Raw genomic sequence first — 57,671 nt, 5'->3', positions numbered from 1 at the left:
TGTTTGGCCTGCAAGTTTTGGAAACATACCTAATTTTTTAAGGCCTAAAAAAGAAGAAGGAGCTAAATAATGGAATACGTTTTAGAAATAGAAAATGTATCTAAATTTTTCCATGGTTTAGTTGCGATTGATGATTTAACTATTAAAGTAAAACCTGGTCAGATTTATGGAATTATTGGTCCAAATGGTGCTGGGAAGACTACTCTTTTTAACTGTGTTACAGGTATTTATGTCCCTGAAAAAGGAACTATTAAATACAAAGGTAAAGATATTACAGGAACAGAACCTCATAAAATTGCCCAAATGGGTGTTTTAAGAACGTTTCAAAATATTAGACTTTTTAAAGAGATGAGTGTAGCTGAAAATATTATGGCTGGATATCATACGAAATCAAAACAAAAATGGTATCACTCAATTTTTCATACACCTTTTTATAAAAAAGATGAATTGGAATCTTGGAAAAAAGTTGAAGAACTTATGAAGTTCTTTAATCTTTCTAAGTTTGCAACAACACCAACTGGTGATTTATCATATGGAAATCAAAGAAAAGTAGAAATGGCAAGGGCATTAGCTGCAAATCCAGAACTACTTATTTTAGATGAACCAGCAGCTGGTCTTAATGAAAATGAAACTAAAGAACTTACTGAGATTATTAGAGATATTAGTAAAATGGATATTGGTATTATGATGATTGAGCATGATATGGAAATGGTAATGAATCTTACTGATTATATTACTGTTATTAACTTTGGTAAAGAGATTTCTCAAGGTGAACCATCGTTTGTTCAAGATGATCCACGAGTTATTGAAGCTTATATTGGAACAGATGATGAAGAAGAGGAGCAATTGTAACTATGGTAAATAACGAAATATTACTTGATGTAAAAGATTTAGAAGTAAGTTATGGAGCTATCGCTGCTATTAAAGGAATCAATATTCATGTAAGACGTGGTGAAGTAGTAACAATTCTTGGAGCTAATGGTGCTGGGAAAACTACAACTTTACAGACCATATCTGGTCTTTTAAAAGCTAAAGCTGGACATATTGTTTTTGATAAAAATGATATTACAAAGTGTGAAGCACATGATATTGTTGCTCTTGGTATGTCTCATTCTCCTGAAGGAAGAAGAGTATTTGGAACACTTACTGTAGAAGAAAATCTAATGATGGGTGCTTATACACTTAAAGATCATGATAAAGAGACTTTAGAATGGATTTATGACATTTTACCAAGACTTAAAGAAAGGCGAAAACAATTTGCTGGAACACTTTCTGGTGGTGAACAACAAATGCTGGCAATTGGTCGTGCAATCATGTCAAAACCAAAACTTTTAATTCTAGATGAACCAAGTTTAGGACTTGCTCCAATTTTGATAAAAGCAATTTTTAAGGCTGTAAAAGAGATTGCACAAAGTGGAGTAACAGTACTTTTAGTTGAGCAAAATGCAAAAGCAGCTCTGAAATTAGCCGATCGTGCGTATGTTTTAGAAGTAGGTAAAATTACCCATGAAGGAACAGCTGAAGAACTTCTAAATTCTAAGAAGATTCAAGAAGCTTATTTAGGAAAAAAACACTAAATAAAAAATATAAAAAAAGTTGAAGAAAAATTTAGTAGCAATGAGGGGCATACTTGGCGGTTGCTCCCCTCAAGACAGACAATTGAAGCCTGACTGTTAAGCTACATGAAATTTATTTAAAAACGAATAAAAATGAAGGATAACAGATGACAAATGAGCAAGAACTTATAAATTCTGCCATAAACCTTGCCCAAAAATGGCAAAATAGAGCTACAGAGCTTGTAAGTGACTTTGATAGAGAATTCTATGTAAAAATGAATAAGATGCTAGACCATCCAAAAGATAAAGCACTTTTAATAGAACTAATGGATCAGTGTTTTAGAGCCCAATCAAACGATAGAATTGCTAATCAGATTATATTTTTACTTGAAAAACATGGAATGGCACACTTTTTTACAACAAAAGATAAAACACTATTATGGTTATTCCAAAACTTTGGTAAGTATTTACCGAACCTTTCAGTTCCAATGTTTGTAAATCAAATTAGAGAAGATACTAGAACAGTTGTAATAAAAGGTGAAGAAAAGCCTTTTAATGCACATTTAGTTCAAAGAAAATCAGAAGGAACAAGAGTAAATATCAATCTAATTGGTGAAGTGGTTCTTGGTGAAGAAGAAGCTCAAGAGAGAGTTCAAAAATATTTAAAAGCATTATCTAACCCAAATATTGACTATATTTCGATTAAAATTTCAACAATTTACTCTCAAATCAATGCATTAGATTTTGATCATACTGTTGAAGTTCTTGTAGATAAATTAACAAGAATTTATAAACAAGCGCAAGAACATCCTTATATTGCACCAGATGGTACAAAATCAAATAAATTTATCAATCTTGATATGGAAGAGTATAGAGATTTAGATATTACTGTTGCAGTATTTAAAAAGACTTTAGAAAAAGAAGAATTTAAAAATTTCTATGCTGGTATAGTACTTCAAGCATATCTACCTGATTCGTTTAATGTTCAAAAAGATTTAACTTCTTGGGTAAAAAATAGAGTAGAAAATGGTGGAGCACCTATTAAAGTTAGACTTGTAAAAGGTGCTAATATGGAGATGGAAGAGACTGAAGCATCTCAAAAACATTGGGAAATGGTTACTTATACTGAAAAATTAGATACAGATTCAAATTATAAAAGAATGGCAAGATTTGCACTTCAACCCCAAAATGCTCCTTTTTTACATTTAGGAACTGCATCTCATAATCTATTTGAATTAGCATATGCAACACAATTAGCTGAAGATAATGATGTATCAAAATATCATACTTTAGAGATGTTAGAAGGTATGAGTGAAGCTGCAAGGTTAGCAATAAAAGAGATTTCTAAAGAAGTTATTCTTTATGCTCCAACAGCTGCAAAAGAGCAATTTACAAATGCTATTGCTTACTTAGTTAGAAGGTTAGATGAAAATACTGGTCCAAATAACTTTATTAGATACTCTTTTGGTTTAACAGTTGGTTCAGAAAATTGGAATATGCAAAAAGATCTATTTATTAAATCTTTTGAAGCAGAAAAAACTTCTTTTGTTGGTGCGAAAAGAACTCAAAATAGATTAGAAGAAAAATGGAATGATTTTAAAAAGTCTGCATATGATACAGGTGTTTATGAAGCAGAAGCTGATACAGATTTTATATTACCTAAAAATCATGAATGGGCTAGAGATATAGTTAAAAAATGGAAGTTTGATAAAAATACAGAACATAAAATAGCTCCAATTGTAGTTGGTGGTGAAGATATAACTAATGACAGAGAGATTATTGAAGCAATAGACAAATCACAAGTTCAAGAGGGTGTATTAGCTGGAAAATTTGCTATTGCAAATGCTGAAGATATTAAAAAATCTGTTGAAATAGCAAGTGCAGATGTTGATGGATGGAGAAGTAAAACTCATAAACAAAGACATGAAATATTAAAAGAAGCAGCGATAAAAGTACGTGAAAGAAGAGATGATTTAATTGGTATAGCAGCAGCAGAAGTTGGTAAAGTATTTACTGAAACTGATGTTGAAGTATCAGAATCAGTTGATTTTATTGAATTTTATCCATATTCTGCAGAATACTTTGATAAATATGAGAATTTAGAGTTTAGTGGAAAAGGTGTTGGTGTGGTTGTTCCTCCTTGGAATTTCCCTGTAGCTATTCCTTTAGGTGGTATTGCAGCCACACTTGCCGCTGGAAATACTGTTATTATAAAACCTGCATCAGTTGCAGCTTTAACTGCATATGAAATGTGTAAATGTTTCTGGGATGCAGGAGTTTCGAAGAATACACTTCAATTCTTACCTTGCCCAGGAGCTTTAGCTGGTGAACATTTGATTCCAAATAAAGCAGTTGACTTTGTAATTTTAACTGGTGGTGAAGACACTGCTTATAAAATGTTAGAAACAAGACCTGATTTATTCTTAACAGCAGAGACTGGAGGAAAGGATGCTACTATTGTCACAAATATGGCAGATAGAGAACAAGCTGTTAAAAATGTATGTCAAAGTGCCTTTTCTAATTCAGGTCAAAAATGTTCTGCTACTTCATTACTTATACTTGAAGATGAAGTATATGAAGACAAAGATTTTAGAAAAGCATTAATTGATACTGCAAATTCAATGAGTGTGGGTTCTGTTTGGGATTTTAAAAATAGAATTGGAACTTTAGCAAATCCAGTTTCTGGTAATTTAGAAACTGCAATTAATTCTCTTGAAACAGGAGAAGAGTGGGCTTTAAAACCTTCTTATTCTGATGATAATAAGTTTATGTTAAAACCAGCAATAAAATGGGGTGTAAAAGAAGGAAGTTTCTGCCATATGAATGAATTATTTGGTCCAGTACTTGCTGTTATGAGAGCTAGTAATCTTGCCCATGCTGTTGATATTGTAAACTCTACAGGATATGGATTAACTTCTGGTATTGAGTCTTTAGATGAAAGAGAAGTTACTTTTTGGAAAAAAAATATAAAAGCTGGAAATCTATATGTAAATAGAGGAACAACTGGAGCAATTGTTCTTAGACAACCATTTGGTGGTTTAGGTAAATCTGCTATTGGAGCAGGGCGTAAAGTGGGAATTTTTAATTATATAACACAATTTGTAGATTTTAAAGAAGTATCTACTCCAAAAACTAAAAAGAAATATTCTAATAGTTTAACTCAACTTATTGCCTCTTATAAAGATAGTGAAAGTAAAGAAGATTTTGAAAAATTAGAATTATCTTTGCAATCTTATTTAGAAAATTATGAAAATGAATTTTCACAAGAGAAAGATTATTGTGAGGTTAGGGGAGAAGATAATCACTTTAGATACTTACCTTTAAAAAATGTTCTAATTAGAGTATCACATAATGATACACTTTTTGAAGCAGTTTCAAGAATATTAGCAGCGCGAGTTGCTCAAGTTCATTTCAAAGTTTCAATTGAACAAAATAATTTAGTGAAATCATTTTTAAAAGATGCTTCAAAACTATTTACTCCTCGAGATAAAATGATTGAACAAACTGATGCTGAGTTTAAAAGTATTATAAAGAACTATGATAGAGTTATTTATTCGAATATTAAAAAAGTTCCAAAAGTTGTTTTTGAGGAAGCAGCAAAAACAGCTACTTTTATTGTAAGACAAGCTCCTATGATGGAAGGTAGATTGGAATTATTAAACTATTTCCAAGAACAATCAGTATCTCATTCTTATCACAGATATGGGAATATTGGTGCTAGAGGTATAAACTAATATAAAAAGATAAGAAGGAAAATTTTTCTTCTTATCTTTCTAAAGTAAATCTTTTATATAATTTTTCTTTTAATATAGGATATTTAATGACAAATAAAACTAAAGGAACAATACTTGTTCTTATATGTGTAGCTCTTTGGGCTATGATACCTCCTGCAGCTAAGTTTGCACAATCATCTTTAGATAATCATCAATTTCTTTTTTGGTCAAGTTTAATATCTTTTATTTGTTTATTCTTCACTGCTATTTTTAAACAAAAAGTTAGTGAAATCAAAAAGTATTCACGAAAAGATTGGCTAAGTGTTGTTATTTTAGGCCTTTTAGGAACATATGTTTATTATCTATTTTTATATCTTGGATATAAAGAAGCTAAAGGTTTAGAAGTCCTTGTTGTGCAGTATACTTGGCCTATATCAATTGTGGTGTTTTCTCTTTTTTTATTAAAAGAGAGATTAACTGTAAGAAAAACAATAGCAGTATTGTTAGGTTTTTTTGGAGTACTTATTGTTCTTACAAAAGGTAACTTCTCAAATGTTCATGTGGATAATTTTTCTGTAATTATGTTGGTTCTTTTAGGAGCTTCTTCTTTTGCATTATTTTCTGTTTTAAGCAAAAAAATTCATTTAGAACCTATTTCAGTTACTTCTATATATTTTTTAAGTGCAACAATTGCATCTCTTTTTTCTATGTTTTATTTTTCTTCTTTTGCAATGCCAACTTTAAATGAGTGGTTTCCTATACTATTAAATGGTGTATTTTTAAATGGTTTTTCGTATCTTTTATGGATTAATGCATTGAAAATGACAGAAGCATCTTATTTAGCACCATTTGTATTTATAACACCAATTTTATCGGCTATTTATTTGATTTTGTTATTTGATGAACCAATTAAGTTAGTTTATGTAGTTGGATTAATTTGTGTAGTTATTGCAGGTTTGGTAAATAGTTATAAGTTAAAAAAGGAAGATTAGTATCTTCCATTATATTTCATAATAAGAATTTGTTCATAAAGCATATTTCCAAAACCTTCAGGTAAATCTTTATGTTCTTTTTCAACAATACTAATAATATTTCTGATTTGTTCTTCTGTCATGTTTTGAACTATTGGGATAATAGTTCTTGCTATAGTGTGTTTAAATTCTAATACTTCTTCTTGAGTCATTTATATTTTCTTTAATTTAAATTGATATGAAATTATAATCAATTTAACTAAAAAAGGAGTTAATCATAACTGCTTTTTAGATATATCCTCCTGTTGCTTGAAGAATTTCAGAATTGTAATCACTTAACCATATTACTAAAGCTTTTTTCTTATTGTTTTTTTCTAAATTGAATAATGTTGTATCTATTTCTAATTTATTATTTTTAATTTCTGCAAATTTTTGAATATGATTTAAAACTACAAAATCATGTTCTAAAGTTTTATATTTATTTTCACCTCTTTTTATGTTAATTTCATAGTCAAAGCCTAAAATACCTACATTTAAATAAATTTTTTGATTTTTAATATTTTTATTAAAATAAGAGACTTGAAGTTTGTTATTATTTAGATTTATGTTTAGTTTTCCTCCATATTGATTTTTAAAATTTGGAAAACTTTGATTTGTAAACCATGTTCTATACTCTTTTGCATTTATTATGAATTGTGGCGTATATACTGAATTTTTTTTCCAAACTTTACTAGAGTAATATCTTTGTCTGTTATCATTAGATTTAGTTGCAAATACATCCTTCCAACCAATAAAATCCCAATAAGTAATATGGAAAGCCATAGGAATAAAATCTTTAAATAGTTTTGGATGTTCTTTTAAATTTGATAACCATTTATCTGCAGGAGGACAAGAACTACATCCTTGTGATGTGTATAATTCAATAATATTAACTCTATCATCTTTTGATTCAAAAGTATGATCTTGTGCAAATAATATAGTTGAGAGAAAGGCTGTTATTAATAGAAGTTTTTTCATAGATGTTCCTTTTTTTTAATTATAAAAAAATAGTGTGTACTTTTTGTTAACTCAAAGACAAACTTGTCAAATAATAAATATAGACTATTTGCTTTTTTTTTGATATAATCGCGAAAAAATATATAGGATAGATAATTTTGATAGAACTTAGTAAAAAAATATCTAAATTAGTTGGTAAAACAAATGCTGAATATGGCTTAATAAAAGAAGGGGATAAAGTTCTTGTAGGTTTCTCAGGTGGGAAAGACTCAACAACTTTAATACATGCATTAAAAAGATTAAAAAGTGTTACTCCATTTGATTTTGAATTTAAAGCAGTAACGATTACATATGGAATGGGTGAACAAGTTCAGTTTTTAGCTGATCATTGTAAAGAACATGGAATTGAACATGAAATAGTAGATACTGAAATTTTTGAATTAGCTGGTGAAAAAATTAGAAAAAATTCATCTTTTTGTTCATTCTTTTCAAGAATGAGAAGAGGTTATATATATACAACTGCTTTAGAACAAGGTTATAATAAAGTAGCTTTAGGTCATCACTTAGATGATGCTATGGAATCATTTTTTATGAATTTTTTATATAGTGGAGCTTTAAGATCTATGCCTCCAATTTATAAAGCTGAAAATGGTTTAGAAGTGATAAGACCATTAATTTTTTGTAGAGAGAGACAATTAAGAGCATTTGCAGATACAAATGAGTTAACTGTAATTGGTGATGAAGCCTGTCCTGGACTTAGATTTGATGTAAAAATGCCACATGCAAGAGCTGCTACAAAAGAATTATTAGCAAAACTTGAAGAAGAAAATCCTAAAATGTTTGTTTCAATGAAGGCTGCTTTTAATAATATTCAACCATCTACATTCTTTTCAAAAGAACATTTAGATAGAGAAGACTAATGAAGATTTTAATTTCATCTTGTCTTTTAGGTGAAGATGTAAGATATGATGGAGAAAATTCATCAATAGCATACGGTAGTTCTTTCACTTTTGCTCAAAAAGAACTTTTCATGGATATTCTTTGTGAAAATGAAATATACTCTTTTTGCCCTGAAGTTTCAGGTGGATTGCCAACACCAAGAGAAGCTGCTGAGATAATAAGTAGAACAAAGCCTTTTATTGTACAAACTAAAGAAAAAACTGATGTTACAATTAATTTTTTAATTGGTGCAAAAAATGCTTTTGAACTTTGTCAAAGTGAAGATATAAAAGTAGCACTTTTAAAATCAAAATCTCCTTCATGTGGAAATGAAAAAATATATGATGGAACATTTAGTGGAAATTTAATTGAAGGACAAGGGTTAACTGCAAAATTATTGATTGAAAATGGTGTTGTAGTTTTTAATGAAAATCAGTTAGAAAAATTTAAAGAGTTTTTGAAAACTTCTTAAATTTAAAATCTTTCAATATTTTATTGAATTATTAAATTTTAACTTCAAATAATTATTTTTACATTATAAAATTAAATATTTATTATATTTGAAAGGAAGTTTAATGATAAAGGTTTGTTTTTTAGCAACTAATTCGGGAAGTCACGGTTCACCAAATACAATTATGGAAAAAGAATATGAAAGTTCAAAAGATATACTACATCTTCCTAAAGTTGGTGATGAAATTATACTTCAATATGGAGAGATAAGAGAACAATCTTCAACATTTAAAGTAGAAAAGATACAAAAAGAATTTCTTATTGATTACGATGATATAACAATTTATGTAAAAAACATTGAATAAATTTTAAAAAACCAATAACTATTGTATTAAGATTATAACTTTTTCCTATTTAAGTATTATATACTGTTATATAATTGAAGAAAAAGTATTTAACTATTTAGTTAAATACTTACAAAAAAGATAATTTAAAATAAGTTCAAGATTACTATAAATTTTCATTTACTAAATTAGATAATTTTAATGGGTCTAATGCTCCACTAACTCTTTTTACTTCACTTCCATTTTTATAAACTACAAGAGTAGGTATTGATCTTATATTGTATTTAGCACCTAAATTTTGATGTGATTCAGTGTTTACTTTAACAAATAAAGCTTTTAGTGGATATTTTTGTGATACTTCATTGAATATTGGTGTCATCATTTTACATGGACCACACCATGGCGCCCAAAAGTCAACTATTACTGGAATTTCAGAGTTTACAACTACATGATCAAAGTTTGATTCATCTAATTCTATAGGAGTTGTATCTAGTAATGAATTTTTACAAGAGCCACAGTTAGCTTTTGCATAACTGTCTTTTTTGGGAATTGCATTTACTTTTTGACAATGGGGACATACGATATTTATTTTTGACATTCTTCTTTAAGCCTTTATATTTAGTAATACATCTGCGACAGCATTTTGAGTTTCTATTCCTTTTGCATTTGCTTCATATGAAATAACTTCTGGTATTTGTCCTACAATTGAATCAATTAAATCTTGTGTTACTTCTTGATTCTCTGGCTCTCCTACAGTATTAGCTACATCAGCTAGGTTTGTAGCTAACTTGTCTATTTGTACCGCAGAAGCTGTCATTGCATGTATATTATTATCAATTCTCATTACTTTCTCCTTGATTATAATCTTGGCTTTGTAATAAAAGTTTATTTAAGTTTGCAGTTCGTGCTATTTGAGCATCTGCGCTACTTAAATTATCTACTGAACTTGAAGCATCTTTTAACTGTTCTAATTTTACATTTGCACTTGCTTCATCATCTGGAATAGAAGTGTCAAATCTAACTGAACCCCCAGTTGCATATAATTTACCATCTGGTCCTACTTGGTAGTTATAGCTTATTGGTGCAGTTGTAGGTGCTCCTGATGCATGGGTTTGTTCATGAGTTTTTGTTTCGGCATCTAAATCTTTAAATTTGTCTAATACTCTATTATAATCTTTCTCATCATACTTGTTATCGCTAATATTAACTTTATCATAAGATTCTTGTGTAGATTTTTCAAGTTCTTTTTTGTCTATATTAGATAATTCCGCTCTTTTTTGAGCTAGTTCTTGATATATTAGTGATGATGATTGTGAAAAATTATTTATTTCCATAACAAACCTATTTTTGTATTATAGGTATATTATATCAAAGAGAAAAGAAAATGTAAATAAGTGGGACAAACTAGTTAGTTTATCCCTAAGTATTAGTAGTTTATAGCTACCTTATAGTTTGGTTCATCTTCTTCATATGTACAAAATGGTCCAGCATTCTTAAGAATTTTTTTACAATCTTCACTTAAGTGTCTAATTGTAAGCTTTTTCCCTAAATCAGCATATTTTTTTGTAATTGAATCAATAGCTTCAACCCCAGATATATCCATAACTCTTGCATCTTTAAAGTTTAAGATTATATTCTCTGGGTCATGTTTTGTATCAAATAATTCAAAGAAAGATGTAGTTGAACCAAAAAATAGTGGTCCATCAAACTCATAAACTTTTGTATCATTTCCTTCTCTATATGTTCTACTTCTTACTTTTGAATGTTTCCATGCAAATACAAGTGCAGAGATAATAATACCTGTAATAACTGCTATTGCAAGGTCTGCAAAGATAGTGATAATTGTAACTGCAACTAATACAAACTTATCAGAGTTTGGCATATATCTAATTCTATTTCCACTTTCCCACTCAAAAGTTCCAATAGAAACCATAAACATAATACCTACAAGAACTGCAACTGGAATCATTGCAATATATCCAGAAAGAGCCACAACAAAAGAGATAAGCAATAGTGAAGCAGTAAGGGCTGATAATCTACCCCATCCACCATTTGAGAAGTTAATAATAGATTGTCCAATCATTGCACAACCTGCCATTCCTCCAAAGAAACCACAAACTACATTTCCCGTACCTTGGGCAATACATTCTTGGTTTCCACTACCTCTTTTACCTCCCATTTCATCTAGAACAGAAAGAGTTAATAAAGATTCAATAAGTCCTACTAATGCAACTAAAATAGAATAAGGAAGAACTGTTAATATCGAATCAAAATCGACATGTAATGTTGGAATAGAAAAAGAGGGTAAACTTCCTGATATATCAGCTAAATCTCCAACTCTTTTTGTATCTAAATCTAAACCAATAACAATAACAGAAATAACTATAATTGCCACAAGTCCAGATGGTATTGCATTGGAAACTTTTGGAAAAAATTTAACTATTATCATAGTTCCTAATACTAAGGCATACATAATCCAATTTTCACCTTTAAAAAGAGGAAACTGAGCCATTGCAATAACAATTGCTAGACCATTTACAAATCCATACATTGCTGGTTGGGGAACTAATCTAATTAATTTTCCTAGTTTAAATACTCCAACTAATATCTGAATAATACCTGCTAAAATAGTTGCTAATAATATATATTGTAAGATATAATTTGATAGTTCGTTAGTTACTGTTAGTTGCTCTAATAGGTTTTGAGGAAGTGCTTCTTTGATTTTTACTCCAAGTCCTACTAGTACAACAGCAACTGCACCTGTAGCTCCTGAAATCATTCCGGCTTTACCACCAATCATTGCAGTAATTAACCCTAATATAAAAGCAGTATATAATCCAACTAGAGGAGACACTCCTGCAATAATAGAAAAAGCAATAGCTTCAGGAACAAGTGCTACAGCAACAACAATTCCTGATAAGACATCACTTTTTATAGATTGTCCTATAAATGTATTTTTTATATTTAACAAATTAAAACCTTTCTTTAATAAAGGCGCGATTATATCTAAAAGTTCATTAAGATAAAGTTAAGCTTATTTTATGAGCAGTTTAATTATTTATAGCTTATAATAGAGAATGAAAAAAGAGTTTTATAAAAGTCTTAGTTTTAAACTTATTGTTTTAAGTATAATAATTATTCTATCATTATTTACATCAAGTTTTATGTTTAATTCACAAATTGATAAATTAAAAAATCATATAGATAAAATATATTTTGGAAATTATGTGCCTGTGTTAAAATTACATGCTATAGAAGAAGAGTATAAAGATTTGATTGTTTGTATGAGAACACATAAAAAATGTAATAGAGATCCATATTTTAGAAAAATTAAAAAAGAGTGGACTTATTATAATAGCGCATATAAAGATATTGATGAAAGGAAAGTTGTTGAAGTAGTTAATAAAAGTGTTAGCACTTCTTTAACTTATTCAATAAAAATTTCTGAATATGATAGCATCATAAATAAAATTAATTTTTTAAAAGAGCATGAAAAAAAAGTTGCTTATAAGCAACGAAGAGCATTTTTAAAAGAGTATTCTTCTATGAAAGACTATCTTTTTTATAATATGGTTTTATTAATTATTGTCTCTTTTATTTTTATTTCTTTAATTATTTATTCTATTATTAAAAAAGATAATCAACTAAAAATTCTTACTAAAAAATATAAAATGGACTCAATAACTGATTCTATGACAAAATTATATAACCGTATGTATTTTGACAAGATATTTGATAATATGCCTTTTATTTCAAATGCAAATAATTGGAAAACAGCTTTTGTTATGTTTGATATTGACTTTTTCAAACAATATAATGATACCTATGGTCATGATATGGGTGATGTCACTTTAAAAGCAGTTGCAAGTAACTTGAAAACTTATTTTAATAAAGAGTACGAATATGTATTTAGACTTGGTGGTGAAGAGTTTGGAGTTATTTTATTTGATATTGATGAGGATATCTTAAAAGAGTGTCTAAAAGATGTTAATAAAAATATCGAGTCATTAAATATTGAGCATAAAAATAGTAAGATATCACAAGTAGTTACTATATCTATTGGAGCAGTTATATATGAACCAAATTCATATATTTCTTGTAATAAATTATATAAAATAGCTGATGAATGTTTATATAAGTCAAAAGAAAATGGTAGAAATCAATTTACAATACACAATGAAGGGGAATAATGACATTTTTATTTGATAAAAACAGTCACTTTAATTTAGCCAATTTAGCAACTTTTTTTAATATTGCAGCAGGAGTTTTTGCAATTTATTATTTAACACATGATAATTTTTTCGCAGCAGCACTTTTTGCGTGGTTAGCTGGTGCATTCGATATAGTAGATGGTAAAATTGCAAGAAAATATAATTTATCAACTGAATTTGGAATTCAACTAGACTCATTTGCTGACTTTTTATCTTTTGTAATAGTTCCAACTATGTTTATATTTTTTGCAGTAATTGATGGAAAAGAGATGATGTTAAATACACCTCTTATTGCATTTGCTTTTATTTATTATGTGATATCAGGTTTAAGAAGATTAATTCAGTTTAATATAAATGCCGAAGAGGGTGAAGTATCTAAATACTTTACAGGTGTTCCAACTCCTTTAGGAGCAATTCTTTTATGGCTAGTTTATCTTGTATGGTTAACTGGCATAATGAATGAACATGTAGTTATTATTTTAATGATTGTTATAGGTTTCTTACTTAATTCTAAACTAAAAATTCCTCATCCATAATATGAATAAAGTTACGACTATTGATTTAGGCTCTAATTCTTTTAGAGTCTTAATTTATGATTGCTTAAATAATCAAATAATTGATGAATATAATGAAGTTGTAGGTATGGCTGATGGTTTAAATGAAACAAAGGCTATATCAAAAGAGGCTCAAGAAAGAGTTATAAATGCAATCAATCAATCTTCAATACAATTAGGTTATGAACCTTCTAAAGCAGTTTGTGTAACAACAGCAGCTATGAGAATAGCTTCAAATAACAGTGAAGTATTAAAAACCTTCGAAAAAAGAACTGGTGCTAAATTTAATATAATAGATGGGAAAGAAGAAGCTAGACTTACTTTATTAGCTGTTAAATATGCACTTAAAAGAGAAAAAATAAATTCCTCAAAATTTGTTTTGCTTGATATTGGTGGTGGGTCAACTGAAATTATAGTAAATGATGGAGATTCTTATTTTTCACATAGTTTTAATTTTGGCATAGTAACCTTAACTCAAAAGTATTTAAAATATGAAGATTTAATTAAAGAACTAAATTCACATAAAGTTGATATACGAGCCTTTATTGATGAATTAAAAATAGATTTAAAAGATTATACCTTTGTTGCAACTGCTGGCACTCCTACAACTATAGCTGCAATAAAACTAGGACAAGATTTTTTCCATTATGATAAAGAGTTAGTAAATGGAACAGTACTAAATTTAAAAGATTTAGAAGACTCATTAGATATTTTTAGAAATTCTTCAAAAGATATAATTACTAAACTAGTAGGTAGTGGTAGGGTAGAGTTTATTGAAATAGGAATTTATATTTATAGAGCAATATTTGAAGTTCTAGAAAAAAATGAATCTATTGTTTTAGATGATGGATTAAGAGAAGGTGTTGCTATAAATCATTGTATTTTAAAATAAATACTAAGATAATAGCCTAACACTTTGTTCTTGTACTATATTTGCTTGAGAGGCAGCTAAATAGCCTACATTTGCTTGTATATTAGTTTTTGAAAAATCATTTACTTCATTACCAAAATTAATATTTTTATTAGCTCTATTTTGATTAGAAAGTTCAACTTGTTCTTGTATTGAAACTCTTGCACTTGATTCAAGTTTATTTCCTAAATCAGTAAATTGGTCTTTTAAATTTTGAAGTTGATTAATACTATTTTCAACTTTATTTATAGTCTCTTCTAGAGCATCAGTATTGTTAAAATCTGTATTACTAATTTCTTGTGCTAACTGTGATGCAATATCAGGTGTATTTGGTTTATCTATAGAGAAATATGCCTCTTTTGTAAAAATATTTACTGTTAAATCATCTTCATAATCATCTATTGCAATTAGATTTTCGTTTTTATATTTTGTTTGAAAAGCCTCTTCTCTAAATTTTAAAAGTTCAAGATTTACATCATTTTTTTGAGTGTTTTTGTCATAGTCAATATTATCATCATTTTTTAAATCAGTAAGTTTTTCTTGTATATTTTGAAGGTATTCTTGTTGCTTTTCTAAACCATTTTGTGCAGTTTTAGAAATACCAATCCCTTCATTAAAGGCTTGTAGAGATTGAGATAATTCATCTCTTTTTTTATTGTAGTCACTTATTGATAGTTTTAGAAATGGATCGTTGTTGTTGATTTGTTCTGTACTATTAGCTCTATCAATATGTTGTTGAGGAACACTATTTAAAGAAGCTATGTTGTTATTAATACTATTTACATCCATAAAAAACTCCTATTGTTGTACTCTTGTATACCTATTTTACTATAACAAAGATAAATTAAAACTAAAACTAATTATTTAAATAACAATTACTAAGTGTATTTATAAACTATAACTTGACTATTTCATTAAGAAATGAACAAAAAATAATATTAGATAATTTTCTATTTTATAATTGAAAGATAAGATTGTTATAGTTTTATGTATAAGCTCTAATAATAGATATTTAACTATCTTAAACCGCTATTAATAATAACTTTTGTAAAATATCTGATTAATTTACGATAGGGAGAGACAATGAGAATAACTGGCGCAAAAATGGTTACGGAATCATTAAAAGAAGAAGGGGTAGAAGTAGTATTCGGATATCCTGGGGGCGCTATTATGAATGTCTATGATGAAATTTATAAACAGAGCTTTTTTCAACATATTTTGACTAGGCATGAGCAAGCTGCAATCCACGCAGCAGAAGGTTACGCAAAATCTACTGGGGAAGTAGGTGTTGCTATTGTAACAAGTGGACCAGGATTTACAAATGCTGTTACAGGATTAGCAGATGCATATATGGATTCTATTCCATTAGTTGTTATTTCTGGACAGGTTCCAACAACAATTATTGGTACAGATGGATTCCAAGAGATTGATGCTGTAGGTATTTCTAGACCTTGTACAAAACACAATTATTTAGTTAATAAGATTGAAGATTTACCAAGAATTATTAAAGAGGCATTTCATATTGCAGCTACTGGAAGACCAGGACCTGTTCACGTAGATATTCCAAAAGATATTACAGCAGAACTTGCAAATTTTGAATATCCAAAAGAGGTTAATATTCCAACTTATAAGCCAACAGTAAAGTACAATAAAAGGCAACTAAAAAAAGCTATGGATGCAATTTCTAAAGCTAAAAAACCTTTATTGTACGTTGGTGGTGGAGCAATTTTAGCAAACTGTGCATATGAAATTAGAGAATTAGCAGAAAAATTAAATATTCCTGTTGTTGAAACTCTAATGGCAAGGGGAGTAATGGGGCATGACCATGAACTTTTAATGGGTATGCTAGGTATGCATGGTGAGTTTGCAGCAAATATGGCTGCTCATGATACTGATTTACTTATTTCACTTGGTGCTAGATTTGATGATAGAGTTACGGGAAGATTAGACGAATTTGCGAAAAAAGCAAAAGTAATACATGTAGATATTGACCCAGCATCTATTTCAAAACTTGTAGATACAAATTTCCCAATAGTTGGGGATTTAAAGGTAACTGTTCAAGGTATGATTGATTCTGCTTCAGAGATGGAATTTAATGATTACTCAAATTGGGTATCTTTACTTAGGGATTATAGAGAAAAAGAACCTTTAAGATATAACGATTCTGATAGTGTTATTAAACCTCAATGGCCAATCGAAAGAGTTGGGCAATTATTAGGAGAAAATGCAATTATTTCTACAGATGTTGGACAACATCAAATGTGGACAGCACAGTTTTATCCTTTTTCTTATCCTAGACAATGGAATACCTCTGGTGGATTAGGTACTATGGGGTTTGGGCTTCCAGGTGCTATGGGTGTTGCACGTGGTAATAAAGACAAGGTTTCAATTAACTTTACAGGTGATGGTTCAATCTTAATGAATATCCAAGAGTTAATGACATGTGTTGAATATAATTTACCAGTGATTAATATCATTCTTAATAATAATTATTTAGGAATGGTAAGACAATGGCAGACTTTATTTTATGAAAATAGAATTTCGGAAACTGATCTTTCTGTTCAGCCAGATTTTAAAATGCTTGTAGAATCATTTGGTGGAATAGGTTATAGAGTAACAACAAAAGAGGAGTTTGATACAGCATTAAATGATGCTGTTGAAAAGAAAAAACCAGCAATGATTGAAGTTATAGTAGCACGGGATGAAATAGTATTACCAATGGTTCCAAATGGACATGCTTTAAATGAAATGACACTTTTAGGAGATAGCAATGAATAATTTTAATCACTATTATGATTCTGAGACTACTAGACAAGTTATTTCTGTAATTGTTATAAATGAACACAATGTCTTATCAAGAATCGTTGGACTATTTTCAGCACGTGGATATAATATTGATTCTTTAACTGTAGCTCCAATGTCAGGTACTGAATATTCTAGAATGACTATAGTAACAACTGGAGATAAAAGAGTTATTGATCAAATTGTTAAGCAGTTGAATAAGTTAATTCCTGTATTAAGGGTTAACGAACATAAAAATGTTATAGAAAAAGAGACGGTTTTAATTAAAATACCAATTGAACAACCTCTTAGTGATATTGAAGTAATTGCAAGGGCATATAATGGACATATTCAAAATGTTACTGAAGATGCGATTGTAATTTCTGCAACTGATGAGCCTCATAGAATTGCAAACTTTACAAATATAATGAATAAATTTAAGCCACTTGAAGTAGTACGAAGTGGTGTTGTAGCAATGGAAAGATAGAAATCGTAAGATTTCTTATCTTTTCATAACTTTAAGGATAAAACTTGACACTAAATGAGATTTCAGAAGCTTTAGAAATAGAATGTAAAAATGACATTGAGATTTCAGGATTAAATACTCTTCTTGATTCAAATAAGAAAGAATTAACTTTTTTAGAAAATAAAAAATATATTAAAGATTTAGAAAAAACAAAAGCAGCAGCGGTTTTAGTAAAAGAAGAATTTGTAAATAAAGTTCCGAAAAATACTATAGCTTTAGTTTGCGAAGAACCATATTTAAAACTAGCATATGCTTCAAAGTTATTTGCTCCTAATGTTGTTGAAACACAGGGTAAAGAGTGTATTGTTGGAAAAAATACTATTATTCAATCTAATGTATACTTAGGAAAAGATTCAATAATTGGTTCAGATTGTACTATTATGGCTGGTGCTTTTATAGGTGATAACGTAAAGATTGGAAATAATACAATTATTTATCCAAACGTTTCAGTTTATAGAGATTGTGAAATTGGAAGTGATTGTATAATACATTCAGGAACAGTTATTGGTAGTGATGGTTTTGGTTTTGCAAATACAAAGTTAGGTAAATATATAAAGATTTATCAAAATGGTAATGTTGTTATTGAAGATGATGTTGAAATAGGTTCAAATACAGCTATTGATAGAGCAGTATTTAAATCAACAATAATTTCTTCAGGTGTACGACTTGATAATTTAGTTCATATTGCACATAATTGTAAAATAGGTCCTGGTTGTATTTTAACAGGACAAGTTGGCCTTTCTGGTTCTACTACACTTAATGAATATGTAATTATGGGTGGACAAAGTGCAACAGCAGGACATCTTGAAATTGCACCTTTTACTACAATTGCAGCACGTGGTGGTGTTACAAAAACAATAGATGAACCTAAAAAACAATGGGCAGGTTTTCCTCTGTTTGAGCATAGACAATGGCTTAGACTTCAAGGAAGAATTGCAAAATTATTAAACAAATAAAGGCTAAAAAATAGTTAAAAAAATTTCATCACTAATATTTCTTTTTATAATAATTTACTTTGAATACTCTACTTTTATAAGTGATAAAGCTAGTGTAGGGCAAATAGGTTTCTTATTTGCTACATTTTCTCATAAGTATTTTGGTTTCTTATCATATATTTATTTATTACTTTTTTTATATCCTTTATATATTTTAAATTTCAAAAAAGATTTTGATATAAAAGATTTTTCTTTAAAAGTTGTTGCAATAATTCTTCTTTTAATTTCTTTGTTAACGTTTCAATCTCTTGTTGTCAAAAAAGGAATTTATAGTGGAGATATAGGAAATTTTATAATTGACTCTATGTTCCCATTTATTGGACTTGCAGGTCTTTGGATTTTTGTTTTAATTGGTTTAGTAATTTCTTTTTTAATAATTTTTGAAGATAGTGATATAAAAATTGATCCAAAAAAACTTGTACCGAAATTTAAAAAAGTCAATACCTCTTCAAAACCAAAAAGAATAGAAAATAAAAAAAGACAAAAAAGAAAAGAAGAGAAAGTTACAGTTAAAGAAGTAGGTGATATTGCAGAAATAGTTATTGAAGATGCAGAAGATAATATAGCTGAAATACAAGTAGATGATTTAAATATTATTGATTTAAACCAGGTAGAAGAATCAACAGTAGAACAAAGTGAAATAGCTGAAGTAATAGAAGAACAAGTTACTGGACATGGAATTATTGTTGAAGAGTTAGAAGAAAATAAAAAACTATTAGATGAAATTGAATTAGGTAAGACTGAGAAGCCAAAAGACTTTGAGTTGCCACCAACAAAATTTTTCCAGTCAGCTCCTAAAGAGAAAAAATCAAAAATATCAGAAGCTCAAATTGATAAAAAAATTGAAGATTTATTAGAAAAATTATTGATGTTTAAAATAGAAGGGGATGTAGTTAGAACTTATACAGGACCTGTAGTCACTACTTTTGAGTTCAAACCAGCTCCAAATGTAAAAGTATCTAAGATTTTGAATCTTCAAGATGATTTAGCAATGGCTTTAAAAGCTCAAACAATAAGAATTCAAGCTCCAATTCCAGGTAAAGATGTAGTTGGGATTGAAGTTCCTAATGAAGATACACAAACTATTTATATTAAAGAATTACTTGAAAGTGAAATCTTTCAAAATGCTAAATCTCCTTTAACTATGGTTTTAGGTAAAGACATAGTTGGAAAACCTTTTATTACAGATTTAAAAAAGCTTCCTCATTTATTAATAGCAGGAACAACTGGTTCAGGTAAGTCTGTAGGTATAAATGCAATGATTCTTTCACTTTTATATAAAAACTCACCTGATAACCTTAGACTTGTAATGATTGACCCTAAAATGCTTGAATTTTCAATGTACAATGATATTCCACATCTATTAACTCCTGTTATTACAAAACCTACAGATGCAATTAATGCTTTATCAAATATGGTTGGAGAGATGGAAAGAAGATATACTTTAATGTCTCAAACAAAAACTAAAAATATTGAAAATTATAATGAAAAAGCTAAAAAAGAAGGTTATGAAGAGATACCATATATAGTAGTTGTTATTGATGAGTTAGCAGACTTAATGATGACAAGTGGAAAAGAGGTTGAACTTTCAGTTGCTAGACTTGCCCAAATGGCAAGAGCTTCAGGAATTCACTTAATAGTTGCAACTCAAAGACCTTCTGTTGATGTTGTTACTGGACTTATTAAAGCAAATTTACCAAGTAGACTTTCATATAAAGTAGGGCAAAAAGTAGATTCTAAAATTATCTTAGATTCTATGGGTGCTGAATCACTTCTTGGGCGTGGAGATATGTTATTTACACCTCCTGGTATGTCTGGACTTGTAAGAATACATGCTCCTTGGTCAAAAGAGACAGAGATTGAAGATGTAGTGGATTTCTTAAAAGATCAAAGAGATGTTGTATATGATATGAATTTTGTAAAAGATAGAAATAGCTCTTCTTTAAGTGGAAAATCTTCTGATACAAATGAAATTGGTGAATTAGACGAGCTTTATGAAGATGCAAGAGAAGTTGTTTTAGTTGATAAAAAAACTTCAATCTCATATATTCAGAGAAAACTTAGAATAGGGTATAACCGTGCAGCAACGATTGTTGAGCAATTAGAAAAAACTGGTGTACTTTCTGAGCCAAATGCAAAAGGTAACCGAGAAATCTTAATTTAATCAATATTGTTACAGAATATTTACTTTGATATATTATAATTACATTTGTAAATAAGGAGTAATTATTGATTAATATTTTGATGATAGAAGATGATTTAGAACTTGCAGAAATTTTAATAGATTATTTAGACCAGTACAATATAAAAGTAACAAACTATGATAGTCCAGAGCTAGGAATTTCTGGGTTAAGACTTAAAAAATATGATTTAATTATCCTTGATTTATCTTTACCAAATATTGATGGTATTGAAGTATGTAAAATTATTCGAGAACAATATTCAATTCCAATTATAATTTCAAGTGCACGTTCAAATTTAGGAGATAAAATTGCTTGTTTTTCTTATGGTGCAGATGACTTCATGCCTAAACCTTATGATACTCAAGAATTAATATTTAGAATTAAATCTATTCTTAGAAGATGTAACTTTGAACTTCCTTCTCAAGAAAAACTTCAAAAAGAGTCTATTTTTATACATAAAGAAGAGAAAATGGAGATATTTAAAAAAGATGTTCTTCTTGATTTAACCAATGCAGAGTATTATATTTTGGCATATTTAATAAAAAGAGCGGGTTTTGTAATCTCACGAGAAGAGATTCTTACAAATGTAGATTCTATAAAGTATGAAAGTACATATAAAAGTATTGATGTATTAATTGGACGAGTTAGAAATAAAATTGAAGACAACTCAAGAAAGCCAAAGTATATTCATTCTATTAGAGGAGTAGGGTATAAATTGGTTAACGAATAAAAAGAGTTCAATTCTTTTTCAGATAACAATCTTTTTTTCAATTATATTTTTTATTATAAACTTAATTATTTTAGTACAGTTTTTACTTGATAATCATAATTATAAAACATTGAATATTCAGAGATATTTTAATGCTACTAGAATTGTTTTAGAATCAAGATTTGAACAAGCTGATGATCAAGAGATAAATAAAAAAATTAAACATCTTTTTCTAAAATTATCAGATGTTGATTTACGTGCATTAAAAGAACTTGCAAATGAATATGAAGATGATAAATTTGCACCTATAGAAATCTTTGAATATAATGATAAAAAATATATACATCCAAGACCACCAAAATTTAGGGACAGAACAAAAAAAAATATAGAATTTCGACCTTTTAAGAAAAAAAGACCGGGGCCTATAATATTTATTGATTTATTAGATGATAATGAAATAAGATATTTTTGGTTAATTGTTCTTTTAAGTACTGATATTTTACTTGGTTGGTTTTATTACTTTTTATATAAAAAATTAAAGCCACTTGTTCGGTTGAAAAATGAAATTACAAAATTTTCTTATGGAAACTTAGATATAAATACAAAAGCTATAGGTAATGATGAAATATCACAAGTTTCAAATGAATTTAATAATGCTATAACAAAAATACGAGAATTAAATGATTCTAGAAAGCTTTTTTTACGTAATATTTTACATGAATTAAAAACACCTATTACAAAAGGAAAACTTGTTTCTGATACTTTAGAAGAAAGTAGAAGAAAAGAGATTTTACAAAAAGCTTTTTTAAGATTAGAGTATCTTTTAGGTGAGTTTGTAAAGCTTGAAGAATTAACTTCAGGAAAAATGAATTTAGTTAAAAAAGAGTATAGAGTTATTGATTTACTAGATCAAGCAATTGATATATTATTAATAGATAGAGATAAATTAGAAATATTTTCTAATGTAACAAAAGTAAATGTTGATTTTGAAATATTTTCAATTGCCTTAAAAAACTTAATTGATAATGCCTTAAGATATAATACCAATGATAAAGTTGAAATATTTGTTAAAGAAGATTCTTTATTGATTAAAAATAAAGGAGAACCACTTAAAAAAGATTTTGAACACTATTTAACACCATTTAGTAGAGAATATGAATCTATTGATAAAGGCTTAGGTCTTGGTTTGTATATAACTAATAATGTAATACAAAGTCATGGATATAAACTTTATTATTCTTATAGCGGATGTTACCATTTATTTAAAATTCAATTCAAAATAGATTCTTAGTTATCTTTCATTTACTATATATTTTTTTAATTAACTTTTATTACTAGAGTCTTACCTACTGTTTTTCTTCCTTTGATAAAGTTGTAAAAACTTTAGAAGGAGTCTTTAATGTCTACAACAAGTGATATAACTACAACAAGTAGTACTGATGCTTATGGTAACTCTTACACGACAGCTGTAAGTGGTAATGATAGTTTAGATAATAATGATTTTATTACACTAATGTTAACTGAATTATCTATGCAAGATCCAACTGAACCTGTTGACTCTAGTACCATGCTAGATGATCAACTTCAACTACAAACTTTAGAAACAAATATTTCTCTAGCCGAATCTATGGAAACTTTAGCAACATCATATGCTCAAACATCTCTATCTAGTTCTGCCGCATTAATTGGAAATGTAATTGAAAATGGAAATCTTGATGATTCTGGAAATACAAAACAATATAAGGTTTCATCGGTTGAAGGTGAAGATGGAACAATATATTTATCTGCTTATGAAATCACTGGTTATTATGATGTTTATTCATTTGAAGAGACTAGTAGTATTTCAAATAATCTTGATACAAGTGTTGATGAAAATGATAGTTTAACTATTACTGATAGTTCGGGAGATAGCCATGAAATAAGTACTTATGGAAAGACTTATGAAGAAATCGCAGAAGAATTAAATTCAATTGATGGAATTACGGCATCAATGATGGAGAATTCTAATGGAAATTATCAATTAGTTGCATCTGTTAGTGGCGGAGCCTCAAATTTATCTCAAAGTGGAATAAGTTTGTCTTATTCTAGTGACAATGCTACAGCTTATGGTAGTGAAGTTGAAAAAATTCCATATAGTAATGTTACTAAAATTTACTAATGTTACTAAAAAAACAAAATGTTTCTTTTTGTTTAAATATTATTTTTAAAAGTGAGTAAATGAATACCTAGAGTTTACTCTAAATCTTTATGATTTCTATATGTGGTTTTAATCACAGAAGTAATCATAAAGGATTTAAAATGATTGGTGCATTATGGACAGGAATTTCAGGTTTAGCGTCACAACAGGTTGCATTAGATAACGAATCAAATAATATTGCAAATGTAAATACTGTAGGTTATAAAGCCTCAAGGGTATCATTTGCTGATTTAATGTATCAAGATAGCATTGGTAAAGGTTCTACCGTTACTAGTGCTGAGAAACAATATACTCAAGGAAGTCTAAACTTAACAGGTTCATCATATGATATGGCATTAAATGGAGATGGCTTCTTTGTTGTTTCTGATGCAAGTTCTACTGGAACATCTGAATTATATTACACCAGAGCTGGTAACTTCAGGATGGGTGATAATGGAACATTACAAGATGCTTCAGGAAATGAGGTTCAAGGTTGGGCTATGAGTCCTTTAGATGCAGATAATGATGTCACTTCAACAAATTCAAATTGGACATCTTTTACTAGTGATTTTACAAAAGTTGCAGGAAATCAAATAATACAATTTTCAAATAAAATAGAAACATACTCTGCAAAAATGACTGATTATACAGATTCTGCACAAAGTGATTCTTCTGTATTAAGTGGATCAGGAATAAAAACACAATCTACAAAAGTATCAGATATTGAAGCATTAATTTCAAATTATACTAGTGCTTTGGATGATTATGCAATTGATCCAGATGCAACATCAACACCTTCAATTTCACAAATTAGTACTATTGATTTTCCAGATGGTTCGGATACTCTTTTAGATAATGAGGGTGATCAAATATATGTATATATTAATGGAGATAAATATACTCAAGATTATGTAAGTATAACTACTACTGAAGATGTAGATGGTAGTGGTACAGTAGATAGTGATGATAATATAGCTGCAAGTAGAATTGCAACTTATAAAGCTTTAGCTGATGAAATATCAAATATTACAGGATTAAAAGCATATACAGTTGATAGTTCAAATAATGCTAGTACTTCAGACGCTGATGTTCTCAATGGAACTATAAAAATAGAATCTATAATACCTGGAGAATCTTTTACTATTGGGGATATTTATGAAGTATCAAATTCAATAGAGACTGCAGGAAGTGAAAATACTATAACGCAGGCTACTATGGGTACAGGTGAGGGTGCAGTAGAATCTGCAATGCAAGCTTTAAAAGATGCTGTTGCAGGTGAACAACAAGATGTTTACCAAGAAGAAGATATCTTTAGTGATGATGATGGCGTAAGTATTTCTTTTGATACAGGAGACACGGTAAGCTTTAGTTTAAATGGAACTGCTATTACCTCAACATATGCAGCTGGAAGTGTAGATGACTTTGAATCAATGATTGATAATTTAACTGCGCAGATTAATAGTGACCCTGATTTACAATTAGAAGTAGAAGCAAAAAATATTAATGGAAATCTAGTAATTCAATCAAAAGAGACGGGAGAAGAGTTTTCAGGGATTATTCAATTTACTGATTCTTCTTCAACTACTACCTATACAAAAGAGATGAATTTAGATTTAAGTGGTAACACTGGTGCAGATGCAGAGTTTATGCAAATTTTGTCAACTGTAGATCAAACAACTTCTCAATCTTCTTTACAATTAAAACTAGACACTTTAGGTTTAACAGACTCTTCTTTTGGTGAGTTTAGTGTTGATGATAATGGCGTGATAACTATGACTCAAGATGGTGTTGATTATGCTATTGGTCAAGTTGCTATTGCACAATTTAACAATAATATCGGACTTGAAGCAGTAGGAGATAATCTATTATCTAAAACAAATACTAGTGGTGATCCAATTTATATGGTTAATAATGACAACTCAACTAGTATAGAGAGTGAAACTTTAGAACTAAGTACCGCGGATTTGAGTGAAAGCTTAGTAAATTTGATGGTTTTTCAAAGAGCTTTTGAAGCAAATTCAAAATCTATTACAACTGCAAATGAGATTTTAACAACATTAATTCAATTGAAACGATAGTAAGGATTTATTATGGTTAATTCAATTAATACAATAATGTACAATCTAGATATTTTAAATGACAGAAACAATAAAGTAAATCATGGTCTTAGCACAAATGAAGCACTTGAATATGGTAGTGATGATTCTATTAGATACGATTATATATTAGGAGTAAAAAATGATATTAATATTTATACTTCTATAAATGAGAGTATAAATTATAATACTGCTTTTAATACTTCAAGTGATACGGCTTTAGCTGAAATAAAAAGTGTTACAGAATCAATACTTTCTGAATTGATAAAAGCTAATACTGATACAACAAGTGATGAGGGAAGAGTAGTTATTGCAGGACAAGTAGAAGACTATAAGCAATCACTTCTTTCTTTATCAAATACAAGTGTAGATAATCAATATCTTTTTTCAGGAGTAAATACTGATATAAATCCTTTTTTAGAGGATGAAACCACAGGGGAGATTTCATATCAAAGTGATAACTCTTTAAAACAAGTTAATGTTGAGGAAAATCGTTATGTATCTCAAGGTGTAAATGGAATAGATGTCTTTTACTATACAAATAATAGTGTTGAAAATACAGATGGTTTTACTTTTTCATCAAATGAAATAATTTTAGATGAAGATGGAAATGAGTGGAAACTTATGGATTCTAATAATGATGGAACATCTGATGGTCTATTTTTAAATGGTGATATTACATCCTCTTCAATGCTTGTAACAGATAATGGTGATGGAACTTTTAGTGCAGTAAATACATCTAGTAGAAGTCTAGAAATTAAACACTCTATTTTTGATGATTTAAATGAAGTTATTAGTGCTTTAAAATTAGAAGATGAAGATGGAAATACTATTAGTAAAGGTGATGCAAGTGTCATTCTTTCAGTTACTTTAGAAAACATTGATACAGCATATGACTCACAAAATATTTCACACTCAATTGTTGGAACTAGAACAAATACAATTAATACTTACCAAGATATTGTTCAAACAAAACTAACAAACTTGACAATCTTGGAAAATGAATACGCAAGTGCAGATTTAACTGCACTTGCAGTTGAAGCACAGGCTTTGGAGAATACTTATTCTGCATTGTATTCAACAATAAATAGAGTTAATTCTCTATCTTTAATTAATTACTTAAAATAAAGGATATCTTATGAAAAATCAAGTTGACTTAATAGGCTTACAGTCTCAAGTACAAGATTGTTATAGTTTTTTTGTTCAAAATCATCAAACATCTAATTTTGATCATTTAGAAGAGATGTTAACAAAATTACAAGAAACAATGATTCAATTAACAGTAACAAACTTAGTTAATATTATAGATAGGGTTATAGAAGATGGAAGAATAAATAATAATGGTCAAAATAGACAATACAATATTTCCTCTTTACAAATAATTGGTAGTAGTGTTAGTTTAATATGTCATGAAGTTATTGGCTTTGATAATATTGATAAAAAATATGTTTTAGATAGTGATGTTTCATATATAGACTTTACAGATGTTGTAAGAATGTATTAAAGGATTCATTATGATGGATTCTCTATATACTGCACAATCAGGACTTTTTACTTCTAGATATGCAATAGATGCTACTTCAAATAATATTGCTAATGAAAATACAGAAGGCTATAAAAAAAGAGTTGTAAATACAAGTGAACTTAGTTCTTTAGAAAGTAATATTGGAAATGGTGTATCTTTTGATGGTATTACAAGAACTACGAATCAATTTTTATATAACCAATTAATAAAACAAACAAGCGAACAATCTTTTTATGAACAAGAAGATGAGATTTTATCCCAAATAGAGATTATGTTTCAAGAGACTGATAGTAGCGGTTTTTCTGTATCTTTAAATGATTATTTTCAATCAATTGAAAACTTACGTTCAAATCCTAGTAATGAGATATATAAGTCTGATCTCGAAAATCAATCTGAGATATTAGTATTTAGTTTAAAGGATTTATATAGTGATTTAGAGACTATTGAAGAAAATATATTTACTCAATTATCAAATGATGTAGACCAAGTAAATGAAATATTATCTCAAATCGTGTATTTAAATGAACAAATACAATCAAGTAGTCAACAAAGAGATGATTTACTTGATAAAAGAGATCAATTAGAAAAAGAGTTAAGTGATTATGCAAATATTGAAGTTGATACTAGTAATGACAATTATACATTAAAAATAGCTGGGGCAACAACAATTTTTAATGGTGTAAATTTACATGAAATTAGTATTACCCAAGAAGAAGATAGAACCTTTATAAATGTATATAACAACGAATTAAATCTATCAAGTGGTTCATTGAAATCTTTAAGTGAAAACCTAAGTGATGATAGTTCATCTATCTATTCTACTATGCAATCATTGGATGATTTTGCTAAAGCTTTAATAGATGAAGTCAATGCAAATAGTACTACAGCTATTTTTAGTGGAGATTCTGTTTCAAATATGAGTTTTGATTCATCTGCAATAAGTGATTTAACAAATGATAACTTAGAAAACTTAGCTCAAATACAATGGGGTGAATATAGTATTGATTCTACAAGTACTGATATCTCATCTTTTAGTGAGTTTTATCAGTCTTTACGTGTTGAGATATCTTCAAAGGTTGAAAATAATGATTTTAAACTTGAAGCACAAGAATCAGTTGTTCAATCATTACAAACTAGTTTTGATAATTTTACAAAAGTTGACAGTGATGAAGAGATGATAAAACTAATTGAATACCAAGCTGCCTATGAAGCAAATGCAAAAGTTATTACAGTAGTAGATGAAATGCTACAAACACTTTTAGATATGTAAAGGATAAATAATGGCTGATGGAATATTAGGATTAGGAAGTTCAAGTAGCGGAGTAAGTTTAGATCAATCATTGATTGATCAATTAAAAGAAGCAGATAGTGCATCACAACTTGATCCTATAACGGCTGAAATTGAAGATACTGAAGCTGAGATTGAAGCAGTAGATGCAGTTGAAAGTAAAATATTAGAATTACTTGCAGTTATGGAGAATCTTGATTTATATACAAGTGGTACTAATGTATTTGATGAAGTGAGTGCAAATACTTCTGGTGACTCAGTAGTTTTTGATGCTGCGGATACAAGTTCTTTAAATCCTGGGACTATTAATGTCACAGTAGAACAGTTATCAACAAAAGATGTTTATCAGTCTGATACTATTAGCAATAGTGAAGATATAATGGATGATGGTACATTAAGCATCACAGTAGGTGATGAAACTTATGATTTTGTAACTACAGGATTAACTTATGAAGAAGTGTTAACTGAAATGAATTATTATAGTTCTTTAGATGTTGCTTTAGAACAAGTAAGTGATGATACACATAGGTTCGTTATTAAAAGTACAGAAAGCGGATTATCTAATGCTATTACCATTTCTCAAAGTGGTGATTTAAATCTAGGGTTTGAGAATGAAGATAATCATGTATTAACTGCACAAAACTTCAAAGGAACAGTTGATGGAATAGATTATGACCTCTCGTCAAATAAATTTACGATGAATAATGGTTTAATAATATCTGCAATAGAAACAGGAGATTCTTCAATAAGTATTGAACAAGATAGTTCGTATGTTGTAGATGCTGTTGAGTCTATGGCTACAATATATAATGAATTAGTAGACTTAGTAAATTCTTATGTTATTGGAGATGAAGATGATCCAGCATTAATATCTGATAGTAGTACTTTAAGAACAATTATGACTGACATAAAAAACTATTTTTATGAATCATATGGCTTAACTGATGAAGAAAATGCATTTGTTTATGGCCTTTCCTTTGATATTGATGGATATATGGAACTTGACAGTACTACTTTAACAGAATCTTTGACCTCTAATTTAGATGATGTAAAAGAGTTATTTGTTGGTTATGCAGAAAAAGAGGGAATAGGGACTGCATTAAAAACATATCTTGATGCTTTAGATAGTACAGATGGAACAATAACTTCTTATCAAGAGAGATTAGATGAATATCTAGAAACATTAAATGATGATTATGATTCTGCATCGGAATCATTAGATGAAAAATATCAAACAATGGCTTCTCAATTTGCAGATTATACGGTTCTAATAAATCAGATGGAGAATGATTTTGCTTCATTACAAGCAATTATTGATAGTGAGGATTAAATTGTTACTTCTTGTTTACTTTAAAATAGTATTATTTTAGAATAAGATTAAAAAGGAGTATTTATGAACTCTATAGAAATGAGCTCAATGGCTAGTTTAGTTATGCCAACAAGTACAAGTATGGCTAGCCATATGATTTCTAAAAAAGACTCTGATTCTGATTCTTCTCTTAGTATTGAAGAGATGGGAATAAGTGAAGATAGTTTTAGTTCATTTGATTTAGATTCTGATGGTTTAATAAATCAATCAGAATTAACATCTGCAATTGATTCAAAAATGTCTGAATTTAATGGTGAAATGCCTTCAAAAGAAGAGTTTCAATCTATACTTTCCTCTTTTGGTTTTGATGGACCTTCAACAAATAATACTTTGTCTTCTTATGCACGAGAAACTATATCTTCAGTTTTATCAAATTATGATGCGGATAATTTGACTGAAAGTGATGCTCAAAGTATAGTTGCTGCCTTCAAAGAAGCAGGAATTCAACCCTCATCTGAATTAGCAAGCGCGATGGAAGAAGCTGGTTTTGATGCACATGAGGTTGGAACTCTTGCAGGAGTTGGAGCTGCACAAGGGGGAACACCACCTCCACCACCAAGTGGCAGTGGTGGAACATCATCTTCTGAATCTGAGGAAGAGTTTGATGTTCTTGATACCAATGAAGATGGAGTTGTTTCTTTATCAGAATTAGAAGAAGCTTATGGTACAAGTCAAAGTGATACTTCTGAGTTGTCTTCAAATCAACAAAACGCACTTGATAATCTTAGTGTATTAATGGATATGCTTAAATCAAATAGTGAAAATGAAGAATCAAGTATTGATTCAAAAAGTTTCGATGGATTATTAAAGGCAATTAATAATCAAAATAGTAATAGTGAAATTAATTCATATTTACAAAACTCAAATACAAGCTCACTTTTTAGCTACGCATAGATTGCGTAGCTAATATATACATTATTTTTTTAATATTAAACTGCATAAATCCTTCTTTTATATTATTTATGATAAAATATTTTTATTATATAAAGCAAAGGAGTATGTTATGAATACAAGTATTGTAGGAAGACACATAGAATTAACTGAACCAATTAAAGATTACGTTAATAGTTCAGTAGAGATTTTTAAAAAATATAATTTAGATATTATATCAGTAAACTCTATTATCTCTCAAGAAGAGAAAAATGGAAGAAAAGCATTTACATTTGAATTTACTTTAAATATTGCTCATTTAGACACGGTTGTTGTAAAACAAAAAGATAAAGATTTATATTCTGCAATTGATATTGCTGTTGATAGAGTTTCTAAAGTACTTAGAAGACATCATGATAAAATCACTGGTCACAGAGCTACTAAACTTACTGAGGTTGCATCTGCTGAAATTGAAGACGAAATTGCTAACGAATTAGAAAAACTAGATTCTGAGATTTTCCCTGTTAGATTAAATTCATACAAACCAATGGATATTGAAGAAGCATTATCAGAATTAAAAGATTCAGATGCTGCATTTAAAGTATTCTATGATAAAGATGATAATATGAGAGTATTATATAAAGCAAGTGAAGAAGGAAAATTTGGATTATACTAAAAGTATATTCTAAATTTTGTAAAGGTATTAGCTTTATGGCTAATGCCTTTTTTAATTTAAAAGGAATAAGAAACTTAAATGAATAATACACTAAAAAAGATAGCACTTATTGGACAACCAAATGTTGGTAAATCCTCTTTATTTAATAGAATTGCAAAAAAAAGAATTGCAATTGTTTCTGACATGGCTGGTACAACTAGAGATATTAGAAGACATGAAGTTGAAATTTTAGATAGAGATGCAATGATGCTAGATACAGGTGGTATTGATGATACTAATGATGCAATATTCTCAAATGTAAAAAGAAAAGCAGTTGAGTGTGCTAAAGAAGCTGATATAATACTTTTTATGGTAGATGGTAAAAGACTACCAGATGAAAAAGATAAAGAACTATTTTATGAGCTTCAAGCTTTAGGTAAAAAACTTGCTTTAGTAGTAAATAAAATTGATAATGATAAAGAAAAAGAAAGACTTTGGGAATTTTATGAGTTTGGTATTTCTGAAGAGGATATGTTTGGTATTTCTGTATCACATAATAGGGGTACAAAAAGTTTATTTGAGTGGATTTGGGAACAATTACCTCCCCGAATTGTAATTGAAGAACCAGTTATTGTTCAAGACGATGATGATTTTCTAGAAGAGTTTCTTGATCCTATTGAAGATATTAATGAATCTGCCCAGCTTGATGATGGTGAAATAAAAGTAGCAATTATTGGTAGAGTAAATGTTGGAAAGTCTTCAATATTAAATGCATTAGTTGGGGAAGAACGTTCAGTTGTTTCGCCAATTGCAGGTACGACAATAGACCCTGTAGATGAACAGTTTGAATATAAAGATAAAAATATCACATTTGTAGATACTGCTGGTTTAAGAAGACGTGGAAGTATTGAAGGAATTGAGAAATTCGCTTTAATGAGAACAAAAGAGATGTTAGAAAAAGCAAATCTTGCATTAGTAGTTCTTGATGCTTCTGAAGAGTTAGTTGATTTAGATGAAAAAATTGCTGGACTTGTTGATGAATATGGTTTAGGAACAATTATTGTTCTTAATAAATGGGATATTAATAGAGATGACTTTAAAGAAGTAGAAGAAAAAATAAGAAGTAAATTTAAATTTCTTTATTATGCTCCAATTATCGCTGTATCTGCTAAAACAGGAAGAAGTATTGATAGATTAAAAGATAAGTTAGTTGAAATTTATGACAATTATGCACAAAGAGTTCCAACTTCTGTTTTAAATAAAACAATAGAAACTGCAGTTATCAGACATTCTCTTCCTAGTCCAAATGGCGCTTATTTAAGAATCTATTATTCGACACAATTTGAAACAAAACCGCCAAGAATTGCACTAATTATGAATAAACCTAATCTTTTACACTTCTCTTACAAGCGATATTTGATAAACTTCTTAAGAAATAATATAAATTTTGAAGGTACCCCTATTCATGTAGTTACACGTTCTAAAGGTCAAAGAGAATTAGATGAGGAACACGAAGAAGATATTTAAATTATTATAAAAGGAGGAGCTACTTGATTTCTGCTAATAGTATAAAAAATGATATATTTGGTGGTATTACAGCTGCCGTAGTAGCTCTTCCTTTAGCTTTAGCCTTTGGTGTTGCAAGTGGTGCTGGTGCTACTGCTGGACTATATGGCGCTATTATTCTTGGTTTTTTTGCTTCTTTATTTGGTGGAACTTCTACTCAAATTTCTGGACCTACTGGCCCAATGACAGTTATTACAGCAACTGCAATAGTAGCTTTTCAAGATGATTTTGAATCTGTTATAATGGTTATTTTTCTTGCGGGACTTATTCAAGTATCTTTAGGACTTGTTAAAATTGGTAAATGGGTTAAATATATTCCATACCCTGTAATTTCTGGATTTATGAGTGGTATTGGAGTTATTATTATAATCTTACAAATCAATCCATTTGTAGGAGTAGATGCTTATGGTTCTGTAATGCATACTTTAGTGGAACTTCCAAATACTTTTCATTTTGCAAATGACGAATCATTGATAATTGCGTATATTACACTAGGAATTATGTTTATGACACCTCCTGTTGTCTCAAAATATGTTCCTCCTGCACTTATTGCCTTAGTTTTTGTTAGTTATTACACTATGTACATGGGATATGATGTACCTACAATTGGTGAAATACCAATGGGTTTTCCAGAATTTAGTATTCCTACAAAATTTGATATTTTACAGCTAGATACTATTCTTACCTTGTCAATTACTTTGGCTCTTTTAGGTTCTATTGATACTTTATTAACTTCTCTTGTTGCAGATTCAATGACAAAAACAAAACATAAGCCAAACAAGGAGCTTATTGCACAAGGTATAGGGAACTCTCTTTGTTCATTAGTTGGAGCAATTCCAGGTGCTGGAGCAACAATGAGGACGGTAATAAATATAAAAAGTGGTGGAACATCAAGAGTATCTGGGATGATACATTCTATTGCACTTTTATTTATAGTTTTATTTTTAGCACCTTTAGCTTCTAAAATACCTTTATCAGTTCTTTCTGGTATTTTAATTAAAGTTGGATTCGATATTTTAGATTATAAATTTTTAAATATTATGGGAAAAGTTTCAAAGCATGATTTATTGATTATGATTACAGTATTCTTACTTACAATTTTTGTTGATTTAATTATGGCTGTTGGTGCAGGAATAACATTTGCTTCAATTTTAGCAATATATAAAATATCAAAAAGTACAAGAATGCAAACAAGACATGCTAAAAATAAAGTAAATTTTGATATTGATGTTGAAAATAAAGATACAAAAATATTAAAAATTGAAGGTTCCTTATTTTTTGGTACTGCTTCTGTTCTTGATAGAAAAATAGATAAAATTAATCCTAATACAAAATTTATTATATTAGATTGTCTAAATGTGGCCTTTATGGATATTTCTGCAATATTTATGATTGAAGAAATTATAACTAGAACAAAAGACAAAAATATAAAAACTATATTATTATTAAAACATTCAGATAAAAGAAAAGTATTAAATGTTGATACTCATGAAGTATATAAAAATTCTGAAATATATAATAATCTTGAATCTGCTGTAAATGCTATTCAAGAAAAAGACTTCAAGGAGCATCATTTACAATCATGAGTAAAATATATTTATTGAATAATATACCTTTTGAAGGTGTAGAAAACTTAGAAGTTTTTAAGATAGAATTTATATCTTCAAATATAAATCTAAAAAACTATGATGCACTTATTTTTACATCTAAAAATGCTATTTATTCTCTTGATAGTTTTAATAAAGAGTGGAAAAATATAGATTCTTATGCAATAGCACCTAAAACTGCAAAAGTTATAGATGAATATAATGGAAGAGTTAAGTTTATTGGAAAAAGTTCTCATGGAAATGAGTTTGCAAAAGAATTAATACCATTATTAAAAGATAAAAGATGTTTATATATAAGAGCAAAAAAAGTAGTTTCAAATCTTGTTGATATACTTAAAAAGAATAATATTTGTATTGATGAGTTAATAACATATAAAACAGTATCAAATATTGATTCATTAGATAAGGAGATTGAAAATAATTCTACAATAGTTTTTACCTCTCCTTCAAGTGTAAATTGTTTTTTCAAGAAATATCAGTGGAATGATACTTTAAGAGCCATTGTAATAGGAAAAACTACAGCTAAATATTTACCAGAAAATATAAAATATGAGATATCTTCTAGTACTTCTATTGAAGAATGTATAAAACTTGCTAAGAAGCCTATAGTTTAATGTTTAATTTAAATATTATTAGATAAAATTAAGACATCTAAGTAGTACGGGATTTCCATTGTTGAGGGTCCGATACTATATTTTTGTATGTAATTGTAATTACACGGTGTGTAGCGTTTACTTTTTGTATTTCTGCTCCTAAAGTGTTATTCTTACGTGCTATCGTTGGCTTTTGTGGGCCATTTTGATGGTTAACGTCTACTTGGATCGTTTTATTTATTACTCATTTTAAGGAAAATCTAGTGAACATTTTAATTCTTGGTAGTGGTGGAAGAGAATACTCTATAGGGTTAGCTATATCTAAAGAAACTGAAGAACATAACTTATATTTTATGCCAGGTAATGGTGCAACTGATAATTTAGGTACAAATATTAATATAAAAGATTATAACGAATTAGCATCTTGGTCAAAAGAAAATAGAATTGATTTAACAATTGTTGGACCGGAAGCTCCATTAGTAGATGGTGTTGTTGATATTTTCAAAGAAAATGGATTAACTGTATTTGGACCAAGTAAGGCTGCAGCGCAACTTGAAGGTTCAAAAGTTTATATGAAAAATATTTTAAAGAAATATAACATACCAACAGCAGCGTTTATTGAGACTACAAATGAAAAAGAAGCACATGACTTTATTGATACTATGACGGCTCCAATTGTTGTAAAAGCAGATGGATTATGTGGTGGGAAAGGTGTAATTATTGCACAATCAAAAGAAGAAGCAAAAGAAGCTGCATCTGATATGTTAGCAGGTACTTCTTTTGGAGATGCAGGAACTTCAATTGTTGTTGAAGAGTTTTTAGATGGATATGAATTATCAATCTTTGCTATTTGTGATGGAGAAAACTATAAAGTTTTACCTGCAGCACAAGACCATAAGAGAATAGGGGATGGAGATACGGGTCCTAATACTGGTGGGATGGGTGCATATGCTCCAACACCACTTGTAAATGATGACATTTATAAAAAAGTTGAAGAGAGAGTTATTAAACCAACACTAGAAGGTATGAAACAAGAAGGAGCACCTTTTGAAGGTGTTCTTTTTATTGGAGTAATGGTTGTAAATGGTGAACCTATTATATTAGAATATAATGTAAGATTTGGTGATCCAGAGTGTGAAATTTTAATGCCTTTATTAGAAACTCCTGTTTCTGAATTATTTTATAAAGGTGCTACAAAACAACTTGATAAATTAGATATCAAAATTAAAGATGAGTTTGGAGTTGCTGTTGTAATGGCAAGTGCAAATTATCCATATGGTTCAAGTGAACCTGCAGAAATTATTGTAGATGATATAGTTGATGAAGATATTTTAAATAATACTCATATCTCTTATGCAGGAGTATCAAAAGAAGACGATAAACTATTTGCTACAGGTGGTAGAGTTTTATTATGTGTAGGATTTGGAGACTCTATTAAGAAAGCTAGAGATAGAGCTTATGCACTTTGCGGGCAAGTACATTTTGCTGGTAAGAAAATTAGAACTGATATTGCATATCAAGCATTGAAATAAGAAGAAAATCTCTAGATATGAATACTGATAATTTAGAATTAGCTTCTATGCGTTCAAGAGCTATGGCTTTTGTGATTGATGATTTCCTTGTTACTTTTATTATAATAGCTATGTATTGGGAAAATATAGCTGCGAGTGGTAATGATTTAGTATCTGTATTGGTTGTAATGAATGAATTTGTTTGGCAAATTTTATTTTTAAAATTTATTTATCAAACTTTATTTGTATGGTATTATGGGGCAACAATTGGAAAAATTATTACTAAGATAAGAGTAGTTGATTTTAACCACTTTGGAAGGGTTTCAATCTTTACAGCAATAATAAGATCTTTTATGAGACTTGCGAGTGAGATGTTTTTTTATATAGGATTTATTTTTGGATTCTTTAATGATGGAAGACAAACTTTACATGATAAAATTGGTAGAACGTTGGTTGTAAATGCTTAGAAAATTTCTTGCAACAATTATATTAGTAGTTTCGTTAGAAGCACAGGTAGAAAAATTTCAAGTAATTGCAAATAATGTTGATTCTAAAAACAATATAATGATAGCAACTGGAAATGTTGTTATTTTTTCTCCTACATATTATATTACAGCTCAAAAAATCATATATGACAAAAACAAAGGAACTTTTGAGCTTTTTGATGATGTAGTAATTTTAAAAGACAATAATGTACAAACCAAAAGTGAATATGCTTTTTTAGATGTAAATAGTGATGATCTATATCAAAAACCAAATATGTTCTTTGAAGAAGAAGGTGCTATTTGGATAAATTCTAAAGATTCTGAAAAAAAAGATGATGTAATTTCTTTAGCTTCTTCTATTTTCTCTAGTTGTGATTGTGTTGATCCTGATTGGAGTATAAGAATGTCTAGTGCAGACTATGATACAGAAGATAAATGGATTAATACTTATAATGCAAGGTTATATGTTAAAGATATTCCTGTTTTATATACTCCTTATTTAGGCTTTTCTACAAATACTGAAAGAAGAACTGGACTTTTAATGCCTACAATTGGATATTCAAAAAGTGAAGGTGGAACTTATTCTCAGCCAATATATATTGCCCCTGCTAAAAATTATGATATAGAAATAATACCTCAATTTAGGGCAAAAAGAGGTGCTGGTATGTATGCATATATTAGGTATGCAGATAGTATCGATTCTATACTAAAAGTTAGTGGAGGATATTTTGGAGAAAAGAAAGATTATCAACTTGAAAATGATTTAAGAAATCAGGAACACTATGGTTTTGATATAGATTATAAAAGATACAATCTTTTTGCAAATAAAAAAGGTACTAAAGATGGATTATTTGTTTCTATAAACTATTTAAATGATATTGAATATAAAACTTTAGAAGATGATAAATATAAAGATGATACCGAGCGGTATGTTGAATCAAAAATTAATTATATTTATGACACTCCTAGCTATTTTTTAGGTTCGTATTTTAGATACTATATTGATACTGATAATGATTCAAATGCAGCAACTATGCAAGAATTACCAAAACTTCAGGCTCATACTTATTCAAGACCTTTCTTGTTAGATAAACTATTATATTCTACAGATATAAAATATACAAACCATACAAGAAGAGATGGAATTACTGCAAATCAATATGAATTTAATTTACCTATCTCATATTCATATTCTTTTTTTGATGATTATATACAATTAATCGCAAAACATGAATTTAGTGCAAATAAATTTGATTATGGAAATACAGATACATTATTAGAAGATGCTACATATATTGAGAGTAATACTACAATTGGTCTAAGTTCAGATTTGATTAAACCTTATGAAAAATATATTCATACAATGAATTTAAGTGCACAATATTCTCATTCTAATATTATTAAAGAAGATGGTGATTTATATTTTGATTCAGATAGTATTTCAGAATTATCTCCTTTCCCTGTTACAAGAAGTTCAGATAGTATTACTTTAGGGATTAATCAATCATTTTATGATAAAGAAAACTTAAAACAAATTGTTAACCATAAGTTAAAACAATCAATTTTATATGATGAATTTGATGATGCAAAATTTCAAAATATGGAAAATGAAATAGTTTATAATTATATACTTGGTTCTGTGAAGAATAAACTTACTTATAATCATCAAGATCATAAGTTAATTGAATCTTCTTCTTCTTTTTCTTTAACATATGATAACTTTTCAATGAAACTTGGACATTATATGTCAAAAGACACTCCTAATTCTGGAAAAGAGGATTTAGAATCTTATCAAATTGACTTAAAATACAAATTATCTGATGAATATTCTATAGGATATTATACAAATTATAATTTAGAAGAAAAATTAAGAAGTAAGCAATCATTTATATTTGGAATTACAGATAAATGTTGGAATTTAGATATAAAATATGAAAAAGAGATTATTGCTTCATCAACAACAGATGGTGATCCAACAAAACAAGATATTATTTATTTACAATTACTTTTAAAACCATTAGGTGGTATACAACATGAGTATGAATTAGAACAAGAGGATGTTGATAACTAATGACACCTGATAAAATTTATTTCAAAAATAGAGAAGTAGCTGCTTATAGACTAATTGATGTTTTACCAATTAGTAAAATGAGATTGGAAGATTGGATAGTCGTTGCAACTTCATATGGGGCAAATCCAATTGCTAAAATAATTGCAAATGAGTTAGATGCTAAATTTGATATTATGTTCTCAAGAAAAGTATACTCGCCAAATAATGAAGAATGCGAGGTAGCGATTGTTACTGAAACAGAAGAGGTTGTAATCCATGAAGAACTAGTAAAAGCATTTGATATTAGTTTGGATTTTATTTTTTCTAAATCAAGATATATTTTTGAAAATGAATTATCTTCTTGTGTAAATAAATATAGAAAAGGAAAGAAGCTTGAAAAGTTAGAACATAAAAATGTTCTATTAATTGATGAAGGTTTAAATACAAGTTTAACAATGATGGCTTGTATTAAAACAGCTATTAATTTGGGTGCAAAGTCAGTTTCTGTTGCAATACCTATTTTGCCCACAGCTAGTATAAATACAATAGAATCAATAGCAGATGATTTGTATTATGTAAAAAGTTTAGATCATTTTATAACTATAGATTTTTATTATGATCAATTAGAAGAAATTACTTATGAAGAAATTAAAAATAATAAAGGATAAATTATATGTCAACAGTATGTGAATTTGAGTTAAATGGAAAACAAGAGATTTTCGAATTTGGAAAAGTTGCTAAACAAGCAAATGGTTCTGTATTAGCAAAATTAGGAAATGCAGTTGTTTTAGCAACAGTTGTTAGTGAATTTGATAATCCAGTATCTGAGGACTTTACTCCTTTAACAGTACAATATATTGAAAAGACATATGCTGCTGCAAAACTTCCTGGAGGGTTTTTTAAAAGAGAAGCAAAACCAGGTGAGTTTGAAACATTGACTGCTAGGGTTATTGACAGAAGTTTAAGACCACTTTTCCCAAAAGGTTATGTTTATCCTACAACAATTACCGTTATTGTTTTAAGTGCTGATAAAGACGTAGATTTACAAGCTCTAGCTTTAAATGCAGCAAGTGCAGCAGTTTATTCATCTAATTTACCAATTAAAAAATCAGTTGCTGGTGTAAGAGTTGCAAAAATTGCTGGTGAATATGTAGTAAATCCTCCTTTAACAAAAATGGATGAATCAACTCTAGACTTATATGTTGCTGGTACAAAAGAAGAATTATTAATGATTGAAATGAAAGCTATTTCTTCTGAAGAGATGGTAGAAGTTGATATTGAAGCATTCTCAAAAGTACATGAAACAAATGAAATGACAGAGGATGATTTAGTTGAAGCAATTGGGATTGCACAAAAAGCACTTAATGAAGCAAATTCAACTTATGAAGTAGGGTTTTCAGAAGTTTGTAAAGAGATAAAAGATGTAGAACTTATAGAATTTACAATTTCTGAAGATTTAATTTCTCATGTAAGAGATACTTATTTAGAAGATATAAATGCGGCTGTTAAGAAACTTGCAAAAAGTGAAAGAGCTACAGAATTAAAAGATTTAGCAAAAGTTATTTCTGAAAATGAATATTGTACTTCAAATGAAATTGAATTTGCTGATGTTTATGAGGCAGTTTCTATTGTAAAAAGAGAAGTTGTTAGAGGTATGATTGTAAATGATAAAGTAAGAGCTGATGGAAGAGGATTAAAAGATGTAAGACCAATTTCTATTGATACAAACATTTTACCTTCTGCTCATTCATCTTGTTTATTTACTAGAGGAGAAACACAAGCTTTAGTTGTTGGAACATTAGCTGGTCCAAAAGATGGACAAATGTATGAAGTATTAACAGAAAAATCTGCAAATATTGATAATTTTATGCTTCATTACAATTTCCCAGGATTTTCAGTTGGTGAAGCAAAACCTATGTTTAATGTAGGAAGAAGAGAACTTGGACATGGAAATTTAGGGAAAAGAGCACTTGAAGCTACTATTGATAAAGATTTTGGAGATACAATTAGATTAGTTTCAGAAATATTAGAATCAAATGGTTCATCTTCTATGGCCACTGTTTGTGGTGGTTCATTAGCTTTAAAAGCTGCAGGAATTCCGATTTCTAATCTTGTTGCAGGTGTAGCAATGGGAATGGTTGTTGAAGGAGATAATTATTCTGTATTAACTGATATTATGGGTCTTGAAGATCACGATGGTGATATGGACTTTAAAGTAGCTGGTACAAATAAAGGTATAACTGCATTACAAATGGATATTAAGCTTGGTGGGATTGAATTATCAGTACTAAAAGAAGCATTACTTCAAGCTAAAGAAGGAAGAGACCATATTTTAGGTATAATGGAAGAAGCAGCAGAAGAAATAATTCCAAGTGAAGCTTTACCTATATTAGAACAGTTTGCAATTGATCCAAGTAAATTTATGGTAATTATTGGAAAAGCTGGTGCAACAATTAAAGAGATTATTGAAAAATTCTCAGTATCTATAGATTTAGACAGAGATACTGGTAATGTGAAAGTTAGTGGAGATAATAAACAAAATGTATTAGATGCTTGTGAACATATCAAATCTATTTCAAATAATGCTCCAGCAAGAAAAGATCATGGAAAGAAAAATATTGATTTTGAAAAACTTTATACTATTGATCAAGTTTTAACTGGAAAAGTTGTGAGAATTGCAGATTTTGGTGCTTTTGTTGAGTTACCAAAAGGTGGAGAAGGATTATTACATATTTCTAAAATTTCAAAACAAAGAGTTAAAAAAGTAGAAGATGTACTTAAAGTAGATGACAGTGTGGAAATAAAAGTTCTAAAAGTAACACGAGATAGAATTGAACTAGCTTCAAGTTCTTTATAGTAAAAATAAGCCTCTTTTAAGAGGTTTATTTCTTTAATTTAATAAAATCTTCAAAAAATAACAATATACAATACATTTTTAAATAAAATCATTCTAATAATTTTAATAGTAGTTTATGAGTAAATTAAATACAATTATAAATAACTAATAGAAAGTGCGATTTTTTCAACTAATATATAATTAATAATTTGTTATAATTAATTTAATTACTAAACTAAAATTAATATTTCTTTGGTTAATATAGTTAAAATAATATTTTTATAGAATAAAATAAGGGGTTTTTATGGCTAAGCTACTAATCGTGGATGACTCTACAATGTTAAGAGATATGCTAAATTATGCACTTAACGAAGGTGGATATACTGATGTAACAGAAGCGGTAGACGGTGTAGATGGTTTAGAGAAAGCTAAAGCAGCAACATTTGATTTAATAATTACTGATGTTAATATGCCAAATATGGATGGATTAACATTAATTGGTGAGTTAAGAAAGCTTCCTACTTATGCTTCACGACCTATTTTAGTTTTAACAACTGAAAGAAGTGATGAAATGAAAGCAAAAGGTAAAGCTGCAGGTGCTACAGGATGGATTGTAAAACCTTTTGTTCCTGAACAATTACTAAAAGCAGTTAATATAGTATTAAGTAGATAATAGAAAGGTTTTATCATGTCTGGTTTTGATATTTCTAAATATAGAGAGATGTTCGTTGAAGAAGCTGAAGAGCTTTTTGAATCCGCAGATAATGTTTTATTGGAAGCTGAAAATAATGGATCATTAACTGATGATGAAATGGGTCAGCTTTTCCGTGATGTTCATACTTTAAAAGGTAGTGGAGCATCAGTTGAATTAACTTTATTTGCAGAGTTTACACATGATGTTGAAAACATGATGGATAAACTTAGAAATCATGAGATTGAATTTATACCAGAAATGGCAGGAACATTAATTGATGGTTTAGATGTTATGAAAGAACTTCTTGATTTAGAAGTTTCTGAAGAATTAACAAGAGAGACATTTACTGAAATGACAACTGAATTATTAGTTGTTATTAGAGCTTACATTAGTGGTGAGACACCAGTTGAAGTAGAAGAAACAATACCTACTGTTGAAGTTGCTGAAGAATCATCGGAAGACAATTCATCTGATGATAACTTTTCTGATAACTTTGGCTTATATGATTCTGAAATTGATAATGATAAATTTAATGTTTCATATGGATTTTTCAATGATGATGAAATAGGAAAAGATAATGATCATTATGGTTTTTTTGATGATGCATTAGATAAAAAATCTGAAACTGCAGTTACTCCAGTTATAGAACACGAAGAGAGTGAAGATTTTGGTTTTTTTGATGATATGCCAGAGATTACACCTGATGCAGAAATAAAAGCAAATAATGAAGATCAAGAAAAAGAAATAAATACTCCTACTCAAAAAGTAGTTGAAGCTCCAGCAGAAACTGCTCCAAAAGCCGTTAATGCTGCTCCAAAAGAGCCTGCTAAACCTGCTTCAAAAAGACCTGCACGAGCAGAAAAAGACACAAATAAAAAATCTGCAGCATCAAATAATATTAGAGTTAACCTTGATAAAATTGATTTATTGATGAATAATGTAGGAGATTTAGTTATTACAAATGCAATGCTTACACAATTTTCTACTTCTATTGAAGAAACAAAAACTAGAAATGCAGTATTAGAAAGACTTGAATTATTAGAAAGACATATTAGAGATATGCAAGATTCTATAATGAGTATCAGAATGGTACCAATGGAATCAATTTATTCAAAATTCCCAAAAGTTGTAAGAGATATTTCTAAAAAACTTGATAAAAAAGTTGAGTTCAAACATTTTGGTGATAATGTTGAGATTGATAAAGCTATGATTGAAGGTTTAACTGATCCTTTAATGCACATTATTAGAAACTCTTTAGATCATGGATTAGAAACTCCTGATATTAGAACAGCAAGTGGAAAAGATGAAGTTGGTTCTATTATAATTTCAGCGGAACAAGCTAATGGTCAAATGATTATTACAATTGAAGATGATGGTAAAGGTATTGATGCAACAAAAGTAGCTTTAAAAGCATTAGACCAAGGGCAAATTGATGAAAATCAATATAACACTATGAGTGATAATGAAAAAGCTATGTTGGTATTTGGTGCTGGAGTTTCAACTGCAGACCAAGTTACTGATATTTCTGGTCGTGGTGTTGGAATGGACGTTGTTAAAACAAATATTCAAAAACTTGGTGGTGCAATTAAACTTGATACAACATTAGGTGAGGGTACTATAATAACAATTATGTTACCACTTACTCTTGCAATTCTTGATGGTCTTGATATTGCAGTAGGAGATCAAAAATATATCTTACCTCTAAGTGCAATTGTTGAATCTTTACAACCAACGTCAGATATGATTAAAAAAATTGGTGATGGTTCTCAAGATTTACTAATGTTAAGAGAAGAATTTATTCCAGTGGTTAGAATTCATCAATTATTTGGAGTTGAACCAACATTTGATAACTTAGAAGATGGAATGTTAATTGTTGTTAAATCAGGAACTACAAAAGTAGCTATTTCTATAGATGAATTCCTGAATCAACATCAAGTAGTTGTAAAACCACTTGATAAAAACTTTAGAAGTGTTGAAGGAATAGGGGCAGCCACAGTTAGAGGTGATGGTAGTATTGGTCTTATTCTTGATGTGTTAGGGATTATTAATGCCCAAATCAAAATAGAAAAAACGATGACAACATCGCAAATTGCATCATAAAGATAATATGCTAGATAATAATGCTTTACATGAAAAAGTAAAATCTCTTCTTTATTCTTTGACAGGTATTACACTTGCAGAGAATAAAGATATTATGATTTCAAATAGACTTCATAAACTTAAACGTGATACTAAATATAGTGGTGATATAGATGAACTTCTTGTTGCTATTGAGAATGGTACACATACAATGGAGTTTATTAATTCTTTTACTACTAATAAAACACATTTTTTTAGAGAAGATTTTCATTTTACAGATTTAAAAGATAGAGTTTTACCAGAATTTGCTAAATCTGGGCAAGATATAAAAATGTATTGTTCTGCTTCTTCTACAGGAGAAGAACCTTATTCTATGGCAATGACAGTTTTAGAAGCGAGTGAAGAACAAAGCAAGAGAATAAATGCTTCAATTTTAGCCACGGATATAGATACAAATGTATTACAATATGCTGCTAATGGAGTATATAGATATTCAAAGTCATCAAAAGAATTTCCTGATTGGATAAAACCACAAAAATATTTTAAAAAAAGAGTTAAAAAGACACTAGCTAGTGAAGAAATACTAATAAAAGTTAAGCCAGAATTGCAAAAAATGGTTACTTATCAAGTAAATAATTTAAATGATAGTTCTTATCCTTTTGAAAGTAATTATTTTGACGTTATTTTTTGTCGAAACGTATTAATTTATTTTTCTGCAGAAGATCAAAATAAAATACTGAGAAAACTTTTTTCACATTTAAAAATGGGTGGTACTTTATATATAGGACATTCTGAAAATCCTCATGATTTAATAAATTATGTACAAAGAGTAGGGCAAAATATTTTTATTAAAATAAAGGAATTACATTGATTGTAATTGGACATAAAGATGGTGGAATAGAAAAGGCTTCTATTTCAAGATTTACGCAAAAAACAAAAGGTTATAATACTCACACTATCATTGGTGGAGAGTTCGCTGTTGGTAAAGATATAGATAATATAGCTTTTAAAACACTATTAGGTTCTTGTGTTGCTATTATGTTTTATGATAATGTTAAAAAAGTTAAAGGAATGAATCATTTTTTATTACCTTCAACAAGTAGTACAAATGATGATATGAAATATGGTTTATACTCTGTAGAAGCAATGTTAAATGAAATGTATAAACTTGGATGTAGTAAAGAAAATATGAGTGCAAAAATTTCAGGTGGTGCAGACATTATGCAACTAAATAATCTTTCTTCAAATTCAATTGGACATAGAAATGTTGAGTTTGCAAAAGACTTTTGTAAATCAGAAGGTTTTAAATTAGTAAGTGAACACACAAGAGGTGAGCATGGTCGACTTATTCTTTTAGCTGATACTTTTGAAACATTTATAAAAGTTACTCAGAAGAGTGAAACAGATAATAAAATTCTTAATGAAGAAAAAGCATTACAAACAGAAATTACAAAAGCACCAGTTATCAAAGAGTATGTTGGTGGTGTTGACTTATTTGGTGATGATACTCCTGCAGCAGAGCCAGAGATGGAAATTGAATTATTTTAATATAATAGAATAGGGTAAAGATGTATACGGTTTTAGTAATAGATGATTCTCCTTCAATGAGAAGAATTATTAAAGATATGATTAATAGTATTGATGAGTTTGAAGTTATTTCTGAAGCTATAGATGCATATGATGCTAGAGAAAAAATAAAAGAATATGAGCCTGATTTAGTTACGATAGATATAAATATGCCAAAAATGGATGGTGTAACATTTTTAAGAAATCTTATGCGATTACATCCTATGCCAGCAGTTGTTATTTCTGGTGAAAGTGTAAGAGGTAATGATATTTTTGATGATGGTGCTGTTGGTTTTATTCCTAAACCTGAGACAGGTGAACCTATGAGCTCTTTTTCTGAAAGAATAAAAGAGAATTTACTTAATCTTACCTTTTTACTTAAAAGATATACTTTAAAAAAACCAAAAGCAACAAAAAAAGTCATTTCTAAAAAGGCAATAGAGGTCGAAAGAAAGGTTCATCCAGATGAAGTGATTCCTTTAGAAGCTTCGATGCTAAATGGTAAGAAACTTATTGTAATAGGTTCATCAACTGGTGGTGTTGAATCACTCTTAAAGGTCTTTAAGGGTTTAACAAATAACCTTCCTCCTATATTAATTACTCAGCATATACCTTATGGTTTTTCAAAATCATTTGCAGATAGATTAAATGATAATTCATCACTTACAGTACATGAAGCACAAGATGGAATGATATTAGAAAAAGGACATGCGTATTTAGCTCCAGGTAATATGCATTTAACTATAGAAAAAGCTAGTGGGAAAGATTATAAAACAAAATTGCTAGATACTGTTAAAGTTAGTCACCATAGACCAAGTGTTGATGTTTTATTTAGATCAGTAAACAATACTGTTGGTGGTGCAGCAATGGCTGTAATGATGACAGGTATGGGAGATGATGGAAGTATTGCAATGAAAGAATTACATGACAATGGTGCATATACTGTTGCTCAAAATGAAGAGAGCTGTGTGGTTTTTGGAATGCCTGCAAAAGCAATTAAAAAAGGTGCAGTTAAAGATATCATACATTTAAATGATATTTCTAAGTATATAATAGAGTTTTCAAACAATAAAAGAAGATAAGAGGTCTTCTTTTGTTCAGTCCATAAAAGTTTGAAAATTATAGTTTTCAATACTAATATATTAAAAGAATAATGTATTACATATATTCTTTTAATATTGTACATTCCTTAGTTTCAGAATTTTCTTGTAGTATGAATTTAAATTTATCAGAATATAACTTACCTTTAATCTCTACTGTATAAGGGATTTTGTATGTGTTTTCATCATCTTTACAATTGTATTGAGTTCCTTTACGTATTATTGGTTTAATTTCAACAAACTCTTCATCTTCTTCAAATGCGATAATGCTTTTTTCATTGAAAGATAAAACATCTTCATTATTAGTATTTTCTTCTATAGTTGTTTTATTAATTTCTTTTTCATTGAGTTTAGGTTTTTCTTCAATTTGAATAGTCTCTTTATTATTTTCTTTTATAATAGAGTCTTCTTCTGTATTATATGTAAAAAGTATAAATAATAATAAAAGTGTATTAAATAAAGTAATTATTATGATTGATAAAAAGAATTTATCATTATTCTTTTTGTTTGTATTATTAGATGATTTTTCTATTTTTTCTTCTAAACTTTCAATTCTTTGCGTTATTTGTTCCATTTTTTCATTTTCATTTAATACAATATTTCTATTTAACTCATGTAATTGTGTCAATATATTTTGATATTTATCTTTTTCGTTAAACATTTTTTCCCTTATTAATCATTTTTTCTTTCTTTTACTAATAGAATTAATTTTTCCCAATCTAAGCTTAAATCTTTTGTAAAAATAGTATTAAATGTTTTATTATTCCAATAAACAAAATTTATGGGTTCTACAAATTTTTCTGCAAATTTTACCTCATAATGTAAATGTGGTCCACTACTCTGCCCTGTATTACCAGTTAAACCTAAGAGAGTTCCTTTTTGTATTATCTGTCCTTCTTTTACATATATATCACTCATATGACCATAAAGTGTTTTAAATCCAAAGTTATGTGCGATTGTTATCATTTTACCATATCCTCCTGGATCAAAGTTTCTAGCTTTTATAACTACTCCATCTGCTGGAGAATATATATGTGTTCCTATTTTTGCTTTAAAGTCTACTCCTGTATGAAGTCTTCTTTTTTTAGTAAGAGGATGTATCCTATAACCATATTTTGAAGTAATAAAAGTTCTTTCTAATGGAGAACCACTAGGAATAGAGTTCAATATATACTCTTTATCTTTTTCTCCTAGTTTTGTATTTAAATAAATATTATCTTTTTTTGAAAGATCAAGTCCTATATTAAGTATTTGCTGTAAATCAACTAATTGATCGTTTAAAAGATTTATTTCATTAATTCTATTATTAATTTGTATTTTATAAAGTTCATCTTTTGTTTTAATTGTATCTTTTAAATTATAAATATTTATATTTAAGTATATAATATATGCCCCAAGAATACAAAATGTTATCAAAAATAAGAGTATATTTTTTTTACTTATTAGATTAGTTATTTGCAATTTTGTATATGGCTTTCAAATTGGTTTTTAGCTTTTGGAATATAGTGTAAATTTACACTATATTCATTATTTTTTTGTATAAGTTGTAAGGTCATCCATTGATACTAATAAGTTTTTACCAGCAATTTTACCATATTGCTCACCTATAGATGAATCATAAACTTTTTCAATTTTTATTAAATTACCTTTAATATAAAATGGGTTTTTTAGTTTCTTTTCATCTATTTGAATAGCAGTACTTAATCGACCCTTGTAAGAAAATACTTCAATACTTTTTGTAACCATTCTATAGTATGTACCAGTAGTTTTTTTCGTTTTTTGTTTAACAACTTTCTTTTTAACTACTTCTTTTTCTTCTACTTTTTCTTCTACAACTTTTTCTTGTACAACAGGTTGCTCTTTTGGTTGTGGTTGATTATTTGCATTACAACCTGCAAATATAATTACTGATGCTAGTAAAAAAATATAATTTTTCATTTATTTCCTTTAATATTATTTTTTAATTAAAAATCTTTTTCTAATATTTTTATTTTCATCTTCAAATTTTACGTATAATGGAGTAATTTTAAAGATTTTAAAACCAAATAAATCATTATTTTCAGAGTAGTAATTTCCTTCAAACAATAATTTATTATCTTCTACTTTTAATTTTTTTACGTATTTAGATATTTGATCTAAAGATTTAAGTTTAATAGTACTTTTATTTTCTGATAAAATTTCTTTTGTTGATTCTTCAATTTTATTTAGTGTAGCTTCAGAATTTGAAGTTTTTTCTATGGTGTTTTCAATATCATTACTTACATTTTCTTTTACTACTTTTTCAGTTTCATCTATATCTTTATCTTTTATATCTTCTTTTATTTCGTTTGTTAATTTAACACTAACCTCTTCTACTTTTTTTACAGGAGTTTCTATAGAAGTTTTTTTCTCTTCTATTTCTGTGCTTAATATTTTTTCTTCTTTTAGTTCTGCAGTTATAGTTTTTTTCTCTTCTTCTATAACTTTTTCATTTTTAACTATCATAGTTTTTTCTGTTTTTTCTTCCTCTGAACTATTAAAAAAGAATAATACTAAACCTAACAATACAATTGGTATGATATAAAGAAAATAGTTTTTCTTGTTAGTTGTTTCATTGATGATATTTTGGCTTTTTTCTGATTTGTCTTTTATAATTTCATCTGTTTCTATATCTATTTTTTCTTCAGGCTCTTCATTTTGTAGATCAAATTCATTGACATTTATAACTTTATCTTTTATATTTATGATTTCATTGATATCTAATAGATTATCATCTTCATCAAGTTCATTGATTAATCTATTTATTATTTTATTATCGCTACTTATATATTCATTTTTCTTAATTTGATTTAATATATTAAGTAATTCTTCTTCATGTTTTATTTCATATTTATTTAATAAATAGTTTGCAGACAAGTCTCCTGTTTCATCATCTAATATTTCTTTATAGATATTATTATAATTTTCAAAATTCACGTCTTAAAGCCCTTGATAGTGTATTTTTAAACTGATTCATAAATAATCGTTTGTATTATTACAGAATAATTGTTAAAGTTAGTTTAAAATAAATTATGTATAATCTTTAGTCATAAATAATTGGATAAAATATTTTATTAGATAAGCAGGAAAATAGATGAATTTTTTTAAACTTAATAAGTTATTGTTGAACTCTTTAGAAGGTAAATTTATTATTTTTGGAGCAGGATATAAAGGTGGAATTGGTAAGTCAGTATTGTCTTTAGGTTTAGCAAAAGAGTTTAATATTCCATACATAACAAATGATCAAGGTTCAGCTATTTCTGGAAATGTGAATTTTTATGATAACACTTATTTAACTTATGATTTTAAAAGTGATGATAAACTAAAAGAGTCAAAAGTTGTTATTATAGATTTAGCAGGATGTTTTGTTCTCGATAAAACAATTTTACAACTTATTAAGAGATCAAACTTGATTATTTTGCCTACTGGTGAAAATCCATATCTTGATCATACTGGTTGTTTAATTACTGCAAGTAATTTATTTGAACTAAATAAAAACCTTTTGTTTGTTACAACAGGTGTAGATGAAGATAGATTAAAAGATACTATTTTTTCATTTAATAGAGTCAAAAGTAAATACCCTCATTTTGAGAGATTAAAAGTATTTGGGTTATCTAAATGTAATGAGATAATTCATGATTCAATTGCAAAAAAAAGAAGTTATATTAGAACTTATTTATCTTTAGAAGATGATAAGAAAACTACTTATAAACCTTTTATAAAAGATTGGTCTAAAATTATAAAAGAAGTTAATGATAAAATAGAAACTTTCCAAAATTAAATAAAGTTTTGGAAAGTTAGTTTATTTGTATTTATTTTTTTGTTCTAATACAAAAGAATCCAATATCATAGTATTGAAAGCTTGGATTGTTGAAAAAGGTCATTTTATTATTTGATACTTTAAAGTATGAAGAATCAGCAAAGTTCCATGAACCACCTTTTAAGTAGTTATATTCATTTTTCTCTAAACTTGATGTCCAAGACCAAACATTTCCAACCATATCACTTATACCAAATTTAGAGTTTCCTTGTGGGAAAGCCCCTATTTCTGAAGTTTTATGAAGTTGATTAGATGAGTTATTACAATAGTTTTTATTCCATGTATTTCCCCATGGAAATAATCTTTCCTCTTCCCCTGCTCTTGCTACATAGTCCCATTGTTCTTTTGAGGGAATGTCATAATTATATTCATCATCAATGCTTGATAAATAGTTACAAAAGGCTTTTGCTTCATAATATGTAACATAAACAACAGGTTGTAAATCTTTATTGAAATTTTCTTTTAGTAGGTTTTGTTTGTATTTTTTCTTATAATAGTTTTTTTCTTTTTCTAACATTTCTTCATATTTTTCATCTAATGAGCTTACTTTATTGTTCATTAGCCAGATCTTAGATGCCATATCTGTCCAAAATTTTGTTTCAGTATATCCATTTGAATCAATAAATTCATTGAACCATTTATTAGTTATAACATATTTACTCATTTCAAAATTCTGATTTGGTATTTTTATAAATTCTTTTTCATTTACATCTTTATCATCAATTAAAACAATTGTATCTTCAAAATCTGTTTTATATACAGGAGTACTTGTTGATACTTCTTCAAATGAGTTTGAATGTAGAAATTCAAATGTTTCAACTCTAAACTTTCTATGTTCTAACCAATATTTACCCTGCTCTGTACTAAAAATCATTCTTAATGCATCATAGTCGTTTTCTAAAACCTGCAATAACTGTTCTTTTTGTGTTTTATTAATATTTAAATGAAGACTAGAGTCTTCTTTTATATATGTTTCATGTTGTATTGTTTTTATAAGATATTTAACTACAGGGTCATTTTTAACTAATACTTGATAAATATCGTTATAAAGCTCTTCAAGAGTACAAGAAATAGCAAATAAAGAGTATATTACATCATGTTTTAGTGTAGTATTTGGATTTATTTTCATAAAAATTTTAGAACTAACTTTTATTCTGTTTATTAATCTTATAATAAATCTAGGTGTTATATTATCAAGTGATGAAATTGAAAGAATAACATTTTTAATTGAGTCTTCTAATGTATCACTAGTGTTGGTTTTAGCATAGATATTATCAATTAGATTAGATATCTTTCCATTGTAAGAAGGAAGATAAAATGGCAACTGTACCATCTTGTCTAGGTAAGTTTTTCCTGATTGTTCGCTATTTTCATCAAATTTACTTTTTCTTCTATCTTCAAGAAAGTTTTCTAGTATCTCTCTATCTGCTGCTAATACAAATGAAAGACCTTTTAAATCAAGTACTAGATTAATACTTTCTAATAGTTTAACTGCATTTTTTGGTAAACATTTATCTAAATCATCAATAAATATTACAATTTTAAAGTTTTCTTCATTTAAAATTTTCTCTAGACCTTTTAGCAATTCAAATATTTGAAAAAAAGTACTTTGATTTAATAGATGTTTTTCAAGGTTCTCATCTATATTATCTGTTGTTTCATTGGTTTTAATAGTATCTAATTGAATTTTTATATTTGCAACTGCATATTTTAAGTATTTGATATAATCAAGAATATTTACTACTACATCTTCATCAAAGTTGTTTCTGTTTTTTTGAATAGTTCTTTCTACTGCACTGCATAAATCTAATAAAGGATGTTCATCATTTTCAAATTTCCATGCATTAAAAAACAGACTTATAATTTTTTCATCATCATTTTTTGTCAAGGCAATTTGTTTTTGAATAAACTTCATTAATGAAGTTTTACCTTTCCCTGCTTCAGAGAAAATACCAACAGTAAATGGAGTAGGAGTTTTTAGAATAGCTTCTGTTATTACTTCTGAATAAGCGTTAAAATCTAAGCTATCATGTTCTAAATCAGATATAGCTTCATCTGCAATCAAATTTAAGTCTAAGTTAATACTTTTTGACATATAACTACCTTTGTTATAAAAAATTGCTAAATAATATCAGATAGTTTGTTAAAAAGTTATTTAATTTTAAAAAAATAAGCAAATTTATAACAAAAAAACACATAAGTAATAAAAAAAATAATTTAGTATAAAGTTTAACTATCTTAATACTTATACGAAATAAAAGAAAGGTTTTTTACTTTAATTTGTAAAGACATTTCCAGTTATTCCATAAACGACTCTTTGTCCATAAAAGTATGCTTTAGACTTATTTTCCATTGATGGTTTATTTACAAAATCTGCAACTTTTGATGAATGATGAATATAATCATCTTTTAGTTTTTTATATAATTCTTTATCAGTATTAATTTTTTCAAGACTTATTATTTTGTCATATACTTTTTTTAATGTTCCGTCAAATTTATAAATTTTATCTGGAGAACTAAGTGGTACTTCTTCTAAATTATCTTTGTTTTTTATTGCTTTATCATGCATGAATTTTAGGCAAACATGTTCATATTTATTAGAAATCATTTTTTTATACATATAAATATGATAAAAAGAGCTTATATTGAATTCTGACATATTTTGGAAAGTGATATAAAAACCGTCATTTTCTTCTTTTAAATCATCTTTTTTTAAATAAACTTTATTTGATATCTCTTTTATATTATTATTTTCTAACCAGACAAATTTATTATTCCAAGATTTGATTTTCTTTTTAATAGTATTTATATTAGAATCACTTCTTCCTAAATAAACAAGTTCATCTTTTTCGTTATATCCCCCTCCTACATCAGCATGGGCTCCTGGGATAATAAATTCTTCGATGTTTCCTTTTTCATTTGTATGATGGTGATATTTATAGTTTGTTTCAAAAATAGAGTATGCATCAAAGTTATAACGATATTCATCTTCAGCCATCATATGTGTAACATGTCCAAATTTTTTATCATTTTTGTTTTTTGTAAAATCTATATTTAAGTCTTTATGGTCATTTGATTGTTTTGCTCCATAGTGAGTAACTGTATCGTAAATCCCTACAAATCTAAAAGAGATAGATTCTATATTTATTTTTTCTTTTTTATAATATGGGTTTTTTACAACTTTTTGTGTTCTTCCTGCATTTATTACAACTTGTTTTTTATCTACTCTTAGAGGATTAAAATATACTTTATTCCCTACTCTTGTATATAATCCATCTTCTTTTTCAAAAAAGCATGCAAAAATATCTTCTTTATTTTTTGTATCTAAAGTATATTTTCTTTTGCCTTCTTCTTTTGTAATCTCATATTTATCTACAATTGAACATACAAAATGCCTAGCACTTGCAGCTCCTCTTGAGAAACCAAAAGTATCAAATATAAGTTCATCTATATTAAAAATAGAAGCCGTTCTAAGTTGGTCTGCAATTTTTTGACAAGTATAAATGATATGTGCTTTTACACCTGTGTCCCCTATTCCAAGTCCTAATCCCACAATTGAGTCTGCATCATAATCTTCATTTTCAAATACATCACTAGTACCTGAACCACTGGCATATACTTTAAATCTAGTTACGGGAGCTAAATCGGTATATGTTTTTAAATCATCTCCATTGTATAGTTTATAGAGTCTATTTATATTTGTTTCACCATTTGTAAAACTGCCATCTCCATCATCCCCTGGTAAGATTTTTTTATATAAAAACTTATTTTGTCCTGAGTCTTGACCTAGTTTATCTTCATCGTCGTTTTTTACATCTAAGAGATAATCAAATACTTTTTCTGCATGATTTGAAATCTTTGCTTGCCAAAAAGTTGAATCATCATATTTATTATTCTCTTTTTTCTCATTTTTACTTATTTCATTTGATTTCTCATCAAAATATCTAACACCATGAGATAATATCTGTTCTTGAAGCATAACCATAATATTTTGATTTTTTTTAGGATTAGAGTCTGCTGCTATGTATTCTTGGATAGAAGAATATTCTTCTGGAGTGTTCTTTTTATATTTCTTTATATCTTTATCTTTATTATCGATGATAAAGTTACATGGCTTTTCTAAAAATTTTTTATAGTTTCTATAAAAATCTATATTATACATATTATTTTTTGTACCATCAAAGAAAACTCCATATTCTACTTTTATTTCTGGCATATATGAAGCTGATATTCTGTTTTCATATGTAGTTACTTCTAGTTCTTCATTTGAGCCTTTTTTATAGTTATAAACATAAGGCATAGAGATTATGATATAACTAGAGTTTTCTTCTTTTGAATTATTTAGTTTGTATATCATTTGTTCTTTATCTAAAACTTTTTGACAGCTTAGTTTTGTATAGTCTAGAGTAGAAGTTGTTTTCTCTTTATCGTTTATCTTTTTATCTTCTGGTAGCTCATTGTTATAGGCATAAGTATATTTTTTTTGTTTTAGAACAGTTCCATATGATTTTGAACCGTATAATGAGGCGGATTGAGTTTTTAATAGTTTTTTTTCTACTTCTATCTCATTTGAACCTCTTAAGTTTGAAAATTTTAGTATTTGATTATTTGGATTTGCTTCTTTTTTTACAGCTTTTAATAGATATGATGAGTATTCATCAACTACTTCTTCTAAAACTTTCTGTTTATTATCTTCATTTGGACATAAACTTTCAGTCTCTTTTTTATTTATGATTATAAAGACCCATCTAGTACGATTTGTATCAATACAAGGCTTACCTTTTTTTGTAAGAAATTCTGCTAAGTGTAAAGCTTCATTGTATTGAAAATATACAGCACCTTTTTTACAAGAATTACTCACTTAAGACTCCTAGTTTTTTAAGTCTTCTTAGTCCTCTTTCTGCTTTTTTATAATTTTTAGTTTTTAAAGACTTTCTATACCAAATTTCAGCATTTTTATAATCTTTTAAATGCTTTTCATATAGATACCCTAAATTTTGTGTAGAACTATGGTCTCCTTTATTATGACCAATCTTATACCAATATACTGCTTTCTGATAATCTTTTAAATTTTCTTCATATAAGTAAGCTAAAAGAAAAGCAGCATCTAAATAATCAAGTTCTTCATAACCTTTTTTTAACCAATATATAGCTTTCTCATAATCTTTTAATATATCAGTATATAAAAAACCTAACCTATTTATAGAACTTTTCGTTCCCACTTTAAAACCTTTTTTATACCATATTATTGCATTAGTATAATCTTTCTCTTTTTCATATATTGCAGCGGCTAGTGCTGTATAACAATCATTGTCTCCATATTCTATACATTTTAAAAAGTAATTTTTTGATTTTTTTAAATCTTTATATCTATTTTTTTGACTATAAAAGATACCAAGATTTTTATACCCTTGAGGATCTTTTCTTTCAACCGCAAGTTTTAGATAAGTCTCTCTTGCTTTTTCTAAGTCACCTTTCATTCTATAAGTATGACCTAAACCTTCTAGTGAGTAGTTATCTCCACTGTCTGCGGATTTTCTATACCATTTTATAGCTTCATCAAATTTTGCTTGATTGTAGTATTGTACTGCTAAGTTATGCATAGCTAATGTATGACCTTTTGAAGCTGCTTTTTCATACTCTCTAATTATATATTTAGAATCTTTTTCCATAAAAGTAGAATATAAACTTCCTAATTGATAGTATGATTCTACACTTCCTGCTTTTATACCTTTTTTAAAGTACTCTTCTGCTTTTTCATAATCTTTAGTAGTTTTTATATAATAAATACCTAGACAGTTATATCCTTGAATTTCTCCACTTTCTATAAGGTTTTGATACTCTTTTAAATCTTTTTGTGTGTAAGTCTCTTTCTTACAAGTTTCTATATTATAGTTTGTTTTTATTACTTTTATATTCTCTTGTTTTG

At 28.2% G+C, this 57,671-nt stretch carries 53 protein-coding genes (1 of these 53 running past the window's edge); 39 read left to right on the top strand and 14 right to left on the bottom strand.

Translation table 11 applies throughout. The annotated features are described in order from the left end of the window. The 5 genes from BT997_RS06190 to BT997_RS06170 all read left to right on the top strand — a co-directional run. Window positions 1-70, top strand: partial view of a branched-chain amino acid ABC transporter permease gene (locus BT997_RS06190; protein ID WP_072680586.1) — the final stretch only. Its footprint begins 890 nt before the window's first position; only the last 70 of its 960 coding nucleotides appear in the window; its start codon lies beyond the left edge, outside the window; it ends in the stop codon at window positions 68-70. Beyond that, entirely contained in the window at window positions 70-852 is a 783-nt protein-coding gene (locus BT997_RS06185) for an ABC transporter ATP-binding protein (RefSeq protein ID WP_072680585.1), read from the top strand. The genes BT997_RS06190 and BT997_RS06185 overlap by 1 nt, the downstream gene beginning before the upstream one ends. Window positions 853-854: 2 nt before the next feature. Then, window positions 855-1,577, top strand: coding sequence for an ABC transporter ATP-binding protein (locus BT997_RS06180; RefSeq protein ID WP_072680584.1), 723 nt, complete (start codon window positions 855-857; stop codon window positions 1,575-1,577). A 146-nt stretch (window positions 1,578-1,723) separates the two neighbouring features. Next, window positions 1,724-5,290: a bifunctional proline dehydrogenase/L-glutamate gamma-semialdehyde dehydrogenase gene (locus BT997_RS06175; protein WP_072680583.1), complete on the top strand. Its 3,567-nt coding sequence runs from the start codon at window positions 1,724-1,726 to the stop codon at window positions 5,288-5,290. Between the two features lie 86 nt (window positions 5,291-5,376). After that, complete coding sequence (locus BT997_RS06170) at window positions 5,377-6,261, top strand: DMT family transporter (protein WP_072680582.1); 885 nt, start codon at window positions 5,377-5,379, stop codon at window positions 6,259-6,261. Here BT997_RS06170 and BT997_RS06165 read toward each other — a convergent pair. Next, the gene (locus tag BT997_RS06165) at window positions 6,258-6,452 is read right to left on the bottom strand and encodes a hypothetical protein (protein ID WP_072680581.1); all 195 of its coding nucleotides are present in this window, start codon (window positions 6,450-6,452) and stop codon (window positions 6,258-6,260) included. The two genes, BT997_RS06170 and BT997_RS06165, sit on opposite strands and share 4 nt — an antisense overlap. Before the next feature lie 76 nt (window positions 6,453-6,528). Further along, complete coding sequence (locus tag BT997_RS06160) at window positions 6,529-7,257, bottom strand: DUF1223 domain-containing protein (protein ID WP_072680580.1); 729 nt, start codon at window positions 7,255-7,257, stop codon at window positions 6,529-6,531. Window positions 7,258-7,394: 137 nt separating this feature from the next. Between BT997_RS06160 and BT997_RS06155 the strand changes: the two genes are divergently transcribed. The 3 genes from BT997_RS06155 (at window position 7,395) to BT997_RS06145 (ending at window position 8,990) form a co-directional block, all read left to right on the top strand. Further along, entirely contained in the window at window positions 7,395-8,156 is a 762-nt protein-coding gene (locus tag BT997_RS06155; RefSeq protein WP_072680579.1) for an ATP-binding protein, read from the top strand. After that, on the top strand, window positions 8,156-8,647 hold the full coding sequence (locus BT997_RS06150; RefSeq protein ID WP_072680578.1) for a DUF523 domain-containing protein: 492 nt from the start codon (window positions 8,156-8,158) through the stop codon (window positions 8,645-8,647). Before BT997_RS06155 ends, BT997_RS06150 begins: the two co-directional genes overlap by 1 nt. 103 nt (window positions 8,648-8,750) lie before the next feature. Then, a complete protein-coding gene (locus BT997_RS06145; protein ID WP_072680577.1) occupies window positions 8,751-8,990 on the top strand; it encodes a hypothetical protein in 240 nt (79 codons plus the stop codon). A 145-nt stretch (window positions 8,991-9,135) separates the two neighbouring features. Here BT997_RS06145 and trxC read toward each other — a convergent pair whose 3' ends face one another. The 4 genes from trxC to BT997_RS06125 all read right to left on the bottom strand — a co-directional run bounded on the left by trxC (window position 9,136) and on the right by BT997_RS06125 (window position 11,940). Beyond that, the gene (gene trxC, locus BT997_RS06140) at window positions 9,136-9,567 is read right to left on the bottom strand and encodes a thioredoxin TrxC (protein WP_174247205.1); all 432 of its coding nucleotides are present in this window, start codon (window positions 9,565-9,567) and stop codon (window positions 9,136-9,138) included. A 6-nt stretch (window positions 9,568-9,573) separates the two neighbouring features. After that, on the bottom strand, window positions 9,574-9,813 hold the full coding sequence (locus tag BT997_RS06135; RefSeq protein ID WP_072680576.1) for a hypothetical protein: 240 nt from the start codon (window positions 9,811-9,813) through the stop codon (window positions 9,574-9,576). Further along, window positions 9,803-10,303 carry a putative metalloprotease CJM1_0395 family protein gene (locus tag BT997_RS06130; protein WP_072680575.1) on the bottom strand — a complete coding sequence of 167 codons (501 nt, stop codon included), beginning with the start codon at window positions 10,301-10,303 and terminating at the stop codon, window positions 9,803-9,805. The genes BT997_RS06135 and BT997_RS06130 overlap by 11 nt, the downstream gene beginning before the upstream one ends. Before the next feature lie 92 nt (window positions 10,304-10,395). Then, complete coding sequence (locus BT997_RS06125; protein ID WP_072680574.1) at window positions 10,396-11,940, bottom strand: SulP family inorganic anion transporter; 1,545 nt, start codon at window positions 11,938-11,940, stop codon at window positions 10,396-10,398. Window positions 11,941-12,196: 256 nt separating this feature from the next. On the opposite strand from BT997_RS06125, the gene BT997_RS06120 reads away from it, so the two are divergent. The 3 genes from BT997_RS06120 to BT997_RS06110 are packed head-to-tail and all read left to right on the top strand — an operon-like array spanning window position 12,197 to window position 14,626. Beyond that, window positions 12,197-13,159 (top strand): GGDEF domain-containing protein, encoded by a 963-nt coding sequence (locus BT997_RS06120; RefSeq protein WP_174247204.1) that lies wholly within the window; start codon window positions 12,197-12,199, stop codon window positions 13,157-13,159. After that, entirely contained in the window at window positions 13,159-13,716 is a 558-nt protein-coding gene (locus tag BT997_RS06115; RefSeq protein WP_072680572.1) for a phosphatidylcholine/phosphatidylserine synthase, read from the top strand. The genes BT997_RS06120 and BT997_RS06115 overlap by 1 nt, the downstream gene beginning before the upstream one ends. Before the next feature lies 1 nt (window position 13,717). Then, the gene (locus BT997_RS06110) at window positions 13,718-14,626 is read left to right on the top strand and encodes an exopolyphosphatase (protein WP_072680571.1); all 909 of its coding nucleotides are present in this window, start codon (window positions 13,718-13,720) and stop codon (window positions 14,624-14,626) included. Between the two features lie 3 nt (window positions 14,627-14,629). On the opposite strand, the gene BT997_RS06105 is transcribed toward BT997_RS06110, so the two are convergent. Then, window positions 14,630-15,433 (bottom strand): hypothetical protein, encoded by an 804-nt coding sequence (locus BT997_RS06105; protein ID WP_072680570.1) that lies wholly within the window; start codon window positions 15,431-15,433, stop codon window positions 14,630-14,632. A gap of 294 nt (window positions 15,434-15,727) precedes the next feature. Between BT997_RS06105 and BT997_RS06100 the strand changes: the two genes are divergently transcribed. The 27 genes from BT997_RS06100 (at window position 15,728) to cheB (ending at window position 47,886) form a co-directional block, all read left to right on the top strand. Next, complete coding sequence (locus tag BT997_RS06100; protein WP_072680569.1) at window positions 15,728-17,422, top strand: acetolactate synthase large subunit; 1,695 nt, start codon at window positions 15,728-15,730, stop codon at window positions 17,420-17,422. Then, window positions 17,415-17,912, top strand: a complete 498-nt coding sequence (ilvN, locus tag BT997_RS06095; RefSeq protein WP_072680568.1) for an acetolactate synthase small subunit — start codon at window positions 17,415-17,417, stop codon at window positions 17,910-17,912. Before BT997_RS06100 ends, ilvN begins: the two co-directional genes overlap by 8 nt. A 44-nt stretch (window positions 17,913-17,956) precedes the next feature. Next, window positions 17,957-18,907 (top strand): UDP-3-O-(3-hydroxymyristoyl)glucosamine N-acyltransferase, encoded by a 951-nt coding sequence (lpxD, locus tag BT997_RS06090; protein ID WP_072680567.1) that lies wholly within the window; start codon window positions 17,957-17,959, stop codon window positions 18,905-18,907. A gap of 10 nt (window positions 18,908-18,917) precedes the next feature. Continuing rightward, entirely contained in the window at window positions 18,918-21,110 is a 2,193-nt protein-coding gene (locus BT997_RS06085) for a DNA translocase FtsK 4TM domain-containing protein (protein ID WP_143145165.1), read from the top strand. Window positions 21,111-21,175: 65 nt separating this feature from the next. Then, window positions 21,176-21,859 carry a response regulator transcription factor gene (locus BT997_RS06080; RefSeq protein WP_072680565.1) on the top strand — a complete coding sequence of 228 codons (684 nt, stop codon included), beginning with the start codon at window positions 21,176-21,178 and terminating at the stop codon, window positions 21,857-21,859. Next, window positions 21,840-23,129 carry an ArsS family sensor histidine kinase gene (locus BT997_RS06075; protein WP_307190050.1) on the top strand — a complete coding sequence of 430 codons (1,290 nt, stop codon included), beginning with the start codon at window positions 21,840-21,842 and terminating at the stop codon, window positions 23,127-23,129. The genes BT997_RS06080 and BT997_RS06075 overlap by 20 nt, the downstream gene beginning before the upstream one ends. Before the next feature lie 108 nt (window positions 23,130-23,237). Further along, window positions 23,238-23,996, top strand: a complete 759-nt coding sequence (locus tag BT997_RS06070; RefSeq protein WP_072680564.1) for a flagellar hook assembly protein FlgD — start codon at window positions 23,238-23,240, stop codon at window positions 23,994-23,996. 140 nt (window positions 23,997-24,136) lie between these two features. Next, window positions 24,137-26,092, top strand: coding sequence for a flagellar hook-basal body complex protein (locus BT997_RS06065; protein ID WP_072680563.1), 1,956 nt, complete (start codon window positions 24,137-24,139; stop codon window positions 26,090-26,092). A gap of 12 nt (window positions 26,093-26,104) precedes the next feature. Further along, window positions 26,105-27,238, top strand: a complete 1,134-nt coding sequence (locus BT997_RS06060; RefSeq protein WP_072680562.1) for a hypothetical protein — start codon at window positions 26,105-26,107, stop codon at window positions 27,236-27,238. Between the two features lie 10 nt (window positions 27,239-27,248). Continuing rightward, window positions 27,249-27,614 (top strand): hypothetical protein, encoded by a 366-nt coding sequence (locus BT997_RS06055; protein WP_072680561.1) that lies wholly within the window; start codon window positions 27,249-27,251, stop codon window positions 27,612-27,614. A gap of 10 nt (window positions 27,615-27,624) precedes the next feature. Further along, on the top strand, window positions 27,625-28,905 hold the full coding sequence (gene flgK / locus BT997_RS06050; RefSeq protein ID WP_072680560.1) for a flagellar hook-associated protein FlgK: 1,281 nt from the start codon (window positions 27,625-27,627) through the stop codon (window positions 28,903-28,905). A gap of 10 nt (window positions 28,906-28,915) precedes the next feature. Continuing rightward, window positions 28,916-30,253, top strand: a complete 1,338-nt coding sequence (fliD, locus tag BT997_RS06045; protein ID WP_072680559.1) for a flagellar filament capping protein FliD — start codon at window positions 28,916-28,918, stop codon at window positions 30,251-30,253. A 63-nt stretch (window positions 30,254-30,316) separates the two neighbouring features. Continuing rightward, window positions 30,317-31,186: an EF-hand domain-containing protein gene (locus tag BT997_RS06040; protein ID WP_072680558.1), complete on the top strand. Its 870-nt coding sequence runs from the start codon at window positions 30,317-30,319 to the stop codon at window positions 31,184-31,186. A gap of 109 nt (window positions 31,187-31,295) precedes the next feature. After that, on the top strand, window positions 31,296-31,838 hold the full coding sequence (gene hpf / locus BT997_RS06035) for a ribosome hibernation-promoting factor, HPF/YfiA family (protein ID WP_072680557.1): 543 nt from the start codon (window positions 31,296-31,298) through the stop codon (window positions 31,836-31,838). Window positions 31,839-31,916: 78 nt separating this feature from the next. Next, complete coding sequence (gene der / locus BT997_RS06030) at window positions 31,917-33,344, top strand: ribosome biogenesis GTPase Der (RefSeq protein ID WP_072680556.1); 1,428 nt, start codon at window positions 31,917-31,919, stop codon at window positions 33,342-33,344. Window positions 33,345-33,367: 23 nt separating this feature from the next. Continuing rightward, window positions 33,368-34,969, top strand: coding sequence for a SulP family inorganic anion transporter (locus BT997_RS06025; protein ID WP_083568511.1), 1,602 nt, complete (start codon window positions 33,368-33,370; stop codon window positions 34,967-34,969). After that, window positions 34,966-35,604 carry a uroporphyrinogen-III synthase gene (locus BT997_RS06020; RefSeq protein WP_072680555.1) on the top strand — a complete coding sequence of 213 codons (639 nt, stop codon included), beginning with the start codon at window positions 34,966-34,968 and terminating at the stop codon, window positions 35,602-35,604. The genes BT997_RS06025 and BT997_RS06020 overlap by 4 nt, the downstream gene beginning before the upstream one ends. Before the next feature lie 242 nt (window positions 35,605-35,846). Further along, window positions 35,847-37,115: a phosphoribosylamine--glycine ligase gene (gene purD, locus BT997_RS06015; RefSeq protein WP_072680554.1), complete on the top strand. Its 1,269-nt coding sequence runs from the start codon at window positions 35,847-35,849 to the stop codon at window positions 37,113-37,115. Window positions 37,116-37,132: 17 nt separating this feature from the next. Beyond that, window positions 37,133-37,561, top strand: coding sequence for an RDD family protein (locus BT997_RS06010; RefSeq protein ID WP_072680553.1), 429 nt, complete (start codon window positions 37,133-37,135; stop codon window positions 37,559-37,561). Next, a complete protein-coding gene (locus BT997_RS06005) occupies window positions 37,554-39,650 on the top strand; it encodes an LPS-assembly protein LptD (protein WP_072680552.1) in 2,097 nt (698 codons plus the stop codon). Before BT997_RS06010 ends, BT997_RS06005 begins: the two co-directional genes overlap by 8 nt. Further along, on the top strand, window positions 39,650-40,297 hold the full coding sequence (locus BT997_RS06000) for a phosphoribosyltransferase (RefSeq protein ID WP_072680551.1): 648 nt from the start codon (window positions 39,650-39,652) through the stop codon (window positions 40,295-40,297). Before BT997_RS06005 ends, BT997_RS06000 begins: the two co-directional genes overlap by 1 nt. A 5-nt stretch (window positions 40,298-40,302) precedes the next feature. Then, complete coding sequence (locus BT997_RS05995; protein WP_072680550.1) at window positions 40,303-42,486, top strand: polyribonucleotide nucleotidyltransferase; 2,184 nt, start codon at window positions 40,303-40,305, stop codon at window positions 42,484-42,486. A gap of 283 nt (window positions 42,487-42,769) precedes the next feature. Further along, entirely contained in the window at window positions 42,770-43,138 is a 369-nt protein-coding gene (locus BT997_RS05990) for a response regulator (protein WP_072680549.1), read from the top strand. 15 nt (window positions 43,139-43,153) lie between these two features. Beyond that, window positions 43,154-45,259 (top strand): chemotaxis protein CheA, encoded by a 2,106-nt coding sequence (locus BT997_RS05985; protein WP_072680548.1) that lies wholly within the window; start codon window positions 43,154-43,156, stop codon window positions 45,257-45,259. Between the two features lie 7 nt (window positions 45,260-45,266). Continuing rightward, a complete protein-coding gene (locus BT997_RS05980; protein ID WP_072680547.1) occupies window positions 45,267-46,109 on the top strand; it encodes a protein-glutamate O-methyltransferase CheR in 843 nt (280 codons plus the stop codon). Then, window positions 46,106-46,786, top strand: coding sequence for a chemotaxis protein CheD (locus tag BT997_RS05975; protein WP_072680546.1), 681 nt, complete (start codon window positions 46,106-46,108; stop codon window positions 46,784-46,786). Before BT997_RS05980 ends, BT997_RS05975 begins: the two co-directional genes overlap by 4 nt. A 20-nt stretch (window positions 46,787-46,806) precedes the next feature. After that, window positions 46,807-47,886: a chemotaxis-specific protein-glutamate methyltransferase CheB gene (gene cheB, locus BT997_RS05970; protein WP_072680545.1), complete on the top strand. Its 1,080-nt coding sequence runs from the start codon at window positions 46,807-46,809 to the stop codon at window positions 47,884-47,886. Between the two features lie 76 nt (window positions 47,887-47,962). On the opposite strand, the gene BT997_RS05965 is transcribed toward cheB, so the two are convergent. From BT997_RS05965 to BT997_RS05950, 4 genes are all read right to left on the bottom strand, one after another. After that, complete coding sequence (locus BT997_RS05965; RefSeq protein ID WP_072680544.1) at window positions 47,963-48,565, bottom strand: hypothetical protein; 603 nt, start codon at window positions 48,563-48,565, stop codon at window positions 47,963-47,965. Between the two features lie 11 nt (window positions 48,566-48,576). Beyond that, complete coding sequence (locus tag BT997_RS05960) at window positions 48,577-49,320, bottom strand: M23 family metallopeptidase (protein WP_072680543.1); 744 nt, start codon at window positions 49,318-49,320, stop codon at window positions 48,577-48,579. 111 nt (window positions 49,321-49,431) lie between these two features. Beyond that, window positions 49,432-49,842 (bottom strand): hypothetical protein, encoded by a 411-nt coding sequence (locus BT997_RS05955; protein ID WP_072680542.1) that lies wholly within the window; start codon window positions 49,840-49,842, stop codon window positions 49,432-49,434. Between the two features lie 15 nt (window positions 49,843-49,857). Beyond that, window positions 49,858-50,859, bottom strand: a complete 1,002-nt coding sequence (locus BT997_RS05950; protein ID WP_072680541.1) for a hypothetical protein — start codon at window positions 50,857-50,859, stop codon at window positions 49,858-49,860. 157 nt (window positions 50,860-51,016) lie between these two features. On the opposite strand from BT997_RS05950, the gene BT997_RS05945 reads away from it, so the two are divergent. Then, the gene (locus BT997_RS05945) at window positions 51,017-51,703 is read left to right on the top strand and encodes a hypothetical protein (RefSeq protein WP_072680540.1); all 687 of its coding nucleotides are present in this window, start codon (window positions 51,017-51,019) and stop codon (window positions 51,701-51,703) included. Between the two features lie 31 nt (window positions 51,704-51,734). Here the strand turns inward: BT997_RS05945 and BT997_RS05940 are convergent, their stop codons facing one another. From BT997_RS05940 to BT997_RS05930, 3 genes are all read right to left on the bottom strand, one after another. Next, window positions 51,735-53,837, bottom strand: a complete 2,103-nt coding sequence (locus tag BT997_RS05940; RefSeq protein ID WP_072680539.1) for a P-loop NTPase fold protein — start codon at window positions 53,835-53,837, stop codon at window positions 51,735-51,737. Between the two features lie 180 nt (window positions 53,838-54,017). Then, complete coding sequence (locus tag BT997_RS05935) at window positions 54,018-56,603, bottom strand: phospholipase effector Tle1 domain-containing protein (protein WP_072680538.1); 2,586 nt, start codon at window positions 56,601-56,603, stop codon at window positions 54,018-54,020. Beyond that, window positions 56,596-57,671 (bottom strand): tetratricopeptide repeat protein (locus tag BT997_RS05930; RefSeq protein WP_143145163.1); only part of this gene is annotated, 1,076 nt, incomplete at its 5' end. The genes BT997_RS05935 and BT997_RS05930, both read right to left, overlap by 8 nt.

It is taken from the genome of Arcobacter sp. LA11 (assembly GCF_001895145.1).
Taxonomy (GTDB): Bacteria; Campylobacterota; Campylobacteria; order Campylobacterales; family Arcobacteraceae; genus Halarcobacter.
Note: the sequence above shows the minus strand (reverse complement) of the source record. Positions and strands in the feature narration are given on the sequence as shown.

Excerpts from the sequence above, each read along its gene's own strand:
- BT997_RS06185 (WP_072680585.1), top strand. The coding sequence starts at position 70 with ATGGAATACGTTTTAGAAATAGAAAATGTATCTAAATTTTTCCATGGT.
- BT997_RS06180 (WP_072680584.1), top strand. The coding sequence starts at position 855 with ATGGTAAATAACGAAATATTACTTGATGTAAAAGATTTAGAAGTAAGT.
- BT997_RS06175 (WP_072680583.1), top strand. The coding sequence starts at position 1,724 with ATGACAAATGAGCAAGAACTTATAAATTCTGCCATAAACCTTGCCCAA.
- BT997_RS06170 (WP_072680582.1), top strand. The coding sequence starts at position 5,377 with ATGACAAATAAAACTAAAGGAACAATACTTGTTCTTATATGTGTAGCT.
- BT997_RS06165 (WP_072680581.1), bottom strand. The coding sequence starts at position 6,452 with ATGACTCAAGAAGAAGTATTAGAATTTAAACACACTATAGCAAGAACT.
- BT997_RS06160 (WP_072680580.1), bottom strand. The coding sequence starts at position 7,257 with ATGAAAAAACTTCTATTAATAACAGCCTTTCTCTCAACTATATTATTT.
- BT997_RS06150 (WP_072680578.1), top strand. The coding sequence starts at position 8,156 with ATGAAGATTTTAATTTCATCTTGTCTTTTAGGTGAAGATGTAAGATAT.
- BT997_RS06145 (WP_072680577.1), top strand. The coding sequence starts at position 8,751 with ATGATAAAGGTTTGTTTTTTAGCAACTAATTCGGGAAGTCACGGTTCA.
- trxC (WP_174247205.1), bottom strand. The coding sequence starts at position 9,567 with ATGTCAAAAATAAATATCGTATGTCCCCATTGTCAAAAAGTAAATGCA.
- BT997_RS06135 (WP_072680576.1), bottom strand. The coding sequence starts at position 9,813 with ATGAGAATTGATAATAATATACATGCAATGACAGCTTCTGCGGTACAA.
- BT997_RS06130 (WP_072680575.1), bottom strand. The coding sequence starts at position 10,303 with ATGGAAATAAATAATTTTTCACAATCATCATCACTAATATATCAAGAA.
- BT997_RS06115 (WP_072680572.1), top strand. The coding sequence starts at position 13,159 with ATGACATTTTTATTTGATAAAAACAGTCACTTTAATTTAGCCAATTTA.
- BT997_RS06110 (WP_072680571.1), top strand. The coding sequence starts at position 13,718 with ATGAATAAAGTTACGACTATTGATTTAGGCTCTAATTCTTTTAGAGTC.
- BT997_RS06105 (WP_072680570.1), bottom strand. The coding sequence starts at position 15,433 with ATGGATGTAAATAGTATTAATAACAACATAGCTTCTTTAAATAGTGTT.
- BT997_RS06100 (WP_072680569.1), top strand. The coding sequence starts at position 15,728 with ATGAGAATAACTGGCGCAAAAATGGTTACGGAATCATTAAAAGAAGAA.
- ilvN (WP_072680568.1), top strand. The coding sequence starts at position 17,415 with ATGAATAATTTTAATCACTATTATGATTCTGAGACTACTAGACAAGTT.
- BT997_RS06070 (WP_072680564.1), top strand. The coding sequence starts at position 23,238 with ATGTCTACAACAAGTGATATAACTACAACAAGTAGTACTGATGCTTAT.
- BT997_RS06065 (WP_072680563.1), top strand. The coding sequence starts at position 24,137 with ATGATTGGTGCATTATGGACAGGAATTTCAGGTTTAGCGTCACAACAG.
- BT997_RS06060 (WP_072680562.1), top strand. The coding sequence starts at position 26,105 with ATGGTTAATTCAATTAATACAATAATGTACAATCTAGATATTTTAAAT.
- BT997_RS06055 (WP_072680561.1), top strand. The coding sequence starts at position 27,249 with ATGAAAAATCAAGTTGACTTAATAGGCTTACAGTCTCAAGTACAAGAT.
- flgK (WP_072680560.1), top strand. The coding sequence starts at position 27,625 with ATGATGGATTCTCTATATACTGCACAATCAGGACTTTTTACTTCTAGA.
- fliD (WP_072680559.1), top strand. The coding sequence starts at position 28,916 with ATGGCTGATGGAATATTAGGATTAGGAAGTTCAAGTAGCGGAGTAAGT.
- BT997_RS06040 (WP_072680558.1), top strand. The coding sequence starts at position 30,317 with ATGAACTCTATAGAAATGAGCTCAATGGCTAGTTTAGTTATGCCAACA.
- hpf (WP_072680557.1), top strand. The coding sequence starts at position 31,296 with ATGAATACAAGTATTGTAGGAAGACACATAGAATTAACTGAACCAATT.
- der (WP_072680556.1), top strand. The coding sequence starts at position 31,917 with ATGAATAATACACTAAAAAAGATAGCACTTATTGGACAACCAAATGTT.
- BT997_RS06020 (WP_072680555.1), top strand. The coding sequence starts at position 34,966 with ATGAGTAAAATATATTTATTGAATAATATACCTTTTGAAGGTGTAGAA.
- BT997_RS06010 (WP_072680553.1), top strand. The coding sequence starts at position 37,133 with ATGAATACTGATAATTTAGAATTAGCTTCTATGCGTTCAAGAGCTATG.
- BT997_RS06005 (WP_072680552.1), top strand. The coding sequence starts at position 37,554 with ATGCTTAGAAAATTTCTTGCAACAATTATATTAGTAGTTTCGTTAGAA.
- BT997_RS06000 (WP_072680551.1), top strand. The coding sequence starts at position 39,650 with ATGACACCTGATAAAATTTATTTCAAAAATAGAGAAGTAGCTGCTTAT.
- BT997_RS05995 (WP_072680550.1), top strand. The coding sequence starts at position 40,303 with ATGTCAACAGTATGTGAATTTGAGTTAAATGGAAAACAAGAGATTTTC.
- BT997_RS05990 (WP_072680549.1), top strand. The coding sequence starts at position 42,770 with ATGGCTAAGCTACTAATCGTGGATGACTCTACAATGTTAAGAGATATG.
- BT997_RS05985 (WP_072680548.1), top strand. The coding sequence starts at position 43,154 with ATGTCTGGTTTTGATATTTCTAAATATAGAGAGATGTTCGTTGAAGAA.
- BT997_RS05980 (WP_072680547.1), top strand. The coding sequence starts at position 45,267 with ATGCTAGATAATAATGCTTTACATGAAAAAGTAAAATCTCTTCTTTAT.
- cheB (WP_072680545.1), top strand. The coding sequence starts at position 46,807 with ATGTATACGGTTTTAGTAATAGATGATTCTCCTTCAATGAGAAGAATT.
- BT997_RS05965 (WP_072680544.1), bottom strand. The coding sequence starts at position 48,565 with ATGTTTAACGAAAAAGATAAATATCAAAATATATTGACACAATTACAT.
- BT997_RS05955 (WP_072680542.1), bottom strand. The coding sequence starts at position 49,842 with ATGAAAAATTATATTTTTTTACTAGCATCAGTAATTATATTTGCAGGT.
- BT997_RS05945 (WP_072680540.1), top strand. The coding sequence starts at position 51,017 with ATGAATTTTTTTAAACTTAATAAGTTATTGTTGAACTCTTTAGAAGGT.
- BT997_RS05940 (WP_072680539.1), bottom strand. The coding sequence starts at position 53,837 with ATGTCAAAAAGTATTAACTTAGACTTAAATTTGATTGCAGATGAAGCT.